The organism is Clostridium pabulibutyricum, assembly GCF_058242705.1.
Window position 1 is genome coordinate 1 of the sequence record NZ_JBZAYZ010000013.1, and the last position, 57,671, is coordinate 57,671.

Consider the following 57,671-nt stretch of genomic DNA (forward strand, 5'->3'; position numbering starts at 1 on the left):
TCAAAATTAAACAGAGCGCAGCTCGCTTCACTTGTAAACCATCAATTTATAGGATGTCTCCATCCCTGTTCTCCCTAGAAAGGAGGTGATCCAGCCGCAGGTTCTCCTACGGCTACCTTGTTACGACTTCACCCCAATCACTAACCCCACCTTCGGCCGCGTCCTCTTACGTTAGACTGCGGACTTCGGGTGTTGCCAGCTCTCATGGTGTGACGGGCGGTGTGTACAAGGCCCGGGAACGTATTCACCGCGACATTCTGATTCGCGATTACTAGCAACTCCAACTTCATGCAGGCGGGTTTCAGCCTGCAATCCGAACTGAGGGCAGTTTTCTAGTTTGGCTCCACCTCGCGGTTTCGCATCTCTCTGTTCTGCCCATTGTAGCACGTGTGTCGCCCTGGACATAAGGGGCATGATGATTTGACGTCATCCCCACCTTCCTCCGCGTTAACCGCGGCAGTCTCGTTAGAGTGCTCATCTTTACATGTTAGCAACTAACAACAAGGGTTGCGCTCGTTGCAGGACTTAACCTAACATCTCACGACACGAGCTGACGACAACCATGCACCACCTGTCTCCCTGCCCCGAAGGGCTTCGCCTGTCTCCAGGCTATGCAGGGGATGTCAAGTCCAGGTAAGGTTCTTCGCGTTGCTTCGAATTAAACCACATGCTCCGCTGCTTGTGCGGGCCCCCGTCAATTCCTTTGAGTTTTAATCTTGCGATCGTACTTCCCAGGCGGAGTACTTAATGTGTTAACTGCGGCACAGAAGGGGTCGATACCTCCTACACCTAGTACTCATCGTTTACGGCGTGGACTACCAGGGTATCTAATCCTGTTTGCTACCCACGCTTTCGTGCCTCAGCGTCAGTTACAGTCCAGAGAATCGCCTTCGCCACTGGTGTTCTTCCTAATCTCTACGCATTTCACCGCTACACTAGGAATTCCATTCTCCTCTCCTGCACTCCAGATGTCCAGTTTGAAATGCAGCCCCCGGGTTAAGCCCGGGTATTTCACATCTCACTTAAACATCCGCCTACGCACCCTTTACGCCCAGTAAATCCGGACAACGCTCGCCACCTACGTATTACCGCGGCTGCTGGCACGTAGTTAGCCGTGGCTTCCTCCTCTGGTACCGTCATTATCTTCCCAGAAGACAGAGCTTTACGATCCGAAAACCTTCATCACTCACGCGGCGTTGCTGCATCAGGCTTTCGCCCATTGTGCAATATTCCCCACTGCTGCCTCCCGTAGGAGTCTGGACCGTCTCTCAGTTCCAATGTGGCCGATCACCCTCTCAGGTCGGCTACGCATCGCTGCCTTGGTAGGCCTTTACCCCACCAACTAGCTAATGCGCCGCGGGTCCATCTCAAAGCGGATTTCTCCTTTCATCCCGGATCCATGTGAATCCAGGTCTTATGCGGTATTAATCTCCCTTTCGGGAGGCTATCCCCCTCTTTGAGGCAGGTTACCCACGTGTTACTCACCCGTCCGCCGCTAGATTGTCCCCGAAGGGACTCTCTCGCTCGACTTGCATGTGTTAGGCACGCCGCCAGCGTTCGTCCTGAGCCAGGATCAAACTCTCATATTAAAAGTTCTTTCTGCTCATTACTGTTTATTTCAAAAGAATTGCTGGTTTGTTTCTTCAAGTTTCTGCTTGCTTTTTACTCTGTTTAATTTTCAAGGATCATTCCCGCCGTCTTCTCTGAGACAGCTTTTAAAGTATATCATCCTAATTTCTTTTTGTCAATACTTTATTTATTAATGTCCGCCGCATTTCCTGCGACTTTTATATAATATCATCATATCAACAGCATGTCAACACTTTTATAAAAAATATTTTATATTATGTTAAATTTCCAATAAAAAAGCAACCAATCAGCTACTAAAAATCCTACCGATTGGTTGCTTAGTTTAAAAATTATATATTTTCCTTGTCAATTTCATCACTACAGTCTATTTTTGCTATTGCAACAACTTTTTGTTCATCTTCAGTTTTCATAAGAGTTACACCCATGGCATTTCTACTTGTTGTAGATATATCCGATGCATTAAGCCTTATAGCAACATTGCTGCTGTTTATAAGCATGACTTCGTCTCCATCTTTCACTATTCTTGCCCCGACTATAGGACCAGTCTTATCAGTTATTTTATAAGTAATCATGCCTTTTCCTCCCCTTCTGTGAATAGTATACTCAGAAGTTGGGGTTCTTTTTCCAAAACCATTTTCACTTATAACAAGTACATCTGCATCCTGGTCCACAATATCCATTGTGACAACCATGTCATCTTCCCTTAAAGTAATTGCCTTTACTCCAGATGCAATTCTTCCCATAGCTCTTACATCTTTTTCGCTAAACTTTATTGCATAGCCATTCTTTGTAAATACAAGCACCTCACTATTGCCTGTAGTCATACGCACTCCTACAAGTTCATCTCCGTCTCTGAGACTTATAGCATTCAGTCCATTCTTCCTTATAGACGCATATTTGCTTATTTGTGTCTTTTTGATAATACCATTTCTAGTACCCATTACAAAATAATTATCTTCATCAAATTCCTTGAATGTTATAACCGCTTCAATCTTCTCACCTTTTTCTATAGGTATCAGATTTACTAAATTGCTGCCTCTGGCTGTTCTTCCTGCTTCCGGAATTTCGTAGCCCTTTAATTTATATACTTTTCCTTTGTTTGTAAAGAAAAGTATATGACTGTGAGTGGAACTCATAAAAATATGTTCTACAAAATCGTCTTCCTTTGTTGACATTGCCTGTATTCCTTTGCCGCCTCTTCTTTGTGAAGAATACGTATCTGCAGAAATTCTTTTTATGTATCCCGAATGAGTAAGTGTTATTATTACATCCTGCTCTGGAATCAAATCTTCTATATCTATATCATCACTGCTTAACTGAATTTCAGTTCTTCTCTCATCACCATATTTATTTTTTATCTCTACAAGCTCATCTTTTATTATTCCAAGCAATAATTGTTCATCTGAAAGTACTTCTTTGAGATAATTTATAGTTTTTGTAATTTCACTGTATTCATTCTCAATCTTTTCTCTTTCAAGTCCTGTAAGCCTCTGAAGTCTCATGTCAAGAATTGCCTGTGCCTGCCTCTCTGAAAGTCCAAACTTACTCATCAATCCATTTCTTGCCTGCTCTGCCGTCTTTGAAGATCTGATTAAAGTAATAACCTCATCAATATGATCAAGTGCTATTCTAAGTCCCTCAAGAATATGTGCACGTGCCATAGCTTTATCTAAATCAAACTTGGTTCTTCTTCTTATTACTTCTTTTTGAAAATCAAGATAATATCCAAGTATTTCTTTCAAATTAAGTATACGCGGTACATTATCTACAAGAGCAAGCATTATAATCCCAAAAGTATCCTGCATTTTAGTGTGCTTGTAAAGCTGATTCAATACTACATTGGAATTTGCATCACGTTTAAGTTCTATTACAACTCTCATACCTTCCCTGTCAGATTCATCTCTTATATCCGATATTCCATTGATTTTCTTATCTTTTACAAGTTCCGCCATACTCTCTATAAGTCTGGCTTTATTTACCTGATAAGGAAGTTCAGTTACTACTATTCTGTCTCTATTGTTTTCTTCTTCTATTTCAGCTTTTGCTCTTACAATTATTTTGCCTCTTCCAGTTTCATATGCATCTTTTATGCCGGAAGTCCCAATTATTATACCTGCAGTTGGAAAATCAGGACCCTTTATTGAAGCCATAATATCCTCTATATCCGCAGTTGGATTATCTATAATTGTTATTACTCCATCTATAACTTCTATTAAATTGTGCGGAGGTATATTTGTAGCCATACCAACCGCTATGCCCGCCGATCCATTGACAAGAAGATTTGGAAACCTTGACGGAAGCACTGAAGGTTCCTTCTCTTCTCCATCAAAATTTGGTACAAAATCTACTGTGTTTTTATTTATATCCCTAAGCATCTCAAGCGCTATTTTACTCATTCTTGCCTCGGTATATCTCATTGCAGCTGCACTGTCTCCATCAACGGAACCAAAATTTCCATGTCCGTCTACAAGTGTATATCTGATTGAAAAATCCTGTGCCATTCTTACAAGTGCATCATATACAGCAGAATCACCATGAGGATGATATTTACCGAGGACATCTCCAACAATTCTTGCACATTTCCTGTACCCTTTATCCGGAGTCAATCCCAACTCATACATTGAATAAAGTATTCTTTTATGAACCGGCTTCAATCCATCTCGTACATCTGGAAGTGCACGGCCTACAATGACACTCATTGCATAATCTATATAACATTTTTTCATTTCACTGCTTATATCTACCGGTAAAATTTTTCCTTCATCAAACATGAACTACACCTCTCTACTATATATCTAAGTTTACTACTTTCTTGGCATTTTCTATTATGAAATTTTTACGAGGTTCCACTTTGTCTCCCATGAGTATAGTAAACATTTCATCCGCAATCATAGCATCTTCTATATCCACTCTTAGAAGAGTTCTGGTTTCAGGATTCATAGTAGTATCCCAAAGCTGAGTCGAATCCATTTCTCCAAGACCTTTATATCTTTGTATATTTACACTCTTGTCTTTGCCTCCAACTTCATTCAGAATCACTTCAAGTTCTCTATCTGAATATGCATATCTTTCCTTTCTATTTTTAATTACCCTGTAGAGAGGAGGTTGTGCTATATAAACATGGCCTTCTTCTATCAATGATTTCATATATCTATAGAAGAAAGTTAGAAGCAGAGTCCTTATATGAGCACCATCAACATCAGCATCCGTCATTATTATTATTTTATAATATCTTATTTTTGAAACATCAAAGTCTTTTCCAATACCACCGCCGAAGGCAGTTATCATAGCTCTTATTTCCTCATATCCAAGTATTTTATCAAGTCTTTGTTTTTCAACATTCATTATTTTTCCCCTCAGTGGGAGTATTGCCTGAAATTTTCTATCTCTTCCTTGTTTTGCCGAACCTCCTGCAGAATCACCTTCTACAAGATATATCTCACATTCGGAAGGATCCTTTGATGAACAATCTGAAAGTTTTCCTGGAAGAGAGGTATTTTCAAGAACTGATTTACGTCTTGTTATTTCTCTGGCTTTTCTTGCCGCTTCCCTGGCTCTTGATGCCATCAGAGATTTACTTAATATGGTTTTTGCTATTTGTGGATTTTCTTCAAGATAGTTTCCTACAGATTCTCCAACTATGCTGTCTACAATTCCACGAACTTCACTATTTCCAAGCTTCGTCTTCGTCTGTCCTTCAAACTGAGGATTGGTTAATTTTATAGATATGACAGCAGTAAGACCTTCTCTTATATCCTCACCAGACAAATTTTTATCATTTTCTTTAAGCACACCCAATTTTCGTGCATAATCATTAAATACTCTTGTAAGAGCAGATTTAAAACCTGCAAGGTGAGTTCCTCCCTCTACAGTATCTATATTATTTGCAAATGCAAAAATATTTTCTGAGTATCCATTGTTATATTGAATTGCAATTTCAAGATAATAATCTTCCTTGTTGCCTTCAAGATATATGGGTTCTCTTTGAATAGTCTGTTTATTTCTATTAAGATACTTTACAAATGAGTTTATACCGCCTTCATAATGAAACTGCTCTTTTTTACCTGTTCTTTCATCCTCAATATTTATCATTATTCCCTTATTTAAAAAAGCAAGTTCTCTTATCCTATTTGCCAAGGTATCGTAATCATATTCCAATTCATCAAATATTTTACTATCCGGTTTGAAATATGTTTTAGTTCCATGATCATCACTATCACCTATAATTTCAAGTCCAGTTACAGGTTTACCTTTTTCAAAAGACTGTTTCCATATATGTCCATCTCTTTTTACTTCAACATGGCATTCCTTAGATAAAGCATTTACAACAGAAGCTCCAACTCCATGAAGTCCTCCGGAAACCTTATATCCACCTCCGCCAAACTTTCCACCGGCGTGAAGTATTGTCATTATTACTTCAACTGTAGGTTTTTTCATCTTGGGATGCATTCCTACAGGCATACCCCTACCATTATCTGAAACAGTTATTGCATTATCACTATGTATAGTAATGTTTATCATGCTGCAATATCCTGCCAACGCTTCATCTATACTGTTGTCAACTATTTCATATACCAAATGGTGAAGACCTATTGAACTTGTACTTCCAATATACATTCCAGGCCTTTTTCTAACAGCCTCCAGTCCTTCCAGTACCTGTATCTGACTTTCATCGTAAGTTTGTTTATTATCTTTTGGCATTTATATCCTCCTATCTTTTAAGATTCATAATATATAGATTCTGATCTTTTCGTAAGTGTTGATGAAGATATTGGAGATAAATAAATTCTGCTTTTTTTATTTACTTCTGCAATAATAAATGATTTAGGTTTATCTTTTGTAATTCTCTGAACAAAACCATCTTCTTCAGCCATCCTTAAAAATTGAATTGTGTCCGAACTATACATCGAAGTTTCAACATCAAATATACCAATTATATCTTTTATAGGCACAACTACATTCTCACCGAGATGCAAAAACATGAAAATTCCCCTTTCGCGGTTATTAAATTTTAATTATGGCACCATTTCTAACTTTAAACATTTGATTTTTATTATTAATATATTTTTTTATATTTTCTATTCCCGTACATGTTATAACTGTTTGAATTTTTTCTATGGAATTTAATATATATTTTTGTCTATTTTCGTCTAATTCCGATAAAACATCGTCGAGAAGAAGCACAGGATATTCTCCTGTTATATCTTTTATTATTTCAAGAGATGCAAATTTAATAGTAAGAACGGACGTTCTTTGTTGGCCCTGTGATCCGTAATTTCTTACATCTATTCCATTTATACTTACATTAAAATCATCCCTGTGAGGTCCGCAGGATGTAGTTCTCCTATCAAGATCAACTTTTCTGTGCCTTGCAAAAGCATCCAACAAATTTTGATAAATATTATTTAGATCTTTCACTGAAGTGATATACTTTATATCTATTTTTTCAATACCTGAAGTTATATCACAATGGATTGACTTGCCTTTTTTATTCAGCTGCCTTATATAATCATTTCTAAAAGCTATAATATTACTGCCATATTTGGAAAGTTGGGCATCATAAACATCAAAAATACCATCTTGTATCTTATTTTCTTTTCTTAAAAGAGTGTTTCTTTGAGCTAAAACTTTATTATACTGTACTAGATTAAAATAGTATTTCCTGCTTATTTTACAAAGTTCCATATCCAAAAATTTTCTTCTGAATGAAGGCGATTCTTTTATAATTTTTAAATCTTCGGGTGAAAACATTACTACATTAAAAACTCCTACAAGATCAGATAACTTATTTATTCTTATAGAATTTATATTTACACCCTTCCTGCCTTCCTTAAAAATTTTTATCTCTATCTTTTTATCCAAACCATCTTTTACGATATACGACTTTATATAAGCTTCTTTCCCATTCCAATTTATTAATTCCTTGTCTTTACTAGTTCTGAATGATTTTCCTATACTGCAGTAATACATACCTTCGAGTATATTAGTTTTACCTTGAGCATTATCCCCTATGAAAATATTTGTATTTTCATTTAATTCAACAGCCAATTCCCTATAATTTCTGAAGTTTACAAGCTGTAAATATTTTATATACATAAAAAACACCTATTTTTAATTATATCACAATATGACTATTGCACAATTGATTAATACCTCACTATACTACTTTATACGAAGCATTTTCAAATTCAACAATATCACCTTTGTATATTTTTTTCCCTCTTCTCGTTTCAACTTCACCATTTAAAATAACTTTTCCAGATTTTATATAGAATTTAGCTTCTGAACCAAGTGAAACTGCACCACACCATTTCAAAAAAGAATCCAATTTTATAAAATCAGTATTAATTTTTACTTCTTTCATTTTCTATTATCTCCAATATATTCATTTTTATTTTTAATTTAGTAATCTTACTGGAAGTACAAGATACGTACAATTATTCTTTTCTGTATTTGTTATAATACATGGACTTACATTACTTGTAAATTCAAGTTTAACTTCATCTTCTTCCATGATTTTCAACACATCCATAAGATATTTTGAATTAAATGCAATTTGTAATTCCTCTCCTTGCAAAATTACTTCCGCTTCTTCTTTCACCATTCCTAATTGAGAATTTGATGTTATGATTATACGATTATCTTCTATAGTTAATTTTATCAAATTTGTATTGCTGTCTTTAGCCATTAAAGATGCTCTCTCAATACAATTCAAAAGTTCATTTCTTTTTGCTGTAACTTCTGTCGTAAATTCTTCTGGAATTATTGAATTATATTTTATAAATTCGCCCTCAAGAAGTCGTGATATTATTTTTGTGTTTCCCAGATTGAAAAGTATATGATTTGGAGTAAAAGTTATATCAACATTTTTTTCTCCATCTCCAAGTATTTTAGAAATTTCATTTAAAGTTTTTCCAGGAATAACTGCACTTATATCATCTTGATGCTGCAAATTTTCAGATCTTAGAGCAAGTCTGAATCCATCCAGAGCAACTAAATTGATTTTTTTGTCTTTTATCTCAAATAATATTCCTGTAAGTATAGGTCTTGTTTCATCCTGAGCTGTTGCGAAAATAGTTTCTTTTATCATTTTTTTTAGTATGTTTTCAGGAATTGAAAGCATCATATTTTCATTTATTTTAGGTAATTCCGGAAAATCTTCAGAATTCATATTTATTACATTGAAATTTGATTTCTCACACAATATTCTTGTAGATCCATTTTCTGTAGTCTCTACAAGAACTTCGTCATTGGGAAGTCTTCGTATTATCTCTCCGAATAATCTTGCATTTATTACAATGGATCCTTCTTCCAAAACATCAACTTTTATTTTCGTTTTTATGCTTAAATCTATATCTGATCCGGTTAATACAAGAGTGTCAGTATTTGTTTCTATGAGTACTCCATTTAAAATAGGCATTGAAGATCGTCCAGTTATAGCTTTTTGAGCTGTAAATATTGCATTTTGAAGTTCCGTTTTTTTACATTTAAATTTCATTATATCCTCCTTAGTAGATCTTTAAAGAATAGATAATTAGATAAATATTCTTAGTAGTAATAGTAGTAGGGCTTGTGGATATGTTGATAACGCATTTTATCGTTGATATGTAACAAAAAAATAGGAAAAATAATTGTGGATAAATAATCTCAAAAAAATGATTTTATCCACAAAAATAGGTAAAAAATAAAAGGATTAATTTTATCCACAATTGTAAAACAATAAATTATACACATATGTTTATAGTTACTTTTGATTTATTCGTTTTGTGAGTTCTTTTACTGCATTTTGAAGACTTTCATCTACTTTTAAATTTCCAGATATTTTTTCATATGCATGTATTACGGTAGTATGATCTCGTCCTCCAAATTCCTCTCCTATTTTAGGAAGAGACATATCAGTTAATTTTCTACTTAGATACATTGCTATTTGTCTTGGAAATGCAACATTTCTAGTACGTCTTGCAGATTTAAAATCATCTATTTTAAGGTTGTAGTAGTTTGCAACAACTTCTTGTATAAGACCTATAGTTATTTGTTTTGACTGTTTGCTTGATATTATATCTTTTAGTGCTTCTACTGCCAGATCTATACTTATTTCCTTGTTTGTTAAAGATGAAAAGGCCACAATTCTTATAAGTGCTCCTTCAAGTTCTCGTATGTTTGATTTTATTTTAGTTGCGATGTAAACCATGACGTCATTTGGAATATTTAGTTTTTCTACATCGGCTTTCTTTTTTAAAATGGCAATTCTAGTTTCAAAATCAGGTGGTTGTATATCTGCTATAAGTCCCCACTCAAATCTGGATATCAATCTATCTTCTAAAGTTGATATTTCTTTTGGTGGACGATCGCTTGACAGAATAATCTGTTTGTTTGCTTCATATAATGAATTAAAGGTATGAAAAAATTCTTCCTGAGTTCGTTCCTTTCCAGCAATGAATTGAATATCATCTATAAGAAGTACGTCTACATTTCGATATTTATTTCTAAATTCGACATTTTTATCATCTTTTATTGAATTTACGAGTTCGTTTGTAAATTTTTCGGATGACACATAAACTACTTTTGATGAAGGATTGCTTTTTAGTATATAATGGCCTATGGCGTGCATTAAATGTGTCTTGCCGAGACCAACTCCACCATATATAAATAGAGGATTATATGCTTTAGCAGGCGATTCTGCTACAGCGAGAGATGCAGCGTGTGCAAATCGATTACTGTTCCCTACAACAAAAGAATTAAAGGTATATTTTGGATTCAACATGGCGGATAAATTGTTGTTTTGTTTTAATGATTTTGTAGATGGATTTTTGTCTTTGTCTAAAGGCATTTTTTGTTGCTCTTCGGATATTAAAAATTCTATTGTATAGTTCTTGGATGTGAGAATTTTTAAAGCTCGTGTTATTTGTTCAGTGTACTTATTACTTAGAACGCCCCTGGTTAAGTCATTTGGGACACTTAATTTTAGAATGTTTTTTTCTATTGATATTGGAGTAATACTTTTAATCCATGTATTAAAACTTACTTCAGTAAGTCCATTTTTTATAATGGTTAAAGCTTTATCCCATAAATCTTGTAAGTAGGCATTCATTATGTATCCTCCAGTCTTAGATAATTAGAAATCACAGAATATAAACAGAAATATTAACAGGTTATTATAATTAATTTCCATATGTTTATAAAGTATTCACATGTTTATAATAATGTATATATCTTTTAATTTTATATGGTTATTAACAAAGATAATTTAATGTAATTAACAATATTAACAAGTTGAATATGGCTTAATATTATAGATTACATAAAATATAGTTAAAATATTAAACATGTTATCAACATACTTATCCACAACTGTGGATAAGTATGTTGATAACCAAGTTATACACAATCCTCTATTAATAATATCAAAATAGACATACCTATTCAAGAAATTATCCACAAAAATACGTAAGTTTGTGAAAGAAAAATCCACAAACTTACGTATTTATATGAAGTAACGCCTAAATTTATAAATTATTGTGTTATTATTTAATATATAATTATGTTGACAAATTTTTATAGTTCTAATTATATTGACATTGTAAGATGGTGAATATATAATTTAATAGTAAATCTTTAAAATTTAATAAAGCATGATACGCTTTAGCTTATTTTGTAAAATAACTAATGATTTATATATAGTTGCAATTAAAGTAAATCATGATAAATAAGATTGTAGAAGGGAGGTAGTACTGCTTAGAATTTTTTGAAGCAGTTATGTTATATTATGTGGATGACCTATCAGCCAAAAAAGAAACAGAGAAAGAGAGAACATGGTTTTAGAAAAAGAATGAGAACTTTGTCTGGAAGAAATATTCTTAAGAGAAGAAGACAAAAAGGTAGAAAAAGATTATCAGCATAAGGGCCGCTTTTGTGGCCTTTTTCTGCAATGCAGAAAAAGAGGAGTACAACTATAATGATTTATAGATTAAGGAAGAATGCAGAATTTAGAGTTGTTTATAAAAGAGGTAGATCTTTTTCTAATAAATTGTTGGTGCTTTATACATACAGAAACAAAAAGGATTTCAATAGATTAGGTATATCTGTAAGTAAAAAAGTTGGCAAGAGTGTTGTAAGAAATAGAATCAAAAGATTTATTAAAGAGAGCTTTAGGCTAAATTGCTGCAATATAAAAACTGGATATGATTTGATTTTTATAGCTAGAAATTTATCTAATGATAAAAAGTATAGTGATATAGATAATAGTGTTATAAATTTGGTGAAAAAAGCAGGGTTGTATAAGTAATGAAACAAATATTAATTTATTTAATAAAAATTTATAGAAAGTATATATCACCATTAAAAAAGCCGTCTTGCAGATTTTATCCGACGTGTTCGGAATATGCAATTGAAGCTTTGGAAAAATACGGGGCATTTAAGGGTGGTATTATGTCTGTAAAAAGGATAATAAGATGTAATCCTTTCTGTAAAGGTGGATATGATCCAGTTAAATAAATTACTAGGAGGTTAATATGAAATATCTAAATAATGCTTTTGTCCATTTTTTTGAGTATTTGCATCAAATGGTTATTTCTGTAATACCAAACCAGAATTTATCTTATGGTTTAACAATAATATTAATGACTTTAATAATAAGGGTGCTTATACTTCCATTGGGTGTAAAGCAGATTAGATCTTCACTTGTAATGAACAAAATTCAGCCTGAGATAAAAAAGTTACAGGATAAATATAAGAATGATCCTCAAAAACTTCAACAGGAAATGATGAAGCTATATAAAGATAAAGGTGCAAGTCCTTTTAGTGGTTGTCTGCCTCTCTTGATTCAGTGGCCTATACTTATAGCGCTTTATTATGTTTTTAATCATCTCAGTGGGATAAATGGCATTTCGTTTTTGTGGATAAAAGATTTAGGAAAACCGGATATAGTTCTTGCTATATTGTCTGGAGTGACCTCTGCATTTGCAGGATGGATTATAATGCCTTCAGGCGATAATAATCCGCAGGCGGATCAGACTAAAAAGATGAATATAGCCATGGGCGGATTTATGATTTTTATAAGCTGGAAGTTAAAATCGGCATTGGTTCTTTATTGGGTAGTCAGCAATTTAATTCAACTTGGACAGAACTTTGTAATTAAGAAAGTAGAGGAGAGAAGAGTTGATAGTTAAAGTCTGGAGGGGGTGACAAATTACAGTATGAAGGTTTTGGAGGCAACCGGAAAAACAGTAGATAATGCTTTGGATAATGCCCTATTAGAGTTGAAAGTAGATAAAGATAAGGTTGAGGTTGAAGTTTTGGATTCAGGCAGTAAGGGATTTTTGAATTTGATAGGATCTAGACCGGCAAAGATAAGAGTTAAGGTAAAAAGAGATTATGTAGAAGATGTACGAGTTTTTGTAAGAAGTATTTTGAATTGCATGAATATAAAAGCGGAAATTAGGATAAAAGAAGAGGAAAATACTATAAAAGTAAATTTGGCTGGATCAGATATGGGGATAATTATAGGATATAGAGGAGAAACTTTAGATGCTATTCAATATCTTGTAAGTCTTGTAGTAAATAAAGATCATGATGTGGAATACAAAAGAGTATTGTTGGACACTGAAAATTACAGGGTTAAAAGAGAGGAAACATTAAAGAGACTTGCAAGGAGAGTGGCTGAAAAAGTTAAAAAGACACGGAAGACAGTTAAATTTGAGCCTATGAATCCATATGAAAGAAGAATTATTCATTCTTCACTTCAAAATGATCGGTATGTAAATACTTATAGTGAAGGCCAGGAACCTTTTAGGAGAGTTGTAGTCAGTTTAAAGAAAGCCTGATTTTGGCTTTCTTTTTATTTAAATATGGAATTAAAGTTATTTTGATTGGGGTTGATATAAAATGAAGGAATTTGATACTATAGCAGCAATTGCTACGTCTCCAGGTGAAAGTGGCATATCTATTATAAGAATTTCCGGTCAAAATTCACTTCAGGTAGTGAGTAGTATATTTAAAGGTAAAAATGGTAGAAGCTTAATTGATATAAGTCCATATTCTATGCGTTATGGTTTTATATTTGACAAAGAGGAAGATGAACTCATAGATGAAGTTCTTGTAAGTTTTATGAAGGCTCCAAGAAGTTATACTTCAGAAGATGTAGTAGAAATAAATTGTCACGGCGGAATTACAAGCACAAATAGAGTTTTGAAGGAAGTTATAAAAAATGGAGCAAGGATTGCTGAACCAGGCGAGTTTACAAAAAGAGCATTTTTAAATGGAAGAATTGATCTTAGTCAGGCAGAAGCTGTAATTGATATAATAAATGCTAAAACTGAAACATCGATGAAATCAGCACTGAAACAATCTACAGGAAGTATTTCAAAGAAAATAGAACCTTTAAGGGAAAAACTACTTGAGATTATTGCAAATATTGAAGCTGTTGTCGATTATCCTGAGGAAGATCTTGAAGACGTCACAGCGTTAAAGGTATCTTCCGATGTATCTAATATATTAGTACAAATTAATGATATGATATCAAGTGCGGATGAAGGGAAAATAATAAGAGATGGTTTGAAAGCCGTTATAGTTGGAAAACCTAATGTTGGAAAATCCTCTCTTTTAAATGCACTTGTAAATGAAGAAAGATCCATAGTTACAAATGTTCCTGGAACTACAAGGGATGTTATAGAGGAATGTGTAAATGTAGATGGAATTCCAGTAAAGATTATTGATACAGCTGGGATTAGAAATACAGAAGATAGGGTTGAAAAGATTGGTGTTGAAAGGTCAAAACAAAAAATAGATCAATCCAATTTAGTAATTTTTATGATTGATGCAAGTAGGGATTTGAATCAAGAAGATATTGAGATTATAGACTATATAAAAAATAAAAAATATATTATTATATTGAATAAAAGCGATTTAGGTAATAGAATAAATTTAAATTTGATTAATAGTCTAAATTCGAGTTGTATTATAAATATGTCTTTGAAGACCGGTTATGGTTTGGAGAGTTTAAAATCATCTATAAAAAAATTATTTTTTAATGGCGAGGTTAAGATTGACGATTTGACAATAACTAATATGAGGCATAAAGAAGCTCTAATTAAAGCAAAGAACGGATGTATGGATGCTCTTGGTGCGCTTGAAAATACTAGCGCTATTGATCTCGCATCTATTGATCTTAGAAATGCGTGGTCAAGTCTTGGAAGAATTACAGGAGATACCCTTGAAGAGGACATAATCAATAAAATATTTTCAAAATTTTGTTTGGGGAAGTAGGTATAACTGATGGAATACTTTTCGGAAGAATATGATGTTGTTGTCGTAGGTGCAGGTCATGCAGGATGCGAGGCAGGACTTGCATCGGCAAGGATGGGATGCAAAACTTTGGTATGTACTATGAATTTGGATAGTATTGGTTTTATGCCATGCAATCCTAATGTTGGAGGTACAGCAAAAGGCCATTTGGTTAGGGAAATAGATGCTCTTGGCGGCGAAATGGGAGTAAATATTGATAATACATTTATACAATCTAGAATGTTGAATACATCAAAAGGTCCGGCAGTACATTCTTTAAGGGCACAAGCTGATAAAAAGAAATATTCTGAGAGGATGAAACATGTAATTGAATCCCAGAATAATTTATTTGTAAGACAGCTTGAGGTATTAAAGATACTCACAGATGAAGAGAATTCGGTATGTGGTGTAATTACTAAAAATGGTGCGCGTTTTTCAGCCAAGGCTGTTGTTTTAGCTACAGGTACGTATTTAAAAGGCAAGGTTATAATCGGCGATGTAAGCTATAGTTCAGGACCAAATGGATTTATGCCTGCAAATGATTTATCTCAAAGTTTAATTGATCTTGGCATACAGCTTAGAAGGTTTAAAACGGGTACGCCGGCTAGAGTAAGCAGGAGAAGTGTGGATTTTTCAAAAATGGTAAGGCAGGATGGAGATAAAAACATAGTACCTTTTTCATTTATGACCAATTATCTTGAGAGAGAGCAGATTCCATGTTATTTAACGTATACAACGCAGGATACATTGAATGTAATACGAAAAAATATTCATAGATCACCCCTTTATAATGGCTCCATTAAGTCTGTTGGTCCGAGATATTGTCCATCTATTGAGGATAAGGTGGTTAGGTTTCCTGACAAAGAGAAGCATCAGATATTTATAGAACCGGAAGGCGAAAATACGGAAGAGTTATATGTAGATGGAGCGTCAACTTCAATGCCGGAGGATGTTCAAATAGAAATGTATAAAACTATAGAGGGACTTGAAAATGTTGAATTTTTGAGAACTGGTTATGCAATTGAATATGATTGTATAAATCCACTTCAGTTGAAGCTTTCGCTTGAATTTAAGAATATCGGCGGTCTGTTTGGAGCTGGACAGTTAAATGGAAGTTCAGGTTATGAGGAGGCTGCAGCACAAGGAATAATTGCAGGCATCAATGCTGCACTTAAAGTCAAGGGAAGAGAGGCGCTTGTTCTTAAAAGGTCGGATGCTTATATCGGTGTTTTGATAGATGATCTGGTTACTAAAGGAACGGAGGAGCCATATAGAATGATGACTTCACGAGCCGAATATAGATTGATATTGAGGCAGGATAATGCAGACTTGAGATTAACTGAAATCGGACGTGAAATTGGACTTGTTAGTGATGAAAGATATGATAGATTTTTAGAAAGGAAGAAATCTATCTATGATGAAATAGATAGAATAAAGAATGTTAGAATAAATCCTAAAAAAAGTGTGATTGAATTTTTGAATTCAGTTGGATCTTCTGAGTTAAAGAAGACGGAGAGTATATATGAGCTTATAAAAAGACCGGAACTTGATTATTTTAAGTTGAAGGATTTGGACGAGGACAGAAACAGTCTTGATCTCGATGTTCAAGAAGAAGTAAATATTATTTCAAAATATGAAGGATATATTAAAAAACAGATGGAGCAAATAGCTCAATTTAAAAAATTTGAAGGTGGTTCCATACCTGAAAATATTGATTATGATCAAGTACAAGGGGTTAGAATTGAGGCTATACAAAAATTTAAAAAAGTACGACCGGCCAATATAGGTCAGGCTTCAAGAATATCGGGGGTTTCTCCGGCGGATATATCGGTATTGATGATTTATATGGAAAAGGAAAAAAGAAAAAAATAGACATAGAGGTAAACTAGTGATGGATTATTTTGATATGCTTAAAGATTGTTGTGATGATTTAAAAATCTCATTTGATGAAAATAAATGTGACAAGTTTATGAAATACAAAGAATTACTTAAGATATGGAATAAAAAAATAAATCTTACTTCCATAGATGAAGACGAGCAAATAGTAAAAAAACATTTTATAGATAGTATAAATATATTTAACTTTTCATCTGTTAAGAATTTTGATAGTATAATTGATGTTGGAACGGGAGCAGGTTTTCCGGGAATACCTATAGCTGTTATGCAGGATCATTCAAAAGTGGTTTTGTTGGATTCACTATCCAAACGTATAAATTTTTTAAATCAGGTAGTAACTGATTTAAAATTAAATAATGTTTTTTCAGTTCATGGTAGAGCTGAGGATTTTGGAAAAATGGAAGATTATAGAGAGAAGTTTGATGCAGCGGTTTCAAGGGCTGTCGGCAGTTTAAATGTTTTAAGTGAATTTTGTGTTCCATTTGTTAAAGTGGGAGGCTATTTTATAGCAATGAAGGGTCCTTCAGTTGCTGCTGAACTTGAATGCAGCAAAAATGCTATTGATATTTTAGGAGGAAAGATTGAAGATATAATTGAGATAAAAGATGATGAGTTTAAACATAATTTAGTTATAATAAAGAAGGTAAAGAACACACCGCTGAAATACCCGAGGCGAGCAGGGATCGTTGGAAAAAGACCTTTAAAATAAAAGTATTAATTTGTCATACGAAACTTAAATAAAGTAGAAGGAATTTAGAGCACAATGAAGAAATGTTAATAATAGGGAGTACAAGAAGGATGGGTAATCATGCAAAAAAATATTAATTATATATCTGTTGATTTAATTTTTCCTAATTTATCTCAACCCAGAAAATACTTTGATGAAGAAAGCCTTGAAGAATTAGCTAAGTCAATAAAGGCATATGGTATAGTACAGCCGCTTTCAGTAAGAAAATCAGATGGAAGTAGGTATGAGCTGGTAGCTGGTGAGAGAAGGCTTAGAGCTGCTAAGAAAATTGGAATGAAAGAAGTGCCTGCAATAATAGTTGATATAAGTGATGAAGAATCAGCTGCAATAGCGCTTCTTGAAAATCTTCAAAGAGAAAACTTGAATTTTTTAGAGGAAGCAGAGGCGTATTATAATCTTATAAAAAATCATTCTTATACACAAGAAAAACTGGCTGAATCCATAGGAAAAAAGCAATCGACTATTGCAAATAAAATTAGACTTCTTAAGTTAAATGAAGATGTAAGATATATAATACTTGAAAATAATCTTACAGAAAGACATGCAAGGGCACTATTAAAATTGCCGACGGTTGATCTTCAGAAAAAAGTGCTTAAAGTGGTTATTAAAAAATCTTTAAATGTTAAAAACACTGAAGTATTAATTGAAAAGGAATTGGAAAAGATAAATACAAATAAATTGAGAAAAAAGAAGAAAAAGATAAAAGGAATATTTTCTCCGAGAGTTTATGTGAATACGGTTAAACAATTATTTAATAAATATGGGCTGAAAGCCGAGTATTCATCTAAGGATTTAGAAGATAAAATACAGATAACTATAACTATTCCTAAAAAATGATATTTTAGAATGAGTTTTATAAATTGCCAGTTAAATAAATGTTTCATGTGAAACATTTATTTAACTGGCAATTTAAATTTTAACTAAAATATAACTAATAAAAGTCTTTAATTATTTATTATAAAAATATATAATTAAATTTAGACGTAGTTTCGTATAAAAGGTGGTGAGTATATGAAAGTAATTTCTATATTTAATCAAAAAGGTGGAGTTGGGAAAACTACTACAGGAATAAATATATCTACATATTTAGCGATAAAGGGATATAGTGTTTTGAATATAGATATTGATCCGCAAGGTAACACTACAAGTGGACTTGGATTTGATAAAAACAATATTTCTGAATCCATATATGATGTACTTTGTTCTGATGCTAATATAGAATATGCAATGAAAAAGTGCGAACTGGTTGATAATTTTTACATAATACCGTCTACTATGGAATTGGCAGGAGCAGAGGTAGAATTAATTGATATAAAAAATAGAGAAAACATATTGAAGGATAAACTTGATAAGATGGATAAAAAGATTGATTTTGTATTTATAGACTGTCCTCCATCATTAGGAATACTTACTATTAATGCTCTTACATGTTCAAATGCGGTATTAATTCCAATTCAATGTGAGTTTTATGCTTTAGAAGGAGTTGGACAACTTGTAAATACTCTTCATCTTGTAAAAAAATCACTTAATCCTGAATTGGAGGTTGAGGGTGTTGTGATGAGTATGTATGATGGAAGGACGAATTTGTCTAATCAAGTATCTTCTGAAGTAAAAAAATACTTTAAAGATAAAGTCTATAAAACTACTATACCAAGAAATATTAGGTTGGCTGAAGCGCCGAGTTATGGACTACCTATAGCACTTTATGATGATAAGTGCAGGGGAGCTAAAGCTTATGAAAGTTTGACTAATGAATTTTTGAAAAGACAAAAGAGGTGATTTTTTGAATAAAAGGCATGGACTTGGAAGAGGTTTGGAAGCGTTAATACCTAAGGATATTTCGCAAGATGATGAAATGTCTAATAATATAATAAAAGTTAGTATTGGTGACATTTTAGCAAATGAGGATCAACCACGAAAAAGTTTTGATGAAAAGGGTATTCTGCAGCTTGCTGAATCGATTAAAGAGCATGGAATAATACAACCTATAATATTGAATAAAGTAAAAAATAAATATATTATAGTTGCGGGAGAGAGAAGATGGAGAGCGGCTAGAGTTTTAAATATGGAAGAGGTACCGGCAATAGTGACTGAGCTGTCTGATAATGATGTGCTTCAAATATCACTTATAGAGAACATACAAAGACAGGACTTAAATCCTATAGAGGAAGCCAATGCCTATAGAAAATTGATTGATGGATTTGGATTAAAACAGGAAGAATTATCGAAAAAGGTTGGAAAGTCCAGAACAGCTATAGCTAATTCAATGAGGCTTATAAACCTGGATGAAAGAGTGCAAAAATTTATTATTGATGGGCTGATAACAGAAGGCCACGGAAGAGCACTTCTAGGCTTGCAAGACAAGGATTTACAATACAGTTTTTCTAAACACATAATAGAAAAGGGATTTAACGTAAGGCAGACTGAAAAATATATAAAAGATATTAATTTGGGCTATAAAAATGAAAAAATGAAAAATAAGAAGAAGAAAGATTCTTATTGCAGAGATGTCGAAGAGAGATTAGAATACTTTTTTGGCACAAAAGTAATATTGAACGATAAAAAAAATAAAGGAAAAATTGAGATAGAATATTATTCACAGGATGATCTGCAAAGAATATTGGATATTCTCAACGTATAAATTTTTATTATAAAGTGTTTCACGTGAAACATTGTGACGGAAGGAGATAAATACATTGCAAAATATTTTAACACTTATGCAGGAATTTCAACCATATATTATGGGAGTACTTGTTATTTTAGTTGTTATACTATTTATAATTAGCATGATAGCTTTTAAATCGATAAACAGGGTGGAAAAAAGATATAGAAAATTTATGAGGGGGGTAGATAATAAAAATCTTGAAAGCCTTATTACGAGTTATCTTGATAATATAGATGAAGCTAAAAAAGAAACTGATTTTATGAGAGAAAAGTTTGACGAATTAAATTCAAAATTTAATAGATGTATACAAAAATTTTCTATTATAAGATATAGAGCGTTTGAAGATGTTGGTAGTGATTTGAGCTTTTCTATAGCACTTCTTGATGGAAATAATAATGGTATAGTATTGACTGGGATATATGGCAGGACAGAAAGTACTACATATGCAAAACCAATAGACAAAGGTATGTCTCGATATGAATTGTCTGAAGAGGAAACTCAAGTATTGCAGGAATGTATTAATAAAAGAATATAATTAAATTTTCACATAAAAGACCTCTTTGAAGGAATAATATCCATAGGAGGTCTTTTTTATATGAAAATTTATGTTTCAAGCAGGTTAGAAGAAGTAGGGAATGAATTAAAAAAAAGAGGATATGATGTAATATCAGAGGAAAATAACAACGTTGATGCAATTATTTGCAACTTAAAAGATGGAGACTTAAATAAAATTAATATAAATAGTAATATAAAGTTAAGCAAAACTGTAATTATAGATTGTGGGAGCAAGAAAATAGATGACATTGAGTATATATTAAATAACAGAATATGCAGCAGTGTAATAAATTGATTATATATTTTCTACTATATTTGTATCTTTAATATTTTTTATAGATCTTCCACCTATTGTTTTTAATATTGAATGATATATGCCATGGGATATTGTATCTGCTAGACGCATAACTGTAAATAGTCTTGTGTTTTGAAGTATCATGAATTCCATGGCACCGGACATGTTTACAACACCTGTTATGCTGAGGTCGCCTACGGAAGGCAGATTTTTATTAACAGCTGAACCTGGATGAAGGGGCTTTTTTTCTATTAGTATTTTACCTATGTTTTGTAAGCTTCCCAAACATGCATCTACAGCTATTATGTAATTGTTTTTGTATTTTGAGTTTATTTCATTTAGTGTATTAGAAAGATTTTTTGCATGAACAGGTGATTCAAGATTACCGTATACACGGATATTCTCCCTTATCAAAAATTTTAATTTTTCTCCGACTAAAGGGCCGAGACTGTCTCCGGTAGCTCTGTCAGTACCTATACATAGTATTATGATTGTTTTGTTTGATTTTGTAATGGGATATATTATATTACTTAACTTATCTCTTAAGATTGATGTTGAATTTTTTAAATTTGAATCTATAGTTATCTTTTCCATTATATGAAAAACCTCCTATGATTTGAATTATAACCACAGGAGGTTTTTTTATGCATTCTTATTTATAGGAGTTTTACGTTTCTCAATATATTGTAGAATACTACGAGGAAAATACAAAATATCATTCCTGTAAGTCCAGCTATCTTTAGACCTATGAATAAGGAGGCAAGGACAGCTACCGGATGTATCCCAAGTGAAGATGAAACGATTTTAGGCTCGATTATTTGTCTGATTACAGATACAATTACATAAGAGATTACAAGTCCTGCAAAAGTAACGTAATTTTTAAATATAAGAAGGTATATTAGTGCTAGTGGTATATAAATGGTTCCGATTCCAAGTATAGGCATTATGTCAGCTAGTGCACATATTATACTTAACAAAAGAGAGTATTTAACTTTGAATATCAAAAATACTATAAATGTTTCTATAAATGTTATAAAAATTATTATCATATAGGATATCATGTAATTCGTAAGCATTTTTTTTGTTTCCTGATATATTGATAATAATTTACTTGTTTTGTTTTCAGGAATCAAGTTTAGAAATTTGTTTTTTACTTTTACAAAGTCTCGTGTAAAAAAGTATGTAGAGAGCAGTGTAAACAGGATTACCATTATTGCATATGGAATTATTGATGCAAAGTTTATTATATATGATATTAATTTACCAGAAATAGAAACTGCAAGTTTTGGTATATTATTTGTAAAATTAGTTAGATTTTTGTCAATTGTATTTATTATGTAAGGGTCCAGATTGTTATAATATTTTTCCAACTTATAAAAGGAGTCCATTATGTTTTGTGAATTTGTTGAAATATAGTTTTGAGTATTTTTGATAAATTGTATGCTTTCCTGAGAGACATTTATTATTCCAAATACAAGTATCAACAATAGTATGGTGAAAAACACTATTGTAGTTATTAAAGAAGATAAAGAAGTATTCATTTTGAATCTTTTTGATATATATATTGTTGGTCTTTTTAATATCAATGCACAAATTAAAGCTAAAACAAAAGGAAGCGTATATTGCAAGGTATTAAAAAACACTATGAATATAAAAGTATACAAAATAAAAAAAAGTAGTGATTTGTCTATTTTTTCTATTAAATTATTCATTTTTAATACGTGTCCACCTTATCTTATAGAATATGTTAATTGCTTATGGTTGATAGTATTTTAAATTTGAATATAATTTATGAAAAGTTATGTTATGATAAAGTATATAATATATATTATTTTTTGTCTATTGCAAAAAGTTAATATTAAATTATTATATATTATAATTCAATATGATAAACATGTATACAGTATGTGGAAAAATAACGGAGGTTGACTTTAAATAAAAATATGAAAAAATATTATATAATTACGTTTAAAAACACACATGATGCCATATGCGCCGAGGAACTTTTTAATAGCCAGGTGTTGATAAAGGTTGATATTGTACCCACACCGGTTTATATAACTCAAAGTTGCGGAATAAGTATAAGATTTGAGGAGAGCAAGCTTGAGGATGTAAAAAATTTTATAAATAAAAATAAATTTGAGTTTAAGAATGTATACTTTAGAGACAAAGATGGATACAAATTAATTAATATTTGATTGGCAGGTAAACTTATGAATTATATTTTAATGTCTATTTTTAGTAGAGATGGATTGAATAAAATTTTAGATATAGCAGGGAAGTATATAGAAGAGGAAAAGATATATAATTTTATTTCCGATTTTATAAAAGTGATTTTAATATTTCTTGTTATGTATATTACTATTAAAATCGGCAATATGATTATAAATAGATATATTAAAAAGCAAAAAAACTTTAAAATATCATTAAATGATAGGAAAGCAAAAACAATTGGGGCAGTACTAAAAAGTATATTAAAGTATTGTGTATACTTTTTTGGAATATTTGGTATTATTTCAGTTATATCGCCCAAAGTTGGGATGACTGGACTTACTTTTGCAGGAATCGGAGGTGTTGCACTTGGGTTGGGGGCCCAAAATTTGATTAAAGATATAATAAATGGTTTCTTTATATTATTTGAGGATCAATTTTCTGTTGGAGATTATATAAGTATTGATGATAAAAGTGGAATTGTTCAAAGCCTTGAACTTAGAGTTACCAAGATAAGAGATTTAAATGGGGATTTGCATATAATACCTAACGGGCTTATAACGAAGATTACAAATCATTCTAGAGGAGATACGAAGTTTTACATAGATTTTGATATCGCATACGATGAGGATTCAAAAGAAATTTTATCTATTGTATCAGACATATGTAAGAAGTTTTCAGAAGAGAATGAGTTTATAACTGACGGACCTGATGTTTTGGGAATTATAGAATTTAAAGACAATGCTGTGACCATAGGAATTTCAGGGAAAGCAAAGGCGATGAAACAATTTGACATTGAGGTAAAACTAAGAGAAAAAATTATTGATGAACTCAAAAGAAAAGATGTGAAGATGCCGTGCAGACAAGTTAAAATTATAAAGGGGGACTAATAATGAGTAAATCTTTTTATATTGGCGATGTAGTTGAAATGAAAAAAGGACATCCGTGTGGAAGTAACAGCTGGGAGATTATAAGACTTGGGGCAGATATTAAAATAAAATGTTTAGGGTGTGGAAGGATAGTAATGCTTCCTAGAAATAAATTTGAAAAGAGTGTCAAAAAGATACTAAAATCAAATGATCATGAAAAAAATATTGATTCATTATGAATTATATGATAAAATAAAAAATTGTAATCCCTGCTGTGGAAATGTAAAATCACAGCCGTTAGTCCAGGGGGAGGAGGTGAAAAACCAATGAGAAAATATGAAACAATATTTATATTGAATCCAGCATTGGATGAAGAAGGATTTAAGTCAAATGTTGAAAAGTTTAAAGATGTAATACAAAATGCAGGTGGAGTAGTAGACAATGTTGATATCTGGGGAAAAAGAAAGTTAGCTTATGAAATAAATAAAGTTAACGAAGGATATTATACATTGATAAACTTTAGTGCAGAACCTGAATTACCTAAAGAATTAGACAGAGTATTCAGAATTACAGATAATGTCATTAGACATATAATTGTAAATGATGAGAAAAAATAGGTGGTGTTTTGATTGAATAGGGTTGTTTTAATTGGAAGATTAACTAAGGATCCTGAGTTGAGATTTACACCGGGAAATGGTACAGCAGTTACCACCTTTACGTTAGCCGTTGACAGAAGATTTTCCAAGGCGAAGGATGGACAGAGAGAGGCAGATTTTATTCCAATCGTAGTATGGGGTAAGCAAGCTGAGTCAACTGCAAATTATATGAGCAAGGGTAAGCTTGTAGGAATTGGCGGTAGAATCCAAACTGGAAGTTATGAAGCTAAAGACGGTACTAGAAGATATACAACTGAAGTTATTGCAGATGAAATTCAGTTTTTAGAATGGGGCGACAAGTCTCAGGGAATGACCAATAATGCGATGCCTTCTCAATCTCAAACAGGTAATTTTGAAAATACTCAACGAACTAATACAGGTCTTAATGAAGATGATTATGGTGATGATATAACTCCTATAGATGATGGGGATATACCATTTTAGTCTTATAAAGGTAAGGAGGGGAATTTAATGCCAAATGATAGAGACAATAGAAGAAGAAATTCAGGCAAAATGAGAAGAGCAAAGAGAAAAGTATGTGCATTTTGTATGGATAAATCTGAGTTTATAGATTATAAAGATATAAACAAATTAAGAAAGTATGTTACTGAAAGAGGAAAAATTTTACCAAGAAGAATCTCGGGAAATTGTGCCAAACATCAGAGAGAGCTTACTGAAGCTATAAAAAGAGCTAGAAATATAGCACTGCTTCCTTTTACTACAGAATAATATAGTACTTATTTGGATCATTAGTGTGAATGCTGATGGTCCTTGTTTTTTATAATAAGTTTAAATTTGGATATAATTTATAATGCAAAATGGATTATATTAAATAAATTATAAATAAATGTCATTCTGTTGCATAAAGTATGATAAATTATTAAAATAATAATAAGAGTTGTAAGGGGATGATACGTATGAAAAAAGAATATTTAAACATAATGCAAAACGTAAAAATAATAGAAGAATTAAAAGCGGATCTTCTATGTACAATAGGAGATTTTTTTAAACTTCTTACAAAGGGAAGTAATGTGGCTCATGATGCAGTATTAGACTGTATTTCCGGGGCAATAATAATACTTTATCTATTGGCAAACAGGCTTGGGTATTCACATACCGAGGTGGATGAAACAATGAAAAAAAAGTTGAAGGCTGGTATAATTGAAGAAGATAAAATTGAGAAAAGCGGGAAGGACCTCAGTAAACTGTACAATCATATTAAAGAAAGATAAGCGGAGGTAAAAATGCAAAATAAAAGTTATAATACTAGATCTATAATTGAAGCGGGATTGACTATAGCACTTGTGGTGACAATTATGCTAATGTGTGTGTATATACCTGCATTTTTGATATTTACAAATTTTATACTCCCGATACCGATAGCAGTTCTATATGTAAGACAAAATTTGAAGACAGCTTTAATATCAGTGTGTGTAAGTGCAGTTCTCATGGCAATATTGTATAATCCTGTCTCTGCAGTTGTTATGTCGGTTACTATGGGCCTTACAGGAATTGTTTTTGGATATTGCTCAAAAAATAAGAAGGATTTTACTACGACTATTGTGTTGCTTTCAGTAGCGGTTTTTATTAGTACAGCCGTATCTGTTTTAATGTACATAGGAATTATGACAAACAAGAGTATATATGGATTTATAAATGATATGATATTAAATCAATTAAAACAATCTATAGATATAAACAAAAGTATTTATTCCGAGCTTGGGCTGCCAAGCGATGAGTTAAATTATATAAAAAATACTGTATCACAAATTACACCTCAATACATAATGAGAATCATTCCTGGCACTATGTTCATATTTTCAGTTTTCAATGGATATTTAAATTACTTAATTGGCAATAGCATACTTAGAAAATTACATTATGATATTGTTCCTGCAAAGCCGTTTGCCAACATACATGTAGGTCCTAAATTTGGAACTTTTATTGGAATATTTCTAATTGTAGGATTGATTTTAGCTAAATTTAACCTTGAAGGCGCACAGTATCTTATAGATTCAACATCTATTGTATTTCATTTTATGTTCATGATAGATGGAATATCACTTGCACTGTTTTATTTAAAACGCAAGAGTAATATGTCCAGTAAACTTATTGTGTTTATTTTGATATTGACTGCTTTTATTGGGTTATATTCTGTTTATATGATTTTGGGATTCATAGATGTTATAGCCGACTTTAGAAAATTGGATTCCCACGAAGTTTGCAAAAAATAATAATTGGGAGGCTTGCTTTTTTATTATGGAGAGTGATGACAGCTATTTTATTAAGAATAATAAAATTTATATGATAATAATTGCAGTACTTATAATGGTTATATTATTGTATAAACACGTAATAATTGCTGTAATAGCTTCAAGCATGTATGTTGTTCTTATAGTATATAATGTAAAGAATATAAAAAGAAGAAGGAACAAATGGAAGAAATTTATTGAGGATTTTTCTTCGAAATTGGATAAGGCCACTCAAAGCACCATTGTACAAATGCCATTTCCACTTGTTGTAATAAAAAGTGACGGACAGGTTTTGTGGTATAATGATAAGTTTTCAAAGGCTGTCGATGGAAGAAATATGCTTGAAACCAATATAGGGAACTTTATAAAAGAGTTCAAATTGAAACAGTTAGACAATAATTTGGTGCTGAAACAGGTTGAACTCGACAACAGATATTATGATATATACAGTAACAGTGTAAATTCATCCGAGAATTGTGATGATAAAATTATATTATTATATTTTTATGATGTAACAGAACTTGTATATACATTAAAATCCATAGATCAAAAAAAGCCCGCTGCAATGTTGATTGAAATAGATAATTTGGATGATGTACTTAAAACTGTTGATGAAAATGAAAAACCACTTATAATTGCAGAAGTCGAAAGAACTATAAATATATATGCACACCAGTTGAAAGCAATGATGAGAAAGTATGAGTCTAATAAGTATATACTTACAGTTGAAAATAAATATATAAATGACGAGATGAAAAAGAAATTTGATATATTGGATGTAGTAAGGAATATAAAACTTGGAAATAGTATTCCGATGACGCTTAGTATAGGAATAGGGCGTGATGGAAAAAGTCCTCTTGAGAATGAAGATTATTCAGTGTCAGCCAAGGAACTTGCATTAAGCAGAGGTGGAGATCAGGCGGTTGTAAAGAGTGGCGAAAAGTTTTTATTCTATGGTGGAAAGACAAAGGAAGTTGAAAAGAGGACAAAAGTTAAGGCAAGAGTCATCACACATGCTCTTGTTGGAATAATAAAGGAAAGTGAAAATGTTTTTATTATTGGACATAAAAAACCTGATATTGATTGTCTTGGTTCAGGAATTGGTATATGCAATATAGTAAGAAGTTTAAAAAAAGAATGTCATATTGTTTTGGATGATGTAAATTCCAGTATAAAACCTATATTCAATAAAATAAAACAGGATTCAGATTATAAAGATACTTTTGTCCATGGACGTAATTGTGTGGAGGATATAAGAGAGAATAGCCTTTTGATAATTGTTGATGTTCATAGTAAAAGTTATGTTCAAGACATGAAATTGGTTGAAAAGTTTGATAGAATAGTTATTATAGATCATCATAGAAAGGCATTGGATTTTATTGATCAAAATCTTTTGAGTTATATAGAACCATATGCATCTTCTACGTCTGAGATGGTTACTGAGATGTTTCCATATGTAGAGGGTAATCCAAAGCTCAAGGTTATAGAGGCGGAGGCATTACTTGCAGGTATTTGTGTCGATACAAAGAATTTTTACTTTAAAACAGGTGTCAGAACTTTTGAAGCTGCATCGTTTTTGAGAAAAGCAGGCGCAGATATGATCGACATAAAGAAATTTTTCTCATATGATCTAAAAATGTATTTGGACAGGGCAGAAATTATACGCTCTGCTCAGATTTATAATAATATTGCTATTGCAGTATGTCCTGATAATATTGAAGACACTGTATTGGCTGCACAGGCGGCGGATGAATTATTGAATATTACAATGATTAGTGCATCTTTTGTAATTGTCAAGGTGAAAAATGAAGCTTTTATAAGCGGAAGATCTCTTGGAGACGTCAATGTTCAGGTAATACTTGAATCATTGGGAGGCGGAGGGCATATGACAATAGCAGGTGCTAGAATCAAATGTTCCGACATAAATGATGTACTGGAGAAGTTAAGAACGGCAATTGATAATTATATAGAGGAGGTAGCAAAATAATGAAAGTTATATTGAATAAAGACATAAAGGCGCTTGGAAAAAAGGGTGAAGTTGTAAATGCTTCTGATGGATACGTAAGAAATTTTTTATTCCCTAAAGGATATGCAAAAGAGGCAAATGACGCTAATCTTCATATATTGAACAATAAAAAGGAAGCTGAAAGAAAACAGAAACTTGAAGAAACAGAAGCCGCTCAAAAATTGGCTGCTGATCTTAAAGGAAAAGAAATAAAGTTGCAGGTTAAATGTGGAGAAAACGGAAGACTATTTGGTGCTATAACAGGAAAAGATATAGCCGATGCAATAGGTCACAAATTTAATGTAAAAGTTGATAAAAAGAAAATAGTTATGGATACCATAAAGAAGATAGGAAATTACGATATTGAAATAAAATTGTATCCTGGAATATCTTCTAAAGTTAAAGTAGTCATTGAAGAAAAATAAGGAGGAAAACTTGTGAAATTGCAGTCTATTGAGGGGTTAAACAAAGATATAGAAGAAAACAAAATACCGCTGGAGAGTCAGGTTGATATGCTTTATGATATAATGCTTCAGGCAATCGATGATAGAACCCAGAAGTCGAGAATTTCAACATATAAACTCCAAAAGTATATAAACAGTAGCAATATATATGAAAAATTATATGCTGTAAATAGAATTGCCAGCAATGGAGGAGGTATTTCAAAAATACCCGATGATTCTAATATTGACGAAGCTCTTGAAGATACTGATAGATGGCTTGCAGATGTTCTAACGAGAAGATATGTTAAAAATAAAATTGAACAGCAGGTTGAAAAAAATTTGGCTGACAGACAGAACAAGTATATGGATGAAGTTAGACTTGGTATAATAAAAAAACAGAAAGGTCCTGAAAATGCCAAGACTTTAAAAAAGTATGCAGAGCTACAGGTACTTGATTCTAAAAGACTGAATAAAAATATACAGGAACTTTTAAGACCAGAATCTTTTGATGAAATAGTAGGTCAGGATAGGGCGATAAAGTCGATTCTTTCAAAAATAGCTTCTCCATATCCACAGCATATAATACTATATGGACCTCCAGGAGTAGGTAAAACTACTGCTGCAAGAATTGCACTGGAAGAAGCAAAAAAAATTAAATATACTCCATTTAATAAAGATGCAAAGTTTGTAGAGGTTGACGGTACAACGCTTAGATGGGACCCCAGGGAAATCACAAACCCACTTCTAGGATCAGTTCATGACCCTATATACCAGGGTACGAAAAGAGATCTTGCAGAAACTGGTACACCTGAACCAAAGCTCGGACTTGTAACTGAAGCGCATGGAGGAATTCTATTTATTGATGAAATTGGAGAACTTGATGATATGCTTCAAAATAAGCTTTTGAAGGTTCTTGAAGACAAAAGGGTTGAATTTTCTTCATCTTATTATGATCCTGATGATGAAGGAACACCAAAATATGTTAAGTATCTCTTTGAAAAAGGTGCACCGGCAGATTTTATACTTATAGGGGCAACTACAAGAGAGCCTTCTGAAATAAATCCGGCATTGAGATCGCGATGTGCTGAAGTTTATTTTGAACCACTTACGGTTTATGACATACAGAATATTGTAAAAAATGCGGCTGACAAATTGAATATAGAATTAGAAGATGGTGTTCCTGAACTTATAAGCAGATATACTATAGAGGGAAGAAAAGCTATAAACATACTTTCTGATGTGTATGGGTATGTTTTATATGAGAAGAGTCTTAATGGTATATTTGATAATTTCAATAATATAAAAATCTCACTTGATGATTTAAACAAAGTAATGGCAATAAGCAGACTCATACCTTTTGAGAATGCGAATAAGCAGGGAAAAGAATATGAAGTTGGTCATGTATATGGATTGGGAGTGAGCGGATATATTGGCTCTACAATAGAAATTGAAGCTGTAGCATTTCCTTCCAGGGAAAGTGGAAAAGGAACACTGAGATTTAATGATACAGCAGGAAGTATGGCCAAGGATTCAGTATTTAATGCTGCATCTGTAATAAGAAAAGTGACTGATAAGAACATGGGAGATTATGATATACATGTAAATGCAATAGGGGGAGGAAGAATAGACGGGCCTTCTGCTGGAGCAGCAATAACCATATGCATAATTAGTGCGATTTTAAATAGGCCTATAAGACAGGATATAGCAATTACTGGAGAAATATCTCTTAGGGGAAAAGTAAAACCTGTAGGAGGTATATTTGAGAAGGTTTATGGAGCTAGAAGAAAAGGAATAAAGCTTATAGTTATGCCGAAGGACAATTTGAAGGAAGTTCCTGAAGGTATTGGTGATTTAGAAGTAAAAGCCGTATCCGATATTGAAGAACTTATGGATATAGTGTTTAAACAAGTGTAAATTGATGAAATATTAGGAGAGATAATTTTATGGATGGACCTTTAAAAAGCATGCCTCACAATATAGAAGCCGAGCAGAGTGTAATTGGCTCTATGCTTGTAGATAAAAACTCCATAGCTCAGGCAATGGAAATTTTAAAGCCTGATGACTTTTATAAAGATTCTCATAAGATTATATTTGAATCTATACTGCGTTTATATCAGAAGGATGTAGCTGTGGATATAATAACTCTCACTGAAGACTTGAAGTCGAGAGATAAACTTGAAACATCGGGTGGAATAACGTATATAAGTGAACTTGGAGGATCGGTTATCTCTACTGTCAATTTGCAGTCTTACATAAAAATTGTAAAGGATAAGTCTACATTAAGAAAGCTGATTAGGTCATGTACTGGAATTATAGAAGAAAGTTACAAAAGTCAGGATGATGTAGTAAAAGTAATTGATGCTGCGGAAAAATCTGTGTTTGATTTATCAAGTGACAGAGATACATCGGATTTTGAACCTATGAATGTTGTACTTGAAAGAGGCTTTTTGGAAATAGAACGACTTTTTAACAATAAAGGTCAGGCTACAGGAGTTCCATCAGGATTCAGGGAACTTGATGCCAAAACTTCAGGGTTTCAAAAAGGAGATATGGTTCTTGTAGCGGCCAGACCGTCTATGGGAAAAACCACCTTTGCTCTTAATATAGCTGAATATGCTGCACTTAGAGAAGGAAAAAAGGTTGCAATGTTTTCTCTCGAAATGTCAAAGGAACAATTGGCATATAAACTTCTTTGCTCTGAAGCACATGTTGATATGTTGAACTTGAGAACTGGGAATCTAAGTGACAAGGATTGGGAAAATATCGCGAGAGCATCGGGACCACTTGCTGAAGCTGATATTTTTATAGATGATACAGCGGCTATATCAATTATGGAAATGAGGTCCAAGTGCAGGAGGCTTAAAATAGAGCATGGCATAGATTTAATTGTTGTGGATTACCTTCAGCTTATGAGCGGAAGCAGGGGCTCTGAAAGCAGGCAGCAGGAAGTATCGGAAATTTCGAGATCAATTAAAGCGCTCGCAAAGGAAATGCAGTGTCCTATAATTGCACTGTCACAGCTTTCACGTGCACCTGAAGCGAGAACGGATCACAGGCCAATGCTTTCGGATTTAAGGGAATCAGGATCTATAGAGCAGGATGCTGATATTGTAATGTTTTTATATAGAGATGAGTATTATGATAAAGAAACGGAAGACAAGAATGTAGCTGAATGTATAATTGCAAAACAAAGAAATGGTCCTACTGGGACTATAAAATTAGCCTGGCTTGGTCAGTTTAGTAAATTTGGTAATTTGGATGTAGTGCATCAAGAGGATATATGATTTAATATTAAAATATATGCTGTACTGAAAGAAATTTTTTCAGTACAGCATATATTTTAATTTATATCGATTTTATTGGTTTTGTGAGTTCCTTTTTCAGATTTTGGAAGGGAGATTTTTAGTACACCATTTTCAAATGAAGCGGATATATTGTTTTTGTCAACATTATCAATATAAAAACTTCGTCTGAATTCACCATAGTTTCTTTCACGTCTCACAAATTTTCCGTTGTCTTCTTGTTTTGTATCAGCTCTTTTAGCTGATATGGTCAAATAATTGTTGTCATATTCAGCAGCAATTGCATCCTTTTTTATTCCAGGAAGATCAGCTTCTATAAAATATGCATCATCAGTTTCTTTAAGATCGGCTTTAAAGCCATTGCCGAATCCATGTATATTCATTGGTGAGAAAAAACTGTTATTGAAGAAAGAATCAACAAAATTTTCGAAATCCGAACCTCTGCTTAACGAATTATTTTTTCTAAATGGAACCATATCAAACATATTTAGTAACCTCCTGATATATTTTTTATTCTTATTACAGTTATTATAATACAATTATAGTCAAAGAAAGTCAAAGTCTATAAGATGATGATTTAGAAATAAATAAAGAAATAGCAAGAGTATGTGTTATATAATTTAGTATAAACAAATTATATTTTAATATGTAATGTTATTTAATCAAATTTAGAAATTATAGGAACTTAATCAAAAATTTTATTTGGATTTTGAGTATTATGTATACTGGATTCAATAAGATGGGTAAGTAAAAGGTATATGTTTCAGTTAGTCTGGAATAAATTTCAGGTTGACATGCATAATTGGTAAATGTTACACTTATAATGTTAAAAATGTGCTCCCATGGCTCAGTTGGTAGAGCAATTGATTCGTAATCAAGAGGTCGGAGGTTCGACTCCTCTTGGGAGCACCAAGGTATAAGCGGTTGTAGAAATAAATTACAGCCGCTATTTTTGCATTTAAAAATATAATTAATGATGGAATAATCTAATTCCGGTCAGGGCCATTACTATATTATACCTATTACAAGTATCAATAACATTTGTATCCCTAATTGAGCCTCCAGTTTGGGCAATATAAGAAACACCGCTTTTCACAGCTCTTTCAATATTGTCACTAAAAGGGAAAAATGCATCTGATCCTAATGATACTCCATTAACTTTATTTAACCAGTCTTTTTTATCTTCAGATGTGAGTATTTGTGGCCTTCTTGTGAAAAGATTTTCTAAATTTTGATTTTCTATCATAAATTCAGGCTTATGATTTAGTAAGATGTCAATTGCATTGTCACGATTTACTAGTTTGGTTTCTTTACGAAAAGGGAGTGAAAGAATTTTAGGATGCTGTCTAAGCTGCCAAATATCAGCTTTATTACCTGCTAAACGTGTACAATGAACACGTGATTGTTGTCCGGCACCTATGCCAATAGTCTGTCCATTAAGAACATAACATACGGAATTGGATTGAGTATATTTCAGTGTTACTAGTGCAATTATTAAATCATTAATGGATTCTTGGGGTATTTTCTTTTTGAGAGTAGGAATATTGTCTAACAACTTTCCTGTTATTTTTACAGTATTTCTTGCTTGTTCAAAATTCATGCCAAATATTTGTCTTTTTTCTACATTTTTAGGTGTGTAATCTTCATCTATTTGCAAAATAACATAAGTTCCTTTTTTCTTTTTTTTCAGTATTTCTAAAGCTTTATCTGAGTAAGATGGTGCAATGATACCATCAGATACTTCTCTACTTATAAGCATAGCAGTTTGTGTATCACATATATCGGATAATGCAATAAAATCTCCATAGGATGACATGCGATCAGCTCCACGTGCTCTTGCATAAGCAGTTGCAAGAGGTGATAAAATTTCATTATTTAAATGATAAGCTTTGTTGAGTGATTCAGATAAAGGGACTGCTGTTCCAACACCAGCTGGACTAACATGCTTAAAGGAAGCTGCTGAAGCAAGCATAGTAGCTTCCTTAAGTTCTCTTACTAATTGCCATCCATTCAGACCATCTAACATATTGATATAACTGGGATTACCATTCAAAACTGAAAATGGCAATTTACCATCATCAACATAAATCCTGGCAGGAATTTGATTTGGATTTAAACCATAACGTAATTGTAATTCATCCATATAAAGTAACCTCCAATAAAAAAGTGCCAATCGTCTGGACACTTGCCCAGACGGTCGGCATATAAATTTTCATACTTCATGTGGTTGATTCCACTTCCGTCAGTAATATGATATTTTTATTTTATCATATGAAAATCTTATCTTCAATATTAGGTACAGTATTGATTTTATTTTCTTTTGTCAATATACTGTAATCAATATAGTAAGAGGGAGAGATACTACTGTGGACAATAAAATTTTAATTTTAGAAGATGATATTAGTTTGCTGGATGGATTGAAATATTCTTTAAAGCGCAATGGCTTTGAAATCGATATTGTTCGTACTGTAGATGAAGCCGCAGGATGTCTGCCTGAGATTCAGATGTATGATTTATTGATTCTTGATGTGACTTTGCCGGATGGAACGGGTTTTGAATTCTGCGAAAGAGTAAGGAAACAAGGCAGTGAGATACCAATCATATTTTTGACGGCTTCTGATGAAGAAGTTAATGTTATCAGAGGATTGGACAGCGGTGGCGACGATTATGTGACAAAGCCCTTTAAACTTGGAGAATTATGCTCAAGAATTCGTGCTTTACTGCGTCGAACAAAAGCATCAAATAAAAGTAATAGCACTGTCATAAAATGTGGGGATATTTCAATTGATTTTCTGGGAAGTCAGGTTTTGCTACGAGGGAAGTTACTTGATTTAACCAGTGCAGAGTATCGTCTTATATGTTTGCTAGTGAGAAACGCTAATCGAGTAATAACACGCAGCAGTATTTTAAATCAATTATGGGATAGTAATTGTGATTTTGTAGATGATAATACTCTTTCAGTTTATGTGCGGAGACTTCGAGAAAAAATTGAAGTTGATCCATCACAACCTGAACATTTAATAACGGTTCGAGGATTTGGATATGAATGGAAAGAGGTATGTATATGAATTTTTATGCTGATAAACAGGTAAGGCATCTTTGCATTTTTTTGATTTTCTTTGTAATTTTGTTTTTCGCTTCAAGTGCTGTAGTAAATGTAATACAGACAAAGACTGTGCAGGAGGCATTTCTATTGCACGACAGTTCCATTGCAACTTCTCTTTTAGAGCAGGGTATTCCAAAAGATGTTATTGCCAAGGCTGTTACAAGTACAACAAAAAGTAGAGCGGGAACTGAACTTATTTCTACTATTGGCGTAACAAAATACACATCCATAAGATTTCTTCCGTATGTTGGTAAGTTTGAGCAAGTAACAGTACGCGCCATGTTTTTTATGGCGGTGTTTTTATTAGTACTACTTTTTGCTGAAATCTTTAATTTTTTATGGAAGAGAGAAGAGCTTTATAAACAGGCATTAAAAGTAATTGACAGATTTACAGAAGGAGATTTTTCATGTCATATGCCTCAGATGAAAGAAGGAACTATATACCGTCTTTTCACTTCCATTGACCAACTTTCCACAACATTACAATCAAAAAATGAAGCAGAACATAATATGAAGGAGTTTTTAAAAAAGACAATTTCCGATATATCACATCAGCTAAAAACCCCACTTGCGGCTTTGTCTATGTACAATGAAATTATTTTCGATGAGCCTGGTAATATTGAAACGGTAAAAAAGTATTCTAAAAAAACCGAGCTGTCACTGAAACGTATGAAAGAGCTTATTCAATCCATGTTAAAAATTACTCGACTGGATGCTGAGAGTATTGTATTTGAAAAGCGCAGCTGCAGTGTATCGGAATTGATTTCTGAGGCTGTTTGCGAGCTGACAACACGGGCGAAAAATGAGAGAAAGAAAATTATAATAGACGGGTCCTATAAAGAAACAATTACTTGTGACAGGCAGTGGACGAATGAAGCTATTGGAAACATTGTAAAGAATGCCCTGGACCATACAGGCTCAGGTGGGGAAGTACATATTTCGTGGAATCGAACTCCTGCAATGATTCGAATTTTTATATCCGATAATGGTACGGGAATTCTACCGGAGGATCTGCACCATATTTTCAAGAGGTTTTATCGAAGTAAAAAGTCTTTGGATACGCAAGGCATTGGGCTTGGTTTGTCACTTGCAAAGTCAATTATCGAGGGACAGGGAGGTATTATATCTGTTCAGAGTACTTTGCATGAAGGTGCTGTTTTTATTATCTCCTTCCTTACAGAAATGTAAGCTGTTATTCACCAGATTGTAAGGTGAGTTTGATATTCTTTTAGAAAAGGAGGTACTTTGATTATGGAAATTCTAAAAGTACAGCATTTATCTAAAATTTACGGTAGAGGTGAAAGCAAAATTAATGCACTGCAAGATGTTTCTTTTACATTAAAACAGGGAGAATTTGCAGCGGTAGTTGGTGAATCTGGTTCAGGTAAAAGCACATTGCTGAACTGTATAGGAGCTTTGGATACCCCAACTTCTGGGAATATATATATTGATGGAAAAGATTTGTTTTCTATGAAAGAGGAGCAGCGTACAATTTTCAGAAGGCGAAATATTGGTTTTGTATTTCAATCCTTTCAGTTGGTTTCCGAATTGACGGTTGAGCAAAACATAATATTTCCCATTCTTCTTGATTACGGAAGAGTGGAGAAGTCGGAAGTTGATGAAATTTTAGAAGTATTAGGTCTGAAAAACCGTAGAAATCACTTGCCAAGCCAGTTATCTGGAGGGCAGCAGCAGAGAGTTGCAATTGGCAGGGCGCTTATTACAAGGCCGAAGCTGATACTTGCTGATGAGCCTACTGGAAATCTTGACAGCAAAAATAGTCAGGATGTTATGGATTTACTGGTTAAAGCTTCACACCATTCAAAACAGACTATTTTGATGATTACCCATAATAATAATTTGACGGCTTCGGTGGATCGTGTGCTTCGGGTGTCGGATGGAATTCTTACAGATCTGGGAGGAAAAGAGAATGAAAAGTTATCTTGATCTTGTGCCCATTTCGGATAAAATTCATAAAAAGCAGAGCAAAATGACACGAATTTGTATTGTACTTGCAGTGTTTTTGGTAACTACAATTTTTGGGATGGCTGATATGGAGATGAGAAGCCAGGAATTGCAGGAGGTTAAAAACAATGGAAACTGGCATGTGATGTTTTCTGGAATCAATGATGAAACAGCGTCAATGATTGCCACTCGACCTGAGATTAAGGCTTCTGGATGGTATGCTTATTTAGAAAATAATGCTAAATATACTGTTTCACAAAAATCAGTTTCTGTAGCAGGGATGGATGAAGAAGTAAGAAATGATATTCTTCCCATGAAAGTTATCGAGGGAAATTATCCAACTAAAAAGAATGAAGTTGCCTTAACTCAAAATGCAAGACTTGGTTTGGGCATCCACAAGGGAGATACAATTATACTGAAAAATACTGATTTTCAGCCGGTAAAACTTTCTGTTGTTGGTTTTGTAGAGGGAACGTCAAAGTTGTTGAAGGAAGATTCGTATGCCCTGTTTTTAACAAAAGAGGGTTTTAAATCTTCAATTCCCAAAAGCGAATATACAAGTAATTACATTATCAGACTTTCCAGGTATTGCAATATGGGAAAAGTTATCGCAGATATTACGAAAAAGTATAAACTTACCAATAAGCAAGTTTTGAAGAATGGAAATTTGATGGCAGTTATAGGGCAAAGCGATTTGAACTATGTACTTGGACTTTACGGAATCGCTGCTGTTTTATTTGTTATAGTAATGATTGCAGGGGTTCTTATGCTTGCAAGCAGTTTGAACAGCAATGTTATGCAGAGGACGGAATTCTTTGGTATGATGCGATGTCTTGGAGCAACTAAAAAACAGATTATGCGTTTTGTACGAAAAGAAGGATTACAATGGTGCAAGACGGCAGTTCCTCTGGGAATAGGAATAGGAAGTGTTGTAATATGGATATTGTGTGCCGTTTTGAAGATTTTATCTCCGGGTTATTTTGCTGAGATGCCTACTTTTGCTATCAGCTGGATTGGCATTTTATGTGGTATGGCTGTAGGAATTTTTACGGTTCTTTTGGCAGTCAGGTCTCCTGCTAAAAGAGCAGCAGGAGTGTCACCTCTAGCTGCGGTTTCGGGAAATATAAATTCAGTTGAGTCAACACGCAGGGCGGCCAATACTAGCATTTTTAAAATTGATACTGCGCTTGGCATCCATCATGCTGTGTCCAGTAAAAAGAACTTTTTATTGATGTTGGGCTCTTTTTCTATGAGTATAGTTTTGTTTCTTTGTTTTTCAGCTACCATTGATTTTATGAACCATGCGGTGAGGCCGCTAAAGCCATGGACACCGGATATTTCTTTCGGAAGCAAAAATCAGACTAATTCATTGTCTCACAGAATTGTAAAACAACTTAAGGACAATTCGAAGGTCTCAAAAGTTTATGGGCGAATGGCTGTCTGTAATATTCCAATTAAGTCAAATGGACAAAACAAGAAAATCAATCTTATTTCCTATGAAGAAAATCAATTCTTGTGGGCAAAATCCAGTTTATTAAAGGGATCTGTTGATGATGTGAAAGGGAAAAATAACAAGGTACTTGTGGTTTATAATTCTGACACTGCTCTAAAAGTTGGAAGTGAAATTCAACTAAACTTTGGAGATCAACAAAAAGAAATTTCAGTGGCTGGGTTGCTTTCCTCTAGTCCTTTTAATGATGTAAAAGGAGTAACAACAGTTATTTGTTCGGAAGATACATTTAGAAAATTGACAGGTGAAACGCATTATACGGTAATTGATGTTAAATTAACGAATAAGGCAACAGATAGCGATGTGGATTCTATCCGATCTCTTGTAGGATCGTCAAATGTGCAATTTTCCGATAGGCGTGCCAGCAATAGAGAGGGAAGAGGAGCGTTTTATTCCATGGCTCTGTTTATATATGGATTTTTGGTTGTTATTGTGCTTATAACAATTTTTAATATTGTAAACAGTATTTCCATGAGTGTTACGGCACGTACAGGACAATACGGTGCTATGAGAGCTATTGGCATGAGTAGCCGGCAACTTGTAAATATGATTACAGCCGAGGCATTAACCTACTCTATTGCAGGAAGTGTGGTAGGATGTTTAATAGGTTTTCCGCTGAATAAAATATTGTTTGAAAAAATGGTGACAGCTCATTGGGGGGATGTTTGGCAGGTTCCTATTGGAATGATGGCAGTGATAGTGTCAATTGTAAGTATATCATCGATTATTGCGGTTTATAGTCCAGCAAAACGAATACGAAAAATGTCTATTGTTGATACTATAAGCGCACAATAATATCAAATATTTTTTTATGGCTCTGTTTAAACAGAGCCATTTTTAGCTTTTAAATATGTATACGTTTTTAAAATATAGTTGACAATAGTAAAAAAAGATGATATTTTTAGAGTATGACATATATATAAATTAAATTCATATATATGAATTGCGGCCGCAGGATTAAAAAGTTGTATGTGAATTTAAGATGGGACATTTGTATTGAAGTTTGAGAAAACGATTAGGGTATAAATCAATCTATTTATGAATTAATATTGAAAGGGGTTTATTGAATGAGAGACCATGTTGAAAAAGTAGTTCCTAACGGACGATGGTTGCATATACTTCCACCATTGGTACTGGTATATATAGTTGCATTTATGGATCGTACAAATATTAGCTTTGCTATTGCAGGTGGTATGGATAAAGATTTGGGCATGACTGCCACAATTGCTGGTTTGGCATCTGGAATTTTTTTCTTTGGATATATGTTTTTGCAGATACCGGGAGGCAGGATAGCTGAAAGGGCAAGTGCAAAAAAGTTTATAGCATGTACTATAGTTGCATGGGGTGCCCTTGCTGCTTTATCTGGAATTTGTCAAAATACATATCAAATACTTATTATTAGATTTTTACTTGGTATAGCAGAAGGTGGAGTTTGGCCTGCCATATTGACTATCATAAGTCATTGGTTTCCGGTACATGAAAGAGGAAGAGCCAATGCAGTTTTTATGATGAATGCACCGATAGCTTCAATTATAACAGGTCCTTTATCAGGGTTTATAGTGTCAGCATTCAGTTGGAGGTATGTATTTATAATTGAAGGGGCAATTGCTATAGTTCTTTTATTTATATGGTTTCCACTTGTTGCGGATCACCCTAAAGATGCTAGATGGATAAGTAAAGAAGAAAGAGAATATATAGAGGAGTGTCTTGAAAAAGAACAGTTAGAGTTAAGTGGGACAAAGACTGTGAGAAAAATACCACTTTCAAAGGTTGTAAGCAGTAAGTTGTTATGGGTTTTGTGTATAATTTATGGATGCTATCAAGCTGGCATATACGGATATTCACTATGGTTACCAAAGATTATACAGGGTGTAAGTAAAAGCGGAATGACAGGAATAGGATTGTTATCTACCATACCTAATATAATCGCAATATTTGGATTGCTTTATTTTTCAAAAAAATCAGATAAAACTATGAATAGAAAAAAATATACGGCATTGCCGATGATTGGATTTGCAATATTTCTGTTTATATCGATACAGTTTAAAGCAAATAATCCGCTGATTTCCTTTATATTCATAGCAGGCTGTGGATTCTTTATATACTCAGCTAATAGTGTATTTTGGACAATACCGGCTCAAATATTTGAATCTGACATGGCGGCTCAATCACGAGGAGTTATTAATATAATTGGTGGACTTGGCTCATTTATTGGACCTTATGCAGTGGGATTTCTTATAACTGCAATTAGTACATCCGCAGGTTTATATGTATTAATAATACTGTTGATTATAGCTTTTGGACTAACAATAATAGTACCGATAGAAAAAAATAATGAAGCAGGTTCAAAAGCTTAAAATATAATTAAAAAAAGGAGTGTTTTTATATGGAATTTGGGACAATGGGAAGAAAAATAAAGGAAATAAGGGCATATGTTGTAGAAGGGGGCGGTGCAGATTATCACGATCAAAAACAAGAACATTGGATAGTTAATCAAATAGCCACGCCGATGAGTGTTTATCCTGAATATAAAATGACAAGAACAAGTTTTGGAATTAATGCACTAAAATCATTAGTAGTAGAAGTAGAGGCTGATAATGGTGTTGTAGGATTTGCGGTTTCAACGGGAGGATATCCAGCAGCTTGGATAGTTATGAATCACTTAGACAGGTTTGTAGTAGGTCAGCCTGTTGAAAACATAGAAAAAATTTGGGATCAAATGTATAAATCCACTATGTATTATGGACGTAAGGGAGTTGTCATGAATGCTATTTCAGCAGTTGACTTGGCTCTTTGGGATTTACTTGGACAGTTAAGACAAGAACCGGTATATGCTATGCTTGGAGGAAAAGTTAGGGATGAATTAAATTTTTATGCAACTGGTCCTAGACCTGATCTTGCTAAAAAGAAAGGATTTATAGGTGGAAAGCTACCATTAATATATGGGCAGGCAGATGGAGAAGAAGGCTTGGAGAAAAACATAAAACGATTAGCTAAGTATAGACAAGAATGCGGTGATAACTTTTGGTTGATGTGGGATTGCTGGATGGCATTAGATCTTCCATATGCTAAGAAACTTATGCAAAGGTCATCAGAATACGATCTCAAATGGATAGAGGAGTGCTTCAATCCTGATGATTATTGGGCTTATAGAGATTTAAAAGCAGCTGCACCTAACAACATGATGGTAAGTGGAGGAGAACATGAGGCTACAAGATATGGATTTAGAATGTTAATGGAGATGTGTGATATTGATATAATTCAGCCGGATGTTACTTGGTGCGGAGGAATGACGGAATTGAAGAAGATTGGTGACATGGCAAAAGCTTATGGAAAGATGGTGGTTCCTCATGGTTCAGGGCCTTATTCACATCATTTTGTAACATCCCAGACCAATTCACCATTTACTGAATACTTAATTATGAGTCCGGATGCAGATGCTGTTATTCCACAATTTTATCCTCTGTTGTTGGATGAGCAAGTACCTACAAATGGTAAGCTTATAGTAAGAGACAAACCAGGATTTGGTGTAACTCTCAATAGAGAACATGGATTGATTGAAATAAAAAAGGGTCAAAGAATATAAGATATAAATTGTTTAGAAACAAAATGATTTATTTTTAAATATAGTCCTTTCACATTATCCGAAAAAAATTTAATAATGTTGATTAATTGACAATATTGAATTAAAATTGTAAATTACAATATATATGTATGAACTATATATACATATATGAATAATGTGAAGGGATGATAATTATGTCTGTAAAATCTGCTGAAAGAGTTTTAAGAATTTTTGAGTACTTAGCTAAATATTCAAATGGTCAAACAATTAATGAAATTAGTAATGGATTAGGGTATGCACCTAGTAGTACATACGCATTAGTAAAGACACTTTTGGATAATGATTATCTGTATATTGATGAAATGAAACGTTATACACTTGGACCAAGATTAATTCAATTGGGAGCTAGTGTATCTTCAAATATGGACATTAACAAAATAGCACAGCCTTTATTGAAAAATACTATGGAAGAATTAGAAGAAACAATTTTTATGGCAATTTTGTCTAAAGAAGAGATTATTTATATTGCGAAAGAAACTAGTGGTAAAACAGTGACTACAAATGCTGATATTGGCAGTAGTAAACCTATTTATTGTACAGGACTTGGAAAAGTTTTCCTTACATTTATGGAAAATGACAAAAAAGCAGAAATTTTAGAGAGCATTGAATTTAATAAGTTTACGGATAATACAGTAACCTCTAAAGAGGGGCTGATAAGTCAGTTAAATACGTTTAAAAAACAAGGATATGCAGTGGATAATGAAGAAATTGAGGAGGGACTTTATTGTATTGCAGTTCCAATTTTTAATTCTTCAAAACAGGTTATTGCTGCATTGAGTGCCTCTGGACCAAAAGAGAGGATGCTGGCCAAAGAAAAACATGTTATCAAAAAAATGTTGGAAGTTTCACGTTTATTATCATATCAGCTTGGTGATATAAAATAATTTGATTAGGAAGAAGGAGCAAGATGGTTAATTTAAAAGGGGTTTATCCCCCAATAATATCTATTTTTGATAAAGAAGGTAATATTGATAAGGAAGCAAATAAGAAGCAGGCAGATTTTCTCATAAAAAGTGGAGTGGATGGAATTACTTATCTTGGCACGTCAGGTGAATTTTCATCTATGACAATAAAACAAAAAAAAGAATTTCTTGATATAATCATTCCTTATGTAAAAGATAGAACAAAGGTTATTGTAGGAGTTGGAGAATGTGCCTTACAAGATACACTTGACATGATAAGATATGTTGAAAAATTGGAAGTTGATGCTATTTTAGTAGTAAACCCATATTTTAATGTATATGATGACAAGATGATAATTGCCTACTATAATAAGATTGGAAAATACACTAATTTACCAATTATTATATACAATATACCTGATTTAAGCGGATATAATTTTAACGCCGATGTTGTTAAGCAGATTGTAACCAATAATGAGAATGTTGTTGGAATCAAGGAATCGCTAAATGATTTGGAGCATATTAAATCTATTATTACAGTTAAAGATGTAAAACCGGATTTTATAGTATATGCAGCATATGAAAATTTGGCGTATGATGCTTTAGACAGTGGAGCGGATGGATTTATTAATGCAACGGCGAATTTTGCCCCAGAGTTTACAGTTAATACATATAAGTCATTTACTGAAGGAAATATGAAAAAGTGTAAAGAGTATGCATTGAAAATGAAAGATGCCATGAAAATATACGATTTTAGTAAACCTATATATTTGGCTTGCAAACAGGCAGCTTATTTTAGAGTTATCGGAGAAGATAAATTTGAGATTTTACCAGCAATGCCACTAGATCAAAAAAACAAGCTAAGTGTAAATAAAGTTATGGTGGAGTTAGGGTTGCTTTAATTGTGAAGACCAAATTTTTATTATAAAGTTAATTGGAGGAGATAAGTATGGTGAATAGATTTATTTTAAATGAAACATCATATCATGGGATTGGTGCTATTAACAATATTGCTGATGAGGTGAAAACAAGAGGATTTAGAAAGGCATTTGTATGTTCAGATCCTGATTTAATAAAATTTAATGTAACTAAGAAGGTACTTGACGTATTGGGTAATAACGGGCTTCAGTATGAATTATATTCCAATATAAAACCAAATCCAACTATAGAAAATGTCAAAGAAGGTGTAGAGGCATTTAAATTATCATGTGCGGATTATATTATTGCAATTGGAGGAGGTTCATCCATTGATACTGCAAAAGCAATTGGTATAATTATTACAAATCCAGAGTTTTCTGATGTTAGAAGCTTGGAAGGAACTGCCAGCACTAAAAATAAAAGTATTCCTACTATAGCTGTTCCAACCACAGCGGGCACAGCAGCAGAAACAACTATTAATTATGTTATTACCGATGTAGAAAAAAACCGTAAGATGGTATGTGTTGATCCTCATGACATACCTGTAATTTCTATAATTGATCCAGACATGATGTCGTCTATGCCAAAAGGTCTGACAGCTGCAACTGGTATGGATGCACTGACTCATGCAATTGAAGGATATATAACTTTGGGAGCATGGGAATTATCGGATATGTTTCATTTAAAGGCAATAGAGCTTATTTCGAAGTCACTAAAAGATGCAGTGGATAATACTAAATCCGGAAGAGAAGGTATGGCACTGGGTCAATATATAGCCGGCATGGGATTTTCTAACGTTGGACTTGGAATTGTTCATTCCATGGCTCATCCTTTGGGAGCTTTATATGATACACCTCATGGTATTGCCAATGCAATTATACTTCCCACAGTTATGGAATATAACTCAGATGCAACGGGGGATAAATATAAATATATAGCACAAGCTATGGGAGTTAAAAATACGGATAATATGAGTGTAGCAGAATATAGAAAGGCCGCTGTAGATGCAGTTAGAAAATTATCCGAAAAAGTAGGAATTCCTAAGGATTTAAAAGATATTGTAAAAAAAGAGGATGTACCTTTTTTGGCTAAATCAGCTTATGATGATGCTTGCAGACCAGGTAATCCAAAAGATGCAACCATTGAAGATATAGCCAGGTTATATGAGTCACTTATTTAGATTAAAATATAATTTCCCTCATGCTGTTAGCGGTTGTATAAATTACAGCCGCTGTTTTTATGGTAAAACTTAACTTGAACTTAACAAAACTTGACATAATTAATGGTATAATTTCGTCTTAGAATATGTTAAATTTATGTTAAGGAGACGGATTGATATGAAAGACAATGGGAAAATAGGAAAAAGACTATATGCATTAACCGGTTTTATAATAGTGTTTATAATTGTAATAAGTGTTTTTTCATGGACAACATTTAAAGGTTTTAATGAAAAACAAAAAAATATGCTTCAGGTGAATGCAAAGTATATGAAACTAGTAGATGAAGCGAGACAGTCTCAAGTGGATTTCAAAAAGCAGGTTCAGGAGTGGAAAGATACTCTTTTAAGGGGATATGACCATAAAAATTTTAACAAGTACTATTCACAATTTGAAGAAGAAAACAAAAATGTACAATTAGAACTCTCAAAATTAAGAAAAGACATGAAAGCGGAAAATATAAATACATCTCTTATAGATCAATTGATAAAAAATCATCAGGAGTTATATTATAAGTACAGCAGTGCCATTAAAAAATACAGTTCTGAAAACAAGGATAGCTATAAAATTGTAGATACTATGGTAAAAGGAATAGATAGACAACCAACAGATGATATGGATTCACTTGTTGAGGACATACAGAAGAAAGCTAATATGGAAAATCAAAATATGATACAGGAATCCAATACTTATGAGAAAAATTTCAACAAAAATCTTGCAATTATATGTATTCTTGGAATGGTTTTTATTGTTATATTAATTTTGTTGATCATGTCTACTTATAAAGGAATTAAAAATTTTATAGATCAATTTAAGATATTAATAAAAAATGCCCAAGATGGAGATCTTACTGTAAAGGGTGAAGTGTATAATAAAGATGAACTTGGACAAGTTACAGAAGACTTCAACAGGTTTATTAATAGAATAAGAAATTTGATTTTTAGTGCAAAAAATATAGGGAAAACTGTATCCTCTTCCTCAAATATAATAAATAAAGGCTCTGAGGAATTAGGAAAATCTTCTGTAGAAATCTCAAATAATGTATCTAATCTTGCAGAAAGGGCATTGAAACAATCGGAACTTGTCAAGCAAAGTAATGAAGCTGTAGTAAGTGTTATTCAAGATTTAAAGGATACAAATAAAAATATATCTCATGTTATGGATTTTGCAAGGGGTACTATAAGTATCGTAGGACATGGAACTGAAAATCTAAAATATCAGGAAGAAATGATGGTAAATACTCAAAGTGCTTCTGAAAATGTATTTAATGTAATTTTAAATCTTTCAAGAAAATCTAAAGAAATTGGCAAGGTTGTAGAGTTTATAGACAGTGTTGCAGAACAGATAAATCTGCTTGCTTTAAATGCTTCAATAGAAGCGGCAAGAGCAGGAGAAGGCGGAAAAGGTTTTACAGTTGTTGCTGATGAAGTAAAAAAACTTGCGAAACTTTCTGGAGAATATGCACATAAAATAGATATACTTATAAGAGATGTGCAATTAGATATAAAGAAGGCATCTAATGAGTCAAAAAATGCAGAAGATTTAACAATAAAACAATCGGAATCACTCAAACTCACGGATAAATCTTTTAAAGACATAAAAAATTCAATTTATAATATAAGTGAAAAAATAAAGGAAGTTAAGTCGAATTCTGATGGAATAAATGAAAATGCGGTAAGAGTTGGAGAGTATATAAATAATATATCTGAGCTTTTGGAAGAGAATGCATCGGATGTTCAAAGCGTTTCTTATGACCAGGAAGAACAAACTGCATCTATTGAGGAAATAGGAGCATCCATAGAACATCTTGTTGAGACGTCTCATAACCTTAGTGAATCTCTTGGAAAGTTTAAAGTATAGAATTTTCAACTGTTAAGCCTTCAGGTTGTTTTGGTTCAGAAATTTAGATGACTTGTGATATAATAGTATATAATATGAATTTTGATTTACATATAATTCAAGAAATGTTGTGAAAATTATTAAAAAAGGGGACAATTCAATAATGAAACAGTGTATGGATTCTGATAATCTACACAGGCGTATTAAAAAGATAATAGGCCAATTAAATGGTATAGATAGAATGGTAGATCAGGATATTCCCTGTGAAGATGTATTGATTCAAATAAATGCAGCCAAGAGTGCGCTGCACAAAGTTGGTCAAATAGTTCTTGAGGGACATTTGAACCACTGTGTAAGAGATGGTATCGAGCATGGGGATGCAGAAAAAACAATAGCACAATTTGCAAAGGCATTAGAGCATTTTTCGAGAATGTCGTAAACATGTAAACTGTTTATATTATATAAGCAGTTTTTTTATTGACAATAAAAATTTGAAAGTTTACTATACATATAGGGGTATAGGTATAGTAAACTTTCAAAGGAGTGTTTGAAAATGTTTGATTTTTTAAAGAACAAGTATAAGAGAACAATTTTACTCATGGTATTGTCAGCAGTATCACTTATGGTAAGTTTTCTAAAGATATCTTTTTTACCTTTTGATATTGCATGGATTTCTATTGCATTTTGCGGCATACCTATTTTAAAAGAAGCATTTATGGGGCTTTTTACAAGATTTGATATAAAAGCGGATTTGCTTGTATCAATGGCACTTATATCATCAGTTATAATAAATGAGATATTTGCTGCAGGAGAAGTTGCTTTTATAATGGCCATAGGAGGTTTTTTGGAGGAAATGACAGTTAAAAGGGCCAGAGCTGGAATTGAGAAACTTGTGAACATGACTCCTCAAACTGCCAGAGTCATAAGAAGTGGAAATGAATACATAATGCCATCTTCAGAGGTTAAAGTTGGTGACATGATAAGGATATTGGCTGGGGAGACAATACCTGTAGATGGAGTAATAACTCATGGAAGAACTTCTATAAACCAGTCTGTAATGACTGGAGAATCATTGCCTGTGGACAAGCAAAAAGGAGACAAGGTATTAAGCGGAACTATAAATCAATTTGGGACCTTTGACATGAAGGCAATAAAGATTGGAAAAAACAGTTCGCTTCAAAGAATGATAAGACTTGTAAAAGCCGCAGATACGAAGAAGTCCAGAATTGTTGGAATAGCTGATAAAGCTGCTACATGGATTGTTGCAGCGGCTCTTATATCATCTCTTATAACCTGGATCATAACAGGTGAAATATTAAGATCCGTTACAATACTTGTAGTTTTCTGTCCTTGCGCTCTTGTCCTTGCAACGCCCACTGCCATTATGGCCGGAATGGGCAATGCAGCCAGGTATGGAATTTTGATAAAAGAAGGTGATGCTCTTGAGCGTTTGGCGGGAGTGAATATTATGTGTTTTGATAAAACAGGGACACTCACCTATGGAACATTATCTGTTGCTGCAGTTGAAGTTTTCAATCCGGATTTTAATGAGGAAAAGTTTATAAGGCTTGCTGCATCGGCGGAGACACGATCGGAACATCCTATTGGAAAAGCGGTTGTAAATTATGCAAGATCATTATCTAATATGGAACTTTCAAGCTTAATTAATTTTAAGATGGTAGCAGGAAGAGGTATAGATGCTGTAGTAGACGGTTATCATATTATTGCAGGAAATATGTATATGATTTTGGAGAATAATATAACTGTGAATGATCATATGAAAAAGGCAGCCATAGAGCATAAGAACATGGGATGCACAATTATGTATGTGGCCGTAGATGATAAACTTTCAGGTTTTATATCACTTTCTGATACTGTGCGAAAAGAATCCAATGATGTAATTGAAAACATACAAAAAAATCGAATGAAAAGTATTCTTTTAACAGGAGATAATGAAGAAGCGGCAAGGTATATTGGGGATGCTATTGGAGTAGATGAAATTTGTTCAAATTGTCTTCCAAATGATAAAATAAGTAAAATTCAAGGTTATCAAAACAAAAATCAGAAAGTATGCATGGTAGGAGACGGTGTAAATGATGCACTGGCACTTAAAAAATCCTATGTTGGAATCTCCATGGCAGGTGGGGGAAGTGACATAGCAGTAGACGCATCAGATATTGCACTTGTTAGTGATGATATAAAGTATATACCGCATCTTATAGGATTATCCAAAAAAGTTTCCAGTACTATAAAAATAAATATTGCGTTTTCCATGACTATTAATTTTATTGCAGTGATTTTTGCTGCAGCAGGTATATTGAAACCTGTACTTGGAGCACTTGTTCATAATGCAGGTTCGGTTGTAGTTATATTAAATTCTGCTCTTTTGCTTAAATGGAAGAGAAATATATAATACATTAAATATATGTAAAGTTATCATTTTATGATGTATATACTGATTCGTTGTATTATAATGTAAACATATATATACATTATAAGGGGTGTATTTTATGAAACTGGATATAACAAAACGAGATAATAAAACCGGAAAGTATATTGAAGTTGTAAAATCATTTTCAATAAAGGACAAGGATGATAAAGAAGCATGGAAAATTGCAAATGAGTATGCAAGTAAAAAAAATAAAAGCTTTGTTGGAATGATATATAAGAAATATTATTATGAAGTAGAATTTAATCCAGATTAGGGCATACTAATAAAAATGTTCTTTATTGACATAAAAATATATTTCATATATAATGAAAGCAAAAATTATTCACCTATGAAGAGTTTAGTAACAATGTAATAAATTAAAGAGAATCAGTGATTGGTGTGAACTGGTATTTTTATATTGTGAATCCAACTTGAAGGTGGCTGTGAAATCAGCTCGGGAAAACCGTTATATTTTTAAGAGAGCCAAATATTTGGTTAATTAGGGTGGCAACGCGGAGCTTTTCGTCCCTTTTAGGGGATAGAAACTCCTTTTTTATTTTATAAAATTAAGGAGGACTATATAATTATGCTGGATTTAAAAAGAATAAGAAACAATCCGGAGGAAATTAAGAAACTTTTAGCAAATAGAGGAGAAGATTTTGACCTGTCAAACATAGACGAGGTTGTGTCATTGGATGAAAAAAGAAGAAATATACTTGTTAAAGTGGAAGAACTTAAAAAGAATAGGAATGAAGCATCATCACAAATAGGAAAAATGAAAAAAAATGGTGAAAATGCAGATGAAGTTTTAGCTAATATGAAAAATTTATCTGATGAAATAAAAAATCATGATGCAGAGCTTTCAACAATTGATGATAAAATACAGTATATAATGCTTAGAATACCTAATATACCTAATCCACAGGTTCCAGATGGAAAGTCTGATGCAGATAATGTTGAGATAAGAAAATGGTCAGAACCAACTAAATTTGATTTTGAGCCAAAGGCTCACTGGGATATTGGAGTGGACTTGAATATACTTGATTTTGAGAGGGCAGGAAAGGTTTCAGGTTCAAGATTTACATTTTACAAGGGACTTGGTGCAAGACTTGAGAGAGCTGTAATAAGTTATTTCCTTGATTTCCATACTGAAAAACATGGATATGAAGAGATACTTCCTCCGTACATGGTAAACAGAACAAGTATGACAGGAACAGGACAGCTGCCAAAATTTGAGGAAGACGCATTTAGAGTTGCAAACAATGACTTTTTTTTAATACCTACAGCAGAGGTTCCTGTAACCAACTTATACAGAAATGAAATATTAAAGGGAGAAGACCTTCCTATAAAGCATGTTGCATACAGTGCATGCTTTAGATCAGAAGCTGGTTCTGCAGGAAGAGATACAAGAGGGCTTGTAAGACAGCATCAGTTTAACAAAGTTGAACTTGTTAAATTTGCAAAACCTGAGCAATCATATGAGGAACTTGAAAAACTTACAAGAGATGCGGAAGATGTGCTTCAAGGACTTAAGATACCTTATAGGGTTGTAAGAATATGCAAGGGTGATTTGGGCTTTACTGCAGCACTTAAATATGATATAGAAGTTTGGATGCCAAGTTACAATAGATACGTTGAAATATCAAGCTGTAGTAATTTTGAGGATTTCCAGGCAAGGCGTGCAAATATAAAATATAAAGAAACTCCTAAAGACAAACCAAAGTATGTTCATACTCTTAATGGGTCAGGTGTTGCAATAGGAAGGACTGTAGCTGCGATACTTGAGAATTATCAGAATGAGGATGGAACAGTTAATATACCTGAAGTTTTAAAGCCGTATATGTTAGAAAAAGATAAAATAAAGTAATTTGTAGAAAGTCCAACGATTATGTATAATCTTGGGCTTTCTAAATAAAATTGATCTAATTATAAAACTTTTACTTGACAGTTTTTAATCTGTATATTATAATAATTTTTGTTGTGGCTGTTATGACATGACAGTTAAAAGTAAATAGAATTTATGTGGAAAGATGGTCGAGTTGGTTTAAGGCACCGGTCTTGAAAACCGGCGTACGGGTGACCGTACCAAGGGTTCGAATCCCTTTCTTTCCGCCATTTATTTTTGTAGGACATGGAGAAATACTCAAGTGGCTGAAGAGGCGCCCCTGCTAAGGGCGTAGGTCGGGTGACCGGCGCGAGGGTTCAAATCCCTCTTTCTCCGCCATATAATAAATTAAGCTTCATTAAGCTTCAAGAATGGCATAAAATCAAGGGTTTAGCAAATTTGAGTGTCATTAAGGTTTATTAAAATGTAGTACAAATGTAGCATTAACTGTAGTAAAAACTGTAGTCAAATATTTAGTTAATCATGAAGTTATCCAGCAAACCGATGACTTCTTTTTTCTTTGCTTCTGATACATGTACATAAGTTTTTCTAGTAGTATCTATATCTATATGACCGAGTAAAGCTTGAATTACATTTAAATCTCCACTCTGTTCGTAAAGCCTTGTAGCATAGGTATGTCGTAAGCTGTGAAATGTTAAATCACTAGATATATTTAATTTCTTATATATCTTCTTAACTGCCCTTAAAGGAGTTTTATCATTTAAAAAGTTTCCACTTTCATTGGAAAATATCAAATCCATATCTTTATATTTTTTACTATCCTTAATTTTATCTTTTAAAAATTCTGCATGTTTTGCTTTTAAAAGTGAAAATAACCTTTCAGGAATAGGAACATATCTTACTTCATCATTTTTTGTTTCAGCAAGAGTCTTTGTATAACCTATAACCTTATTGTCTTTATCATATATAGCCTGTTTACTATAGGTTTGATTAACAAATATAGTACGATCCTTAAAATTTATTTTATGCCACTCAAGACCTAAAAGTTCACCTTCCCTCAATCCTGTATACAAATCAAAATAAATCATAAAATTATAATTTTGATCTATAAACTGTAGTAAAAATGTAGTAATTTTATTTTGTTCTTCTACAGTTAAAAATTTTTTCTTATTTGTTTTCTTAATATGAGGAAGCACAATTGCATTGCAAGGATTTTTTACGATATAATCTTGATTGAGAGCTTCTGTCAACGCTGACTTAATTAATCTAATTATATACTTTATATTACTTGGTGATGTATCTATACAATTAATAAATTCTTGTATTTGATTTGCTTTTAAATCTTTAAGTTTACTGTCGCCTATAGCAGATGTTTCAATATAATTTTTATAGATACCGTAGTATCTTTGAAATGACCTAGGCTTTAAGCTGTTCTTCTTATATTGAAGCAACCAAGTGTTAATCCACTGCTTTAATGTTAATTCTTCTTTAGTAAAATCAATTCTTTCAAAATCTCTATTAAATTTTCTTACTTTAGAAATTATTTCTTTTTCTGATTTTGCATATAATACTTTTCTTTTTGGCTTTCCAGTTAGTGGATTAACTCCTACCGTAAAAGAAGCTGCCCATCTTCCATCTTTCCTTTGATATATAGACCCTTCTCCATTTTGTCTACGTTTTTTCATAATATGATTACCTCCTATCAAACGTATGTTCTTATTAAAATAAAAAAATATATAGTACCTACATTCGTACCACCTCCTTAAACTTTAGCTTTATCATAAATTCGGGTACCATGAAATATTTGCTCAGTTGACTAATAGTCATAGCTTCTAAATCAGTCTTGTCAAAAGTAGATTCATCAATTAAGATTTGAGCTGCAAAATAGTTAGCTTGTAATTCTAATTTACCCGAACTTATATTTGAGTAATAGCAATATCCGCAGGAGATATCAGTATGTATAACAGCATGACCTAACTCATGGGCAAGGACATATCGTTCTTCTATCCAATTAAGTTCATTGCTTAGAAATATATATTCATTATTAAACATGTCTCTTATGAATCGTGCCTTTTTATTATTCGACATTTTTTTCCTTATTATCTTTATACCGAGAGATTCTATAAGATCATAAATATCTCTAGTATGATATGTCTCTATTAATCCCTTGACTATATTATTAATCCAATTCATATTAAAGAATTACCCCCCTAATCCCCAATAGTAATAAATTATTTTTTATTTTCCTTCATTCTTTGTAATGATAATTTCATAGCAAATAACATATCATTTGCAAGATCTAATATTTCTTGGTCAGACATTTTCTTTAAATCGTAGCCCCCAAAGTCCATTAAAGCTGGTTGACTTAGAATAAATTTTACTGCCTCCTCTGGTTCTGCAAAGTCAAGAATAGATTGTACATATTTCAGTTTATCATTCTTATCTTTAATTTTATTTACATTATCAGCCAGAGTATTTATCTTAGTATTTTCGTCATTATCAAAAAAGTCATTTACAGAGACATTAAGAGCATCTGCGATTTTTTGCAATGTTTTAGTATTAGGATTCTCAGCCTTTCCACTTAATATAGTGCTCAAAGTAGATTGCGCCATATGAGCCTCTTTACACAGTTTATATTTTGACCAACCTTTAGATTCCAAAGCCTTTATTATTGCATTTCTGTTAAACATATTAAAATCCTCCTAAAAAGTACTTCACTATAATTAAGCATACTACGGAATATTTATATATGTCAAGTAAAATGTAGTAAAAAAGAGTAAATAAGAGTTATTTTTAAATAATAGTTGTTTTAAACGAAGTATAACCTTTGATTTTACTTCAAAATAGTTATACTATATATGTATCGAAGCACTTCAAAATAAACAAGTAAAGGAGATGAGTTAATGCAAATAGGAACTAATATACGGGAAATTTCTAAAAGGAGGAACAAATCATTTTATAGACTAGCGAAAGACAGCGGAGTTTCCGAATCCTATATAAACGACATTGTTCATACCAGAAAAGATAATCCAAGTATAAAGTTTTTACAAAAAATAGCAAGGGCACTAGATGTCTCAATCGAGGATTTGATTAAGTAAAAGGAGATGAATTAATTGAACGATTTAGTTTTAAAAGGTTTAACTGAAGTTCAAGGAATGAAATTTCATGACATTGAAGGAGGCTTTGGAAAAAGTAAAAAGTCAATGCTTGTAAAAGATATTGCAGCAATTCATGACAAAGAATATAAACACGTAAATGAAGCTATCAATAGTAATAGAAAAAGGTTTAAGAACGGTATTGATATTCTTGATTTAAAGTCAGTCGATTTAATCGACCGAGATTTTTTAAAGAATTTAGGTTTTAGTAATAGCTCAATAGCAAATGCAAATAACATTTATCTTTTATCTGAAAGGGGATACGCAAAATTACTTAAAATTCTTGAAGATGATATAGCATGGAAACAATATGACAAATTAGTTGATGGATATTTTAATATGAGACGAACATTAAAAGAAAATAATAAATCGGCTTTATCAGAAGATAAAAATCAGCTTATTGAAGCCCGGTTGAGAAATGCAAAAGCAAGACAAGCCAATATACTTCTCAAAATGGCCGACAGCCCAATCATCAATGATAGATATAAACAAATTTTGTATTCACAGGCCAGTGCAATAATAGCCAATAAACCACTAATACCGTTACCTGTATCAGAAGAACAAACATACTCAGCTGGTGAAATAGGAGAACTGCTCGGTATCTCTGGTAATAAAGTAGGAAGACTAGCCAATGAATATAATTTGAAGACCGAAAAATATGGAAAGCTGTTTCATGATAAATCTAAATATTCAAACAAAGAAGTTGAAACATTTAGATACTATAAATCAATAGTTTCAGAACTGAAATCATTACTTAAAAGGAGTTGAGATAAATGGAAGCGTCAATTACAAATGGAGAAATAGTAAAGAAAATAATAAATATCTTAGGAGAAAACAACTGTACAGTAGCAAGATCAAAACAAATTTTAAGGTTTACAAGTAATAAAATTGATGAATTTGCCACCGTACAAAAAGTAAATGGAAAGTTGTTTGAAGTTAAAGACCACTAATTCTTTTTAACTTCATTCCATATAGCAGAAAGATCGTCATGTTGCATGTCATTAATATCTGTTAGTTTAATGGCAATAAGACAACTTCAAAAAATATTACACAGGAAATTCAAATATTTAGAAATCCTGAATTCGGACAAGTGAGAACAATTATACGAAATAATGAACCTTGGTTTGTAGGAAAGGATGTTGCAGAAATACTTGGGTATGTAGATACAGATCAAGCTATAAGAAATCATATTGATGAGGAAGATAAGCTCACCCGTAAAATTGACGGGGTAGATCAAAGTAGGAATGTAAAAGTAATCAATGAATCAGGACTTTACAGTTTGATACTTTCATCCAAACTTCCAGAAGCAAAGAAGTTTAAGCATTGGGTAACAAGCGAGGTACTTCCACAAATACGTCAAACAGGTGGATATGTTCAAGTAGAGAGGGAAGAAGAATTTACAAATAATTATTTTCAAAATTTGAGTAATGAAACTAAGAAAATGATACTTAAAGATTTAAAAAGTAAGAAATTAGAGTTAACAAAGGAAATAGAAGAAATAGTCAAGAAAAGGGATGACCTTAATAAAATCATAGTTCAGATTGAAGCTAAATAAGGAAGTGAAGTAGATGGAAGACATCGTTTTAGAAAAACTTAAAGAGATAAAGGATCTTTTAAATAAATCATTAGAACCTAAGCAGTTATTTGATGTAATAGAGTTTGCTGAGCTATCAGGAATGAAACCAAGACGGGTAAGAGAGTTATGTAGCATTAAAGGCTTTCCCTGCACTAGAGATGAGAGAAAGATATATGTCCATAGAGAAGCTTTTGACTGGATTAAAAAAAGGTATGAACTGCCACAAAATAGGAGGTGACACAAAATGATTGAATTTATAACACATAAACAGGTAGACAAGATAACTAATACAAGAGAACCATATGGTAGTTTTATTGTAATTGGTGATGGTTTCTTTACTGGAATTGATAATACAACGCATGATGCATGGACAGAGGATTTCAAGGACATTAAAAATTGTTTAGCTTTTCTAAATGGAGCAGATTTGGAAGATTGTTTAGAATTGGAGGGGTATAAATGTTAGATAGAAAAGATGGAAAATTACGATTACAGTCTTTAGATTTACAAATATTTTTAGCAGACTTGTATGCTGAATGCAAAAATGAGCATGAAGTTGAATGGCTACAAGATGCACTAACTGAATGTGTTGAAGGTGAGGCAGAAGAAAGATTAGAAGAATTGGAATAATTGGGGAGTGATTAAATGATTGATTTTTGGTACAGGCAGCCAATACAAAGTAAGGAATTTAAGACAGGATTGAAGCAGGAGAAGTTATTTAGATTGTATATGGTACTTGCAAGTTTAATTAAGGAAGAAAATGAAGGGCAGAAAGTTAGGGCGAGGATAAATGCTGTTAGGAGAGAGATTGGAAGG

Annotated in this window: 61 protein-coding genes, 3 tRNA genes, 1 rRNA gene, 1 riboswitch and 1 other annotated feature (1 of these 67 running past the window's edge); of the genes, 50 read left to right on the top strand and 15 right to left on the bottom strand. The window is 32.7% G+C overall.

From position 1 onward, the window contains the following. Positions 1 to 78: 78 nt before the first annotated feature. From AC4CVH_RS12740 to dnaA, 8 genes are all read right to left on the bottom strand, one after another. A 16S ribosomal RNA gene (locus AC4CVH_RS12740) occupies positions 79 to 1,589 on the bottom strand. 330 nt (positions 1,590 to 1,919) lie between these two features. After that, a complete protein-coding gene (gene gyrA / locus AC4CVH_RS12745; protein WP_490788123.1) occupies positions 1,920 to 4,361 on the bottom strand; it encodes a DNA gyrase subunit A in 2,442 nt (813 codons plus the stop codon). A 16-nt stretch (positions 4,362 to 4,377) separates the two neighbouring features. Beyond that, positions 4,378 to 6,291 (bottom strand): DNA topoisomerase (ATP-hydrolyzing) subunit B, encoded by a 1,914-nt coding sequence (gyrB, locus tag AC4CVH_RS12750; protein ID WP_490788124.1) that lies wholly within the window; start codon positions 6,289 to 6,291, stop codon positions 4,378 to 4,380. A 17-nt stretch (positions 6,292 to 6,308) separates the two neighbouring features. Next, the gene (remB, locus tag AC4CVH_RS12755) at positions 6,309 to 6,572 is read right to left on the bottom strand and encodes an extracellular matrix regulator RemB (protein WP_490788125.1); all 264 of its coding nucleotides are present in this window, start codon (positions 6,570 to 6,572) and stop codon (positions 6,309 to 6,311) included. 22 nt (positions 6,573 to 6,594) lie between these two features. Further along, positions 6,595 to 7,686 carry a DNA replication/repair protein RecF gene (recF, locus tag AC4CVH_RS12760; RefSeq protein ID WP_490788126.1) on the bottom strand — a complete coding sequence of 364 codons (1,092 nt, stop codon included), beginning with the start codon at positions 7,684 to 7,686 and terminating at the stop codon, positions 6,595 to 6,597. 61 nt (positions 7,687 to 7,747) lie between these two features. Then, positions 7,748 to 7,954, bottom strand: a complete 207-nt coding sequence (gene yaaA, locus AC4CVH_RS12765; protein ID WP_490788127.1) for a S4 domain-containing protein YaaA — start codon at positions 7,952 to 7,954, stop codon at positions 7,748 to 7,750. Between the two features lie 33 nt (positions 7,955 to 7,987). After that, positions 7,988 to 9,088, bottom strand: a complete 1,101-nt coding sequence (gene dnaN / locus AC4CVH_RS12770; RefSeq protein WP_490788128.1) for a DNA polymerase III subunit beta — start codon at positions 9,086 to 9,088, stop codon at positions 7,988 to 7,990. A 246-nt stretch (positions 9,089 to 9,334) separates the two neighbouring features. Then, positions 9,335 to 10,681, bottom strand: coding sequence for a chromosomal replication initiator protein DnaA (dnaA, locus tag AC4CVH_RS12775; RefSeq protein WP_490788129.1), 1,347 nt, complete (start codon positions 10,679 to 10,681; stop codon positions 9,335 to 9,337). A 675-nt stretch (positions 10,682 to 11,356) separates the two neighbouring features. On the opposite strand from dnaA, the gene rpmH reads away from it, so the two are divergent. The 13 genes from rpmH to AC4CVH_RS12840 all read left to right on the top strand — a co-directional run bounded on the left by rpmH (position 11,357) and on the right by AC4CVH_RS12840 (position 21,030). Next, positions 11,357 to 11,491, top strand: coding sequence for a 50S ribosomal protein L34 (rpmH, locus tag AC4CVH_RS12780; protein WP_490788130.1), 135 nt, complete (start codon positions 11,357 to 11,359; stop codon positions 11,489 to 11,491). A 54-nt stretch (positions 11,492 to 11,545) separates the two neighbouring features. Further along, positions 11,546 to 11,875 carry a ribonuclease P protein component gene (gene rnpA, locus AC4CVH_RS12785; RefSeq protein WP_490788131.1) on the top strand — a complete coding sequence of 110 codons (330 nt, stop codon included), beginning with the start codon at positions 11,546 to 11,548 and terminating at the stop codon, positions 11,873 to 11,875. Then, complete coding sequence (gene yidD, locus AC4CVH_RS12790; RefSeq protein ID WP_490788132.1) at positions 11,875 to 12,084, top strand: membrane protein insertion efficiency factor YidD; 210 nt, start codon at positions 11,875 to 11,877, stop codon at positions 12,082 to 12,084. Before rnpA ends, yidD begins: the two co-directional genes overlap by 1 nt. A gap of 17 nt (positions 12,085 to 12,101) precedes the next feature. Beyond that, complete coding sequence (locus AC4CVH_RS12795; RefSeq protein ID WP_490788133.1) at positions 12,102 to 12,758, top strand: membrane protein insertase YidC; 657 nt, start codon at positions 12,102 to 12,104, stop codon at positions 12,756 to 12,758. Positions 12,759 to 12,785: 27 nt separating this feature from the next. Then, on the top strand, positions 12,786 to 13,412 hold the full coding sequence (jag, locus tag AC4CVH_RS12800) for an RNA-binding cell elongation regulator Jag/EloR (protein ID WP_490788134.1): 627 nt from the start codon (positions 12,786 to 12,788) through the stop codon (positions 13,410 to 13,412). A 61-nt stretch (positions 13,413 to 13,473) separates the two neighbouring features. After that, positions 13,474 to 14,853 carry a tRNA uridine-5-carboxymethylaminomethyl(34) synthesis GTPase MnmE gene (gene mnmE / locus AC4CVH_RS12805; protein WP_490788135.1) on the top strand — a complete coding sequence of 460 codons (1,380 nt, stop codon included), beginning with the start codon at positions 13,474 to 13,476 and terminating at the stop codon, positions 14,851 to 14,853. A 9-nt stretch (positions 14,854 to 14,862) separates the two neighbouring features. Beyond that, on the top strand, positions 14,863 to 16,743 hold the full coding sequence (gene mnmG, locus AC4CVH_RS12810; protein WP_490788136.1) for a tRNA uridine-5-carboxymethylaminomethyl(34) synthesis enzyme MnmG: 1,881 nt from the start codon (positions 14,863 to 14,865) through the stop codon (positions 16,741 to 16,743). A 19-nt stretch (positions 16,744 to 16,762) separates the two neighbouring features. Continuing rightward, complete coding sequence (gene rsmG, locus AC4CVH_RS12815; RefSeq protein ID WP_490788137.1) at positions 16,763 to 17,476, top strand: 16S rRNA (guanine(527)-N(7))-methyltransferase RsmG; 714 nt, start codon at positions 16,763 to 16,765, stop codon at positions 17,474 to 17,476. A gap of 99 nt (positions 17,477 to 17,575) precedes the next feature. Beyond that, positions 17,576 to 18,352, top strand: a complete 777-nt coding sequence (gene noc / locus AC4CVH_RS12820) for a nucleoid occlusion protein (RefSeq protein ID WP_490788138.1) — start codon at positions 17,576 to 17,578, stop codon at positions 18,350 to 18,352. A 174-nt stretch (positions 18,353 to 18,526) separates the two neighbouring features. Then, positions 18,527 to 19,294 (top strand): ParA family protein, encoded by a 768-nt coding sequence (locus tag AC4CVH_RS12825; RefSeq protein ID WP_490788139.1) that lies wholly within the window; start codon positions 18,527 to 18,529, stop codon positions 19,292 to 19,294. 4 nt (positions 19,295 to 19,298) lie between these two features. Beyond that, entirely contained in the window at positions 19,299 to 20,156 is an 858-nt protein-coding gene (locus AC4CVH_RS12830) for a ParB/RepB/Spo0J family partition protein (RefSeq protein WP_490788140.1), read from the top strand. 55 nt (positions 20,157 to 20,211) lie between these two features. Next, the gene (locus AC4CVH_RS12835; protein ID WP_490788141.1) at positions 20,212 to 20,715 is read left to right on the top strand and encodes a DUF4446 family protein; all 504 of its coding nucleotides are present in this window, start codon (positions 20,212 to 20,214) and stop codon (positions 20,713 to 20,715) included. Positions 20,716 to 20,775: 60 nt separating this feature from the next. Further along, the gene (locus AC4CVH_RS12840; protein WP_490788142.1) at positions 20,776 to 21,030 is read left to right on the top strand and encodes a YkuS family protein; all 255 of its coding nucleotides are present in this window, start codon (positions 20,776 to 20,778) and stop codon (positions 21,028 to 21,030) included. Here AC4CVH_RS12840 and yyaC read toward each other — a convergent pair whose 3' ends face one another. Next, positions 21,031 to 21,627, bottom strand: coding sequence for a spore protease YyaC (gene yyaC / locus AC4CVH_RS12845; RefSeq protein ID WP_490788216.1), 597 nt, complete (start codon positions 21,625 to 21,627; stop codon positions 21,031 to 21,033). A 59-nt stretch (positions 21,628 to 21,686) separates the two neighbouring features. After that, on the bottom strand, positions 21,687 to 22,742 hold the full coding sequence (gene ytvI, locus AC4CVH_RS12850; RefSeq protein WP_490788143.1) for a sporulation integral membrane protein YtvI: 1,056 nt from the start codon (positions 22,740 to 22,742) through the stop codon (positions 21,687 to 21,689). Between the two features lie 213 nt (positions 22,743 to 22,955). Between ytvI and AC4CVH_RS12855 the strand changes: the two genes are divergently transcribed. The 12 genes from AC4CVH_RS12855 to AC4CVH_RS12910 all read left to right on the top strand — a co-directional run bounded on the left by AC4CVH_RS12855 (position 22,956) and on the right by AC4CVH_RS12910 (position 32,750). Next, positions 22,956 to 23,228 (top strand): putative Se/S carrier protein, encoded by a 273-nt coding sequence (locus AC4CVH_RS12855; RefSeq protein WP_490788144.1) that lies wholly within the window; start codon positions 22,956 to 22,958, stop codon positions 23,226 to 23,228. A 15-nt stretch (positions 23,229 to 23,243) separates the two neighbouring features. Next, complete coding sequence (locus tag AC4CVH_RS12860; protein WP_490788145.1) at positions 23,244 to 24,131, top strand: mechanosensitive ion channel family protein; 888 nt, start codon at positions 23,244 to 23,246, stop codon at positions 24,129 to 24,131. 2 nt (positions 24,132 to 24,133) lie between these two features. Further along, positions 24,134 to 24,349, top strand: a complete 216-nt coding sequence (locus AC4CVH_RS12865) for a DUF951 domain-containing protein (protein WP_490788146.1) — start codon at positions 24,134 to 24,136, stop codon at positions 24,347 to 24,349. An 87-nt stretch (positions 24,350 to 24,436) separates the two neighbouring features. Further along, entirely contained in the window at positions 24,437 to 24,727 is a 291-nt protein-coding gene (rpsF, locus tag AC4CVH_RS12870) for a 30S ribosomal protein S6 (protein WP_490788147.1), read from the top strand. A gap of 12 nt (positions 24,728 to 24,739) precedes the next feature. Then, a complete protein-coding gene (locus AC4CVH_RS12875) occupies positions 24,740 to 25,210 on the top strand; it encodes a single-stranded DNA-binding protein (RefSeq protein WP_490788148.1) in 471 nt (156 codons plus the stop codon). Positions 25,211 to 25,237: 27 nt separating this feature from the next. After that, positions 25,238 to 25,495, top strand: coding sequence for a 30S ribosomal protein S18 (rpsR, locus tag AC4CVH_RS12880; protein ID WP_490788149.1), 258 nt, complete (start codon positions 25,238 to 25,240; stop codon positions 25,493 to 25,495). Between the two features lie 188 nt (positions 25,496 to 25,683). After that, positions 25,684 to 25,998 carry a MazG-like family protein gene (locus tag AC4CVH_RS12885; protein ID WP_490788150.1) on the top strand — a complete coding sequence of 105 codons (315 nt, stop codon included), beginning with the start codon at positions 25,684 to 25,686 and terminating at the stop codon, positions 25,996 to 25,998. A 12-nt stretch (positions 25,999 to 26,010) separates the two neighbouring features. After that, complete coding sequence (locus tag AC4CVH_RS12890; protein ID WP_490788151.1) at positions 26,011 to 27,000, top strand: YybS family protein; 990 nt, start codon at positions 26,011 to 26,013, stop codon at positions 26,998 to 27,000. A gap of 25 nt (positions 27,001 to 27,025) precedes the next feature. Further along, complete coding sequence (locus AC4CVH_RS12895; protein ID WP_490788152.1) at positions 27,026 to 29,005, top strand: DHH family phosphoesterase; 1,980 nt, start codon at positions 27,026 to 27,028, stop codon at positions 29,003 to 29,005. Then, the gene (rplI, locus tag AC4CVH_RS12900; protein ID WP_490788153.1) at positions 29,005 to 29,448 is read left to right on the top strand and encodes a 50S ribosomal protein L9; all 444 of its coding nucleotides are present in this window, start codon (positions 29,005 to 29,007) and stop codon (positions 29,446 to 29,448) included. The genes AC4CVH_RS12895 and rplI overlap by 1 nt, the downstream gene beginning before the upstream one ends. Before the next feature lie 12 nt (positions 29,449 to 29,460). After that, positions 29,461 to 31,380 carry a Lon family ATP-dependent protease gene (gene lonC / locus AC4CVH_RS12905; protein ID WP_490788154.1) on the top strand — a complete coding sequence of 640 codons (1,920 nt, stop codon included), beginning with the start codon at positions 29,461 to 29,463 and terminating at the stop codon, positions 31,378 to 31,380. A 29-nt stretch (positions 31,381 to 31,409) separates the two neighbouring features. Next, complete coding sequence (locus tag AC4CVH_RS12910) at positions 31,410 to 32,750, top strand: replicative DNA helicase (protein WP_490788155.1); 1,341 nt, start codon at positions 31,410 to 31,412, stop codon at positions 32,748 to 32,750. A gap of 56 nt (positions 32,751 to 32,806) precedes the next feature. Here AC4CVH_RS12910 and hsp18 read toward each other — a convergent pair whose 3' ends face one another. After that, positions 32,807 to 33,253: a heat shock protein Hsp18 gene (gene hsp18 / locus AC4CVH_RS12915; RefSeq protein ID WP_490788156.1), complete on the bottom strand. Its 447-nt coding sequence runs from the start codon at positions 33,251 to 33,253 to the stop codon at positions 32,807 to 32,809. Positions 33,254 to 33,604: 351 nt separating this feature from the next. On the opposite strand from hsp18, the gene AC4CVH_RS12920 reads away from it, so the two are divergent. After that, positions 33,605 to 33,680, top strand: a tRNA-Thr gene (locus tag AC4CVH_RS12920). A 58-nt stretch (positions 33,681 to 33,738) separates the two neighbouring features. Here the strand turns inward: AC4CVH_RS12920 and AC4CVH_RS12925 are convergent. Further along, positions 33,739 to 34,911: a phosphoribosylaminoimidazolecarboxamide formyltransferase gene (locus AC4CVH_RS12925; protein ID WP_490788157.1), complete on the bottom strand. Its 1,173-nt coding sequence runs from the start codon at positions 34,909 to 34,911 to the stop codon at positions 33,739 to 33,741. A gap of 37 nt (positions 34,912 to 34,948) precedes the next feature. Next, positions 34,949 to 35,028, bottom strand: a riboswitch (ZMP/ZTP riboswitch). A gap of 106 nt (positions 35,029 to 35,134) precedes the next feature. On the opposite strand from AC4CVH_RS12925, the gene AC4CVH_RS12930 reads away from it, so the two are divergent. The 16 genes from AC4CVH_RS12930 to AC4CVH_RS13005 all read left to right on the top strand — a co-directional run bounded on the left by AC4CVH_RS12930 (position 35,135) and on the right by AC4CVH_RS13005 (position 52,505). Continuing rightward, a complete protein-coding gene (locus AC4CVH_RS12930; RefSeq protein WP_490788158.1) occupies positions 35,135 to 35,836 on the top strand; it encodes a response regulator transcription factor in 702 nt (233 codons plus the stop codon). Next, positions 35,833 to 37,062, top strand: a complete 1,230-nt coding sequence (locus AC4CVH_RS12935; RefSeq protein ID WP_490788159.1) for a sensor histidine kinase — start codon at positions 35,833 to 35,835, stop codon at positions 37,060 to 37,062. Before AC4CVH_RS12930 ends, AC4CVH_RS12935 begins: the two co-directional genes overlap by 4 nt. A gap of 63 nt (positions 37,063 to 37,125) precedes the next feature. Further along, complete coding sequence (locus AC4CVH_RS12940; RefSeq protein ID WP_490788160.1) at positions 37,126 to 37,821, top strand: ABC transporter ATP-binding protein; 696 nt, start codon at positions 37,126 to 37,128, stop codon at positions 37,819 to 37,821. Then, on the top strand, positions 37,805 to 40,144 hold the full coding sequence (locus tag AC4CVH_RS12945; RefSeq protein ID WP_490788161.1) for an ABC transporter permease: 2,340 nt from the start codon (positions 37,805 to 37,807) through the stop codon (positions 40,142 to 40,144). The genes AC4CVH_RS12940 and AC4CVH_RS12945 overlap by 17 nt, the downstream gene beginning before the upstream one ends. 272 nt (positions 40,145 to 40,416) lie before the next feature. Next, entirely contained in the window at positions 40,417 to 41,706 is a 1,290-nt protein-coding gene (locus AC4CVH_RS12950; protein WP_490788162.1) for an MFS transporter, read from the top strand. A gap of 29 nt (positions 41,707 to 41,735) precedes the next feature. Then, positions 41,736 to 42,935: an L-rhamnonate dehydratase gene (gene rhmD / locus AC4CVH_RS12955; RefSeq protein ID WP_490788163.1), complete on the top strand. Its 1,200-nt coding sequence runs from the start codon at positions 41,736 to 41,738 to the stop codon at positions 42,933 to 42,935. Between the two features lie 173 nt (positions 42,936 to 43,108). Continuing rightward, the gene (locus AC4CVH_RS12960) at positions 43,109 to 43,858 is read left to right on the top strand and encodes an IclR family transcriptional regulator (protein ID WP_490788164.1); all 750 of its coding nucleotides are present in this window, start codon (positions 43,109 to 43,111) and stop codon (positions 43,856 to 43,858) included. 23 nt (positions 43,859 to 43,881) lie between these two features. Further along, positions 43,882 to 44,778, top strand: a complete 897-nt coding sequence (locus AC4CVH_RS12965) for a dihydrodipicolinate synthase family protein (protein ID WP_490788165.1) — start codon at positions 43,882 to 43,884, stop codon at positions 44,776 to 44,778. Between the two features lie 47 nt (positions 44,779 to 44,825). Continuing rightward, positions 44,826 to 45,974 carry a lactaldehyde reductase gene (gene fucO / locus AC4CVH_RS12970; RefSeq protein ID WP_490788166.1) on the top strand — a complete coding sequence of 383 codons (1,149 nt, stop codon included), beginning with the start codon at positions 44,826 to 44,828 and terminating at the stop codon, positions 45,972 to 45,974. Between the two features lie 157 nt (positions 45,975 to 46,131). Further along, positions 46,132 to 47,871, top strand: a complete 1,740-nt coding sequence (locus AC4CVH_RS12975; protein WP_490788167.1) for a methyl-accepting chemotaxis protein — start codon at positions 46,132 to 46,134, stop codon at positions 47,869 to 47,871. A 142-nt stretch (positions 47,872 to 48,013) separates the two neighbouring features. After that, positions 48,014 to 48,289, top strand: coding sequence for a metal-sensing transcriptional repressor (locus AC4CVH_RS12980; RefSeq protein WP_490788168.1), 276 nt, complete (start codon positions 48,014 to 48,016; stop codon positions 48,287 to 48,289). A 114-nt stretch (positions 48,290 to 48,403) separates the two neighbouring features. Further along, positions 48,404 to 50,263, top strand: a complete 1,860-nt coding sequence (locus tag AC4CVH_RS12985) for a heavy metal translocating P-type ATPase (protein WP_490788169.1) — start codon at positions 48,404 to 48,406, stop codon at positions 50,261 to 50,263. A gap of 97 nt (positions 50,264 to 50,360) precedes the next feature. Then, entirely contained in the window at positions 50,361 to 50,555 is a 195-nt protein-coding gene (locus tag AC4CVH_RS12990) for a hypothetical protein (protein WP_490788170.1), read from the top strand. Between the two features lie 66 nt (positions 50,556 to 50,621). After that, positions 50,622 to 50,814 (top strand) — a binding site (T-box leader). 53 nt (positions 50,815 to 50,867) lie between these two features. Further along, entirely contained in the window at positions 50,868 to 52,148 is a 1,281-nt protein-coding gene (gene serS, locus AC4CVH_RS12995) for a serine--tRNA ligase (RefSeq protein WP_490788171.1), read from the top strand. Between the two features lie 157 nt (positions 52,149 to 52,305). After that, positions 52,306 to 52,396, top strand: a tRNA-Ser gene (locus AC4CVH_RS13000). A gap of 18 nt (positions 52,397 to 52,414) precedes the next feature. Further along, positions 52,415 to 52,505, top strand: a tRNA-Ser gene (locus AC4CVH_RS13005). A 134-nt stretch (positions 52,506 to 52,639) separates the two neighbouring features. On the opposite strand, the gene AC4CVH_RS13010 is transcribed toward AC4CVH_RS13005, so the two are convergent. From AC4CVH_RS13010 to AC4CVH_RS13020, 3 genes are read right to left on the bottom strand one after another with little or no spacing between them, the layout of a single operon-like run. After that, positions 52,640 to 53,812 (bottom strand): tyrosine-type recombinase/integrase, encoded by a 1,173-nt coding sequence (locus AC4CVH_RS13010; protein ID WP_490788172.1) that lies wholly within the window; start codon positions 53,810 to 53,812, stop codon positions 52,640 to 52,642. 58 nt (positions 53,813 to 53,870) lie between these two features. Then, on the bottom strand, positions 53,871 to 54,320 hold the full coding sequence (locus tag AC4CVH_RS13015; protein WP_490788173.1) for an ImmA/IrrE family metallo-endopeptidase: 450 nt from the start codon (positions 54,318 to 54,320) through the stop codon (positions 53,871 to 53,873). Positions 54,321 to 54,358: 38 nt separating this feature from the next. Beyond that, positions 54,359 to 54,817 carry a helix-turn-helix domain-containing protein gene (locus tag AC4CVH_RS13020; protein WP_490788174.1) on the bottom strand — a complete coding sequence of 153 codons (459 nt, stop codon included), beginning with the start codon at positions 54,815 to 54,817 and terminating at the stop codon, positions 54,359 to 54,361. Positions 54,818 to 55,030: 213 nt separating this feature from the next. Between AC4CVH_RS13020 and AC4CVH_RS13025 the strand changes: the two genes are divergently transcribed. The 8 genes from AC4CVH_RS13025 to AC4CVH_RS13060 form a co-directional block, all read left to right on the top strand. Continuing rightward, positions 55,031 to 55,225, top strand: a complete 195-nt coding sequence (locus AC4CVH_RS13025; RefSeq protein WP_490788175.1) for a helix-turn-helix domain-containing protein — start codon at positions 55,031 to 55,033, stop codon at positions 55,223 to 55,225. Between the two features lie 15 nt (positions 55,226 to 55,240). After that, positions 55,241 to 56,050 (top strand): ORF6N domain-containing protein, encoded by an 810-nt coding sequence (locus AC4CVH_RS13030; protein ID WP_490788176.1) that lies wholly within the window; start codon positions 55,241 to 55,243, stop codon positions 56,048 to 56,050. Positions 56,051 to 56,055: 5 nt separating this feature from the next. After that, positions 56,056 to 56,232 (top strand): hypothetical protein, encoded by a 177-nt coding sequence (locus AC4CVH_RS13035; protein WP_490788177.1) that lies wholly within the window; start codon positions 56,056 to 56,058, stop codon positions 56,230 to 56,232. A 140-nt stretch (positions 56,233 to 56,372) separates the two neighbouring features. Then, the gene (locus AC4CVH_RS13040) at positions 56,373 to 56,837 is read left to right on the top strand and encodes a BRO-N domain-containing protein (protein ID WP_490788178.1); all 465 of its coding nucleotides are present in this window, start codon (positions 56,373 to 56,375) and stop codon (positions 56,835 to 56,837) included. 13 nt (positions 56,838 to 56,850) lie between these two features. Further along, positions 56,851 to 57,096, top strand: coding sequence for a hypothetical protein (locus tag AC4CVH_RS13045; RefSeq protein ID WP_490788179.1), 246 nt, complete (start codon positions 56,851 to 56,853; stop codon positions 57,094 to 57,096). Between the two features lie 6 nt (positions 57,097 to 57,102). Then, positions 57,103 to 57,321, top strand: a complete 219-nt coding sequence (locus AC4CVH_RS13050; RefSeq protein ID WP_490788180.1) for a hypothetical protein — start codon at positions 57,103 to 57,105, stop codon at positions 57,319 to 57,321. Next, positions 57,315 to 57,485 carry a hypothetical protein gene (locus AC4CVH_RS13055; RefSeq protein WP_490788181.1) on the top strand — a complete coding sequence of 57 codons (171 nt, stop codon included), beginning with the start codon at positions 57,315 to 57,317 and terminating at the stop codon, positions 57,483 to 57,485. The genes AC4CVH_RS13050 and AC4CVH_RS13055 overlap by 7 nt, the downstream gene beginning before the upstream one ends. Before the next feature lie 15 nt (positions 57,486 to 57,500). Continuing rightward, positions 57,501 to 57,671: the 5' portion of a hypothetical protein gene (locus AC4CVH_RS13060; protein ID WP_490788182.1), read on the top strand. Its footprint extends 15 nt past the window's final position; 171 of the gene's 186 nt are visible here — the first part of the coding sequence; the start codon lies at positions 57,501 to 57,503; the stop codon falls past the right edge of the window.

What these genes read in the sequence shown, in the direction of transcription:
- AC4CVH_RS12940 (WP_490788160.1), top strand. Translation starts at nt 37,126, where the DNA reads ATGGAAATTCTAAAAGTACAGCATTTATCTAAAATTTACGGTAGAGGT.
- rsmG (WP_490788137.1), top strand. Translation starts at nt 16,763, where the DNA reads ATGGATTATTTTGATATGCTTAAAGATTGTTGTGATGATTTAAAAATC.
- gyrB (WP_490788124.1), bottom strand. Translation starts at nt 6,291, where the DNA reads ATGCCAAAAGATAATAAACAAACTTACGATGAAAGTCAGATACAGGTA.
- rnpA (WP_490788131.1), top strand. Translation starts at nt 11,546, where the DNA reads ATGATTTATAGATTAAGGAAGAATGCAGAATTTAGAGTTGTTTATAAA.
- dnaA (WP_490788129.1), bottom strand. Translation starts at nt 10,681, where the DNA reads ATGAATGCCTACTTACAAGATTTATGGGATAAAGCTTTAACCATTATA.
- mnmG (WP_490788136.1), top strand. Translation starts at nt 14,863, where the DNA reads ATGGAATACTTTTCGGAAGAATATGATGTTGTTGTCGTAGGTGCAGGT.
- AC4CVH_RS13015 (WP_490788173.1), bottom strand. Translation starts at nt 54,320, where the DNA reads ATGAATTGGATTAATAATATAGTCAAGGGATTAATAGAGACATATCAT.
- AC4CVH_RS13045 (WP_490788179.1), top strand. Translation starts at nt 56,851, where the DNA reads ATGGAAGACATCGTTTTAGAAAAACTTAAAGAGATAAAGGATCTTTTA.
- AC4CVH_RS12960 (WP_490788164.1), top strand. Translation starts at nt 43,109, where the DNA reads ATGTCTGTAAAATCTGCTGAAAGAGTTTTAAGAATTTTTGAGTACTTA.
- AC4CVH_RS12910 (WP_490788155.1), top strand. Translation starts at nt 31,410, where the DNA reads ATGGATGGACCTTTAAAAAGCATGCCTCACAATATAGAAGCCGAGCAG.
- AC4CVH_RS12975 (WP_490788167.1), top strand. Translation starts at nt 46,132, where the DNA reads ATGAAAGACAATGGGAAAATAGGAAAAAGACTATATGCATTAACCGGT.
- AC4CVH_RS12825 (WP_490788139.1), top strand. Translation starts at nt 18,527, where the DNA reads ATGAAAGTAATTTCTATATTTAATCAAAAAGGTGGAGTTGGGAAAACT.
- fucO (WP_490788166.1), top strand. Translation starts at nt 44,826, where the DNA reads ATGGTGAATAGATTTATTTTAAATGAAACATCATATCATGGGATTGGT.
- AC4CVH_RS13035 (WP_490788177.1), top strand. Translation starts at nt 56,056, where the DNA reads ATGGAAGCGTCAATTACAAATGGAGAAATAGTAAAGAAAATAATAAAT.
- AC4CVH_RS12985 (WP_490788169.1), top strand. Translation starts at nt 48,404, where the DNA reads ATGTTTGATTTTTTAAAGAACAAGTATAAGAGAACAATTTTACTCATG.
- recF (WP_490788126.1), bottom strand. Translation starts at nt 7,686, where the DNA reads ATGTATATAAAATATTTACAGCTTGTAAACTTCAGAAATTATAGGGAA.
- rplI (WP_490788153.1), top strand. Translation starts at nt 29,005, where the DNA reads ATGAAAGTTATATTGAATAAAGACATAAAGGCGCTTGGAAAAAAGGGT.
- AC4CVH_RS12895 (WP_490788152.1), top strand. Translation starts at nt 27,026, where the DNA reads ATGGAGAGTGATGACAGCTATTTTATTAAGAATAATAAAATTTATATG.
- AC4CVH_RS13055 (WP_490788181.1), top strand. Translation starts at nt 57,315, where the DNA reads ATGTTAGATAGAAAAGATGGAAAATTACGATTACAGTCTTTAGATTTA.
- AC4CVH_RS12925 (WP_490788157.1), bottom strand. Translation starts at nt 34,911, where the DNA reads ATGGATGAATTACAATTACGTTATGGTTTAAATCCAAATCAAATTCCT.
- jag (WP_490788134.1), top strand. Translation starts at nt 12,786, where the DNA reads ATGAAGGTTTTGGAGGCAACCGGAAAAACAGTAGATAATGCTTTGGAT.
- AC4CVH_RS12990 (WP_490788170.1), top strand. Translation starts at nt 50,361, where the DNA reads ATGAAACTGGATATAACAAAACGAGATAATAAAACCGGAAAGTATATT.
- AC4CVH_RS12890 (WP_490788151.1), top strand. Translation starts at nt 26,011, where the DNA reads ATGCAAAATAAAAGTTATAATACTAGATCTATAATTGAAGCGGGATTG.
- AC4CVH_RS13020 (WP_490788174.1), bottom strand. Translation starts at nt 54,817, where the DNA reads ATGTTTAACAGAAATGCAATAATAAAGGCTTTGGAATCTAAAGGTTGG.
- mnmE (WP_490788135.1), top strand. Translation starts at nt 13,474, where the DNA reads ATGAAGGAATTTGATACTATAGCAGCAATTGCTACGTCTCCAGGTGAA.
- serS (WP_490788171.1), top strand. Translation starts at nt 50,868, where the DNA reads ATGCTGGATTTAAAAAGAATAAGAAACAATCCGGAGGAAATTAAGAAA.
- AC4CVH_RS13010 (WP_490788172.1), bottom strand. Translation starts at nt 53,812, where the DNA reads ATGAAAAAACGTAGACAAAATGGAGAAGGGTCTATATATCAAAGGAAA.
- AC4CVH_RS12945 (WP_490788161.1), top strand. Translation starts at nt 37,805, where the DNA reads ATGAAAAGTTATCTTGATCTTGTGCCCATTTCGGATAAAATTCATAAA.
- yaaA (WP_490788127.1), bottom strand. Translation starts at nt 7,954, where the DNA reads ATGAAAGAAGTAAAAATTAATACTGATTTTATAAAATTGGATTCTTTT.
- AC4CVH_RS13050 (WP_490788180.1), top strand. Translation starts at nt 57,103, where the DNA reads ATGATTGAATTTATAACACATAAACAGGTAGACAAGATAACTAATACA.
- rhmD (WP_490788163.1), top strand. Translation starts at nt 41,736, where the DNA reads ATGGAATTTGGGACAATGGGAAGAAAAATAAAGGAAATAAGGGCATAT.
- AC4CVH_RS13025 (WP_490788175.1), top strand. Translation starts at nt 55,031, where the DNA reads ATGCAAATAGGAACTAATATACGGGAAATTTCTAAAAGGAGGAACAAA.
- AC4CVH_RS12885 (WP_490788150.1), top strand. Translation starts at nt 25,684, where the DNA reads ATGAAAAAAGAATATTTAAACATAATGCAAAACGTAAAAATAATAGAA.
- gyrA (WP_490788123.1), bottom strand. Translation starts at nt 4,361, where the DNA reads ATGTTTGATGAAGGAAAAATTTTACCGGTAGATATAAGCAGTGAAATG.
- noc (WP_490788138.1), top strand. Translation starts at nt 17,576, where the DNA reads ATGCAAAAAAATATTAATTATATATCTGTTGATTTAATTTTTCCTAAT.
- AC4CVH_RS12980 (WP_490788168.1), top strand. Translation starts at nt 48,014, where the DNA reads ATGAAACAGTGTATGGATTCTGATAATCTACACAGGCGTATTAAAAAG.
- AC4CVH_RS12950 (WP_490788162.1), top strand. Translation starts at nt 40,417, where the DNA reads ATGAGAGACCATGTTGAAAAAGTAGTTCCTAACGGACGATGGTTGCAT.
- AC4CVH_RS12865 (WP_490788146.1), top strand. Translation starts at nt 24,134, where the DNA reads ATGAGTAAATCTTTTTATATTGGCGATGTAGTTGAAATGAAAAAAGGA.
- AC4CVH_RS12935 (WP_490788159.1), top strand. Translation starts at nt 35,833, where the DNA reads ATGAATTTTTATGCTGATAAACAGGTAAGGCATCTTTGCATTTTTTTG.
- AC4CVH_RS12840 (WP_490788142.1), top strand. Translation starts at nt 20,776, where the DNA reads ATGAAAATTTATGTTTCAAGCAGGTTAGAAGAAGTAGGGAATGAATTA.
- dnaN (WP_490788128.1), bottom strand. Translation starts at nt 9,088, where the DNA reads ATGAAATTTAAATGTAAAAAAACGGAACTTCAAAATGCAATATTTACA.
- AC4CVH_RS12965 (WP_490788165.1), top strand. Translation starts at nt 43,882, where the DNA reads ATGGTTAATTTAAAAGGGGTTTATCCCCCAATAATATCTATTTTTGAT.
- hsp18 (WP_490788156.1), bottom strand. Translation starts at nt 33,253, where the DNA reads ATGTTTGATATGGTTCCATTTAGAAAAAATAATTCGTTAAGCAGAGGT.
- yidD (WP_490788132.1), top strand. Translation starts at nt 11,875, where the DNA reads ATGAAACAAATATTAATTTATTTAATAAAAATTTATAGAAAGTATATA.
- rpsF (WP_490788147.1), top strand. Translation starts at nt 24,437, where the DNA reads ATGAGAAAATATGAAACAATATTTATATTGAATCCAGCATTGGATGAA.
- ytvI (WP_490788143.1), bottom strand. Translation starts at nt 22,742, where the DNA reads ATGAATAATTTAATAGAAAAAATAGACAAATCACTACTTTTTTTTATT.
- rpsR (WP_490788149.1), top strand. Translation starts at nt 25,238, where the DNA reads ATGCCAAATGATAGAGACAATAGAAGAAGAAATTCAGGCAAAATGAGA.
- remB (WP_490788125.1), bottom strand. Translation starts at nt 6,572, where the DNA reads ATGTTTTTGCATCTCGGTGAGAATGTAGTTGTGCCTATAAAAGATATA.
- AC4CVH_RS12795 (WP_490788133.1), top strand. Translation starts at nt 12,102, where the DNA reads ATGAAATATCTAAATAATGCTTTTGTCCATTTTTTTGAGTATTTGCAT.
- AC4CVH_RS12860 (WP_490788145.1), top strand. Translation starts at nt 23,244, where the DNA reads ATGAATTATATTTTAATGTCTATTTTTAGTAGAGATGGATTGAATAAA.
- rpmH (WP_490788130.1), top strand. Translation starts at nt 11,357, where the DNA reads ATGTGGATGACCTATCAGCCAAAAAAGAAACAGAGAAAGAGAGAACAT.